The sequence below is a fragment of the Enterobacter cloacae genome (assembly GCF_013375935.1).
GTDB classification, from domain to species: Bacteria; Pseudomonadota; Gammaproteobacteria; order Enterobacterales; family Enterobacteriaceae; genus Enterobacter; species Enterobacter pasteurii.
Window position 1 is genome coordinate 2579492 of record NZ_CP056117.1, and the last position, 57671, is coordinate 2637162.

47 protein-coding genes and 1 tRNA gene (2 of these 48 running past the window's edge) are annotated in these 57671 nt (G+C 58.4%); 25 read left to right on the forward strand and 23 right to left on the reverse strand.

The features are described 5' to 3' along the window. The 5 genes in view from menD to menE are tightly spaced (each overlapping or abutting the next) and all read left to right on the forward strand, a layout consistent with a single transcriptional unit that may run on beyond the window. A protein-coding gene (gene menD / locus HWQ14_RS12180) for a 2-succinyl-5-enolpyruvyl-6-hydroxy-3-cyclohexene-1-carboxylic-acid synthase (protein WP_176609847.1) crosses the window boundary here: on the forward strand, nt 1-1074 show its 3' portion. Its footprint begins 597 nt before the window's first position; the window shows 1074 of its 1671 coding nt (coding positions 598-1671); its start codon lies beyond the left edge, outside the window; its stop codon occupies nt 1072-1074. After that, on the forward strand, nt 1071-1847 hold the full coding sequence (gene menH, locus HWQ14_RS12185) for a 2-succinyl-6-hydroxy-2,4-cyclohexadiene-1-carboxylate synthase (RefSeq protein WP_176609848.1): 777 nt from the start codon (nt 1071-1073) through the stop codon (nt 1845-1847). The genes menD and menH overlap by 4 nt, the downstream gene beginning before the upstream one ends. Then, nucleotides 1844-2701: a 1,4-dihydroxy-2-naphthoyl-CoA synthase gene (gene menB, locus HWQ14_RS12190; protein WP_176609849.1), complete on the forward strand. Its 858-nt coding sequence runs from the start codon at nt 1844-1846 to the stop codon at nt 2699-2701. Before menH ends, menB begins: the two co-directional genes overlap by 4 nt. Further along, nucleotides 2701-3666, forward strand: coding sequence for an o-succinylbenzoate synthase (gene menC / locus HWQ14_RS12195; protein WP_176609850.1), 966 nt, complete (start codon nt 2701-2703; stop codon nt 3664-3666). Before menB ends, menC begins: the two co-directional genes overlap by 1 nt. Continuing rightward, complete coding sequence (gene menE / locus HWQ14_RS12200) at nt 3663-5024, forward strand: o-succinylbenzoate--CoA ligase (protein ID WP_176609851.1); 1362 nt, start codon at nt 3663-3665, stop codon at nt 5022-5024. The genes menC and menE overlap by 4 nt, the downstream gene beginning before the upstream one ends. On the opposite strand, the gene HWQ14_RS12205 is transcribed toward menE, so the two are convergent. From HWQ14_RS12205 to HWQ14_RS12215, 3 genes are read right to left on the reverse strand one after another with little or no spacing between them, the layout of a single operon-like run. Beyond that, on the reverse strand, nt 5025-6539 hold the full coding sequence (locus HWQ14_RS12205) for a tripartite tricarboxylate transporter permease (protein WP_176609852.1): 1515 nt from the start codon (nt 6537-6539) through the stop codon (nt 5025-5027). It abuts the gene before it with no gap. Nucleotides 6540-6550: 11 nt separating this feature from the next. Then, nucleotides 6551-6982, reverse strand: coding sequence for a tripartite tricarboxylate transporter TctB family protein (locus HWQ14_RS12210; RefSeq protein ID WP_176609853.1), 432 nt, complete (start codon nt 6980-6982; stop codon nt 6551-6553). A gap of 11 nt (nt 6983-6993) precedes the next feature. Continuing rightward, nucleotides 6994-7974: a Bug family tripartite tricarboxylate transporter substrate binding protein gene (locus tag HWQ14_RS12215; protein ID WP_176609854.1), complete on the reverse strand. Its 981-nt coding sequence runs from the start codon at nt 7972-7974 to the stop codon at nt 6994-6996. Between the two features lie 152 nt (nt 7975-8126). Here HWQ14_RS12215 and tctD point away from each other — a divergent pair, with 152 nt between their 5' ends. From tctD to HWQ14_RS12235, 4 genes are all read left to right on the forward strand, one after another. Then, entirely contained in the window at nt 8127-8801 is a 675-nt protein-coding gene (tctD, locus tag HWQ14_RS12220; RefSeq protein WP_176609855.1) for a transcriptional regulator TctD, read from the forward strand. Continuing rightward, entirely contained in the window at nt 8788-10197 is a 1410-nt protein-coding gene (locus HWQ14_RS12225; protein WP_176609856.1) for a sensor histidine kinase, read from the forward strand. The genes tctD and HWQ14_RS12225 overlap by 14 nt, the downstream gene beginning before the upstream one ends. Nucleotides 10198-10326: 129 nt before the next feature. Continuing rightward, on the forward strand, nt 10327-10866 hold the full coding sequence (locus HWQ14_RS12230) for a YfaZ family outer membrane protein (protein WP_148419900.1): 540 nt from the start codon (nt 10327-10329) through the stop codon (nt 10864-10866). A gap of 94 nt (nt 10867-10960) precedes the next feature. Continuing rightward, the gene (locus HWQ14_RS12235; RefSeq protein WP_176609857.1) at nt 10961-12160 is read left to right on the forward strand and encodes a nicotinamide mononucleotide deamidase-related protein YfaY; all 1200 of its coding nucleotides are present in this window, start codon (nt 10961-10963) and stop codon (nt 12158-12160) included. Between the two features lie 31 nt (nt 12161-12191). On the opposite strand, the gene glpC is transcribed toward HWQ14_RS12235, so the two are convergent. Genes glpC through glpA form a run of 3 tightly spaced genes read right to left on the reverse strand, consistent with a single transcriptional unit; the run spans nt 12192 to nt 16214 of the window. Then, nucleotides 12192-13382, reverse strand: a complete 1191-nt coding sequence (gene glpC / locus HWQ14_RS12240) for an anaerobic glycerol-3-phosphate dehydrogenase subunit GlpC (RefSeq protein WP_176609858.1) — start codon at nt 13380-13382, stop codon at nt 12192-12194. Next, on the reverse strand, nt 13379-14596 hold the full coding sequence (gene glpB, locus HWQ14_RS12245) for a glycerol-3-phosphate dehydrogenase subunit GlpB (RefSeq protein ID WP_176609859.1): 1218 nt from the start codon (nt 14594-14596) through the stop codon (nt 13379-13381). Before glpB ends, glpC begins: the two co-directional genes overlap by 4 nt. Next, nucleotides 14586-16214: an anaerobic glycerol-3-phosphate dehydrogenase subunit A gene (gene glpA, locus HWQ14_RS12250; RefSeq protein WP_176609860.1), complete on the reverse strand. Its 1629-nt coding sequence runs from the start codon at nt 16212-16214 to the stop codon at nt 14586-14588. Before glpA ends, glpB begins: the two co-directional genes overlap by 11 nt. A gap of 250 nt (nt 16215-16464) precedes the next feature. Between glpA and glpT the strand changes: the two genes are divergently transcribed. Both glpT and glpQ read left to right on the forward strand, forming a co-directional pair. Further along, nucleotides 16465-17817, forward strand: coding sequence for a glycerol-3-phosphate transporter (gene glpT, locus HWQ14_RS12255; protein WP_176609861.1), 1353 nt, complete (start codon nt 16465-16467; stop codon nt 17815-17817). Between the two features lie 11 nt (nt 17818-17828). Beyond that, the gene (gene glpQ / locus HWQ14_RS12260) at nt 17829-18881 is read left to right on the forward strand and encodes a glycerophosphodiester phosphodiesterase (protein ID WP_176609862.1); all 1053 of its coding nucleotides are present in this window, start codon (nt 17829-17831) and stop codon (nt 18879-18881) included. A gap of 23 nt (nt 18882-18904) precedes the next feature. Here glpQ and yfaE read toward each other — a convergent pair whose 3' ends face one another. From yfaE to ubiG, 4 genes are all read right to left on the reverse strand, one after another. Next, the gene (gene yfaE, locus HWQ14_RS12265) at nt 18905-19159 is read right to left on the reverse strand and encodes a class I ribonucleotide reductase maintenance protein YfaE (RefSeq protein WP_010433414.1); all 255 of its coding nucleotides are present in this window, start codon (nt 19157-19159) and stop codon (nt 18905-18907) included. Beyond that, entirely contained in the window at nt 19159-20289 is a 1131-nt protein-coding gene (gene nrdB / locus HWQ14_RS12270) for a class Ia ribonucleoside-diphosphate reductase subunit beta (RefSeq protein ID WP_047346599.1), read from the reverse strand. Before nrdB ends, yfaE begins: the two co-directional genes overlap by 1 nt. Before the next feature lie 128 nt (nt 20290-20417). Further along, a complete protein-coding gene (gene nrdA / locus HWQ14_RS12275) occupies nt 20418-22703 on the reverse strand; it encodes a class 1a ribonucleoside-diphosphate reductase subunit alpha (RefSeq protein ID WP_176609863.1) in 2286 nt (761 codons plus the stop codon). 350 nt (nt 22704-23053) lie between these two features. Then, nucleotides 23054-23782, reverse strand: a complete 729-nt coding sequence (gene ubiG / locus HWQ14_RS12280) for a bifunctional 2-polyprenyl-6-hydroxyphenol methylase/3-demethylubiquinol 3-O-methyltransferase UbiG (RefSeq protein ID WP_148419892.1) — start codon at nt 23780-23782, stop codon at nt 23054-23056. A 146-nt stretch (nt 23783-23928) separates the two neighbouring features. On the opposite strand from ubiG, the gene gyrA reads away from it, so the two are divergent. Together gyrA and rcsC are read left to right on the forward strand one after the other, a co-directional pair. Next, a complete protein-coding gene (gyrA, locus tag HWQ14_RS12285) occupies nt 23929-26565 on the forward strand; it encodes a DNA topoisomerase (ATP-hydrolyzing) subunit A (protein ID WP_148419891.1) in 2637 nt (878 codons plus the stop codon). A 134-nt stretch (nt 26566-26699) separates the two neighbouring features. Beyond that, nucleotides 26700-29546 (forward strand): two-component system sensor histidine kinase RcsC, encoded by a 2847-nt coding sequence (gene rcsC / locus HWQ14_RS12290; RefSeq protein WP_176609864.1) that lies wholly within the window; start codon nt 26700-26702, stop codon nt 29544-29546. An 87-nt stretch (nt 29547-29633) separates the two neighbouring features. Here rcsC and rcsB read toward each other — a convergent pair whose 3' ends face one another. Then, a complete protein-coding gene (gene rcsB / locus HWQ14_RS12295) occupies nt 29634-30284 on the reverse strand; it encodes a response regulator transcription factor RcsB (protein ID WP_003859405.1) in 651 nt (216 codons plus the stop codon). A 16-nt stretch (nt 30285-30300) separates the two neighbouring features. Beyond that, the gene (rcsD, locus tag HWQ14_RS12300; RefSeq protein ID WP_176609865.1) at nt 30301-32973 is read right to left on the reverse strand and encodes a phosphotransferase RcsD; all 2673 of its coding nucleotides are present in this window, start codon (nt 32971-32973) and stop codon (nt 30301-30303) included. Between the two features lie 744 nt (nt 32974-33717). Between rcsD and HWQ14_RS12305 the strand changes: the two genes are divergently transcribed. From HWQ14_RS12305 to mgtE, 6 genes are all read left to right on the forward strand, one after another. After that, nucleotides 33718-34809 carry a porin OmpC gene (locus tag HWQ14_RS12305; protein WP_176609866.1) on the forward strand — a complete coding sequence of 364 codons (1092 nt, stop codon included), beginning with the start codon at nt 33718-33720 and terminating at the stop codon, nt 34807-34809. 113 nt (nt 34810-34922) lie between these two features. Next, nucleotides 34923-35978 carry an FAD:protein FMN transferase ApbE gene (gene apbE / locus HWQ14_RS12310; protein WP_148419887.1) on the forward strand — a complete coding sequence of 352 codons (1056 nt, stop codon included), beginning with the start codon at nt 34923-34925 and terminating at the stop codon, nt 35976-35978. A gap of 72 nt (nt 35979-36050) precedes the next feature. Beyond that, nucleotides 36051-37109, forward strand: coding sequence for a bifunctional DNA-binding transcriptional regulator/O6-methylguanine-DNA methyltransferase Ada (ada, locus tag HWQ14_RS12315; protein ID WP_176609867.1), 1059 nt, complete (start codon nt 36051-36053; stop codon nt 37107-37109). Then, on the forward strand, nt 37109-37759 hold the full coding sequence (alkB, locus tag HWQ14_RS12320) for a DNA oxidative demethylase AlkB (protein ID WP_176609868.1): 651 nt from the start codon (nt 37109-37111) through the stop codon (nt 37757-37759). Before ada ends, alkB begins: the two co-directional genes overlap by 1 nt. Before the next feature lie 76 nt (nt 37760-37835). Continuing rightward, the gene (locus tag HWQ14_RS12325) at nt 37836-39479 is read left to right on the forward strand and encodes a multidrug ABC transporter permease/ATP-binding protein (protein ID WP_176609869.1); all 1644 of its coding nucleotides are present in this window, start codon (nt 37836-37838) and stop codon (nt 39477-39479) included. 148 nt (nt 39480-39627) lie between these two features. Next, a complete protein-coding gene (gene mgtE / locus HWQ14_RS12330) occupies nt 39628-41064 on the forward strand; it encodes a magnesium transporter (protein ID WP_148419883.1) in 1437 nt (478 codons plus the stop codon). On the opposite strand, the gene HWQ14_RS12335 is transcribed toward mgtE, so the two are convergent. Next, nucleotides 41027-42322 (reverse strand): SulP family inorganic anion transporter, encoded by a 1296-nt coding sequence (locus tag HWQ14_RS12335; RefSeq protein WP_148419882.1) that lies wholly within the window; start codon nt 42320-42322, stop codon nt 41027-41029. The two genes, mgtE and HWQ14_RS12335, sit on opposite strands and share 38 nt — an antisense overlap. A 187-nt stretch (nt 42323-42509) precedes the next feature. Between HWQ14_RS12335 and mqo the strand changes: the two genes are divergently transcribed. Beyond that, nucleotides 42510-44159 (forward strand): malate dehydrogenase (quinone), encoded by a 1650-nt coding sequence (gene mqo / locus HWQ14_RS12340; protein ID WP_148420010.1) that lies wholly within the window; start codon nt 42510-42512, stop codon nt 44157-44159. Nucleotides 44160-44294: 135 nt separating this feature from the next. Here mqo and eco read toward each other — a convergent pair whose 3' ends face one another. Then, entirely contained in the window at nt 44295-44804 is a 510-nt protein-coding gene (gene eco / locus HWQ14_RS12345) for a serine protease inhibitor ecotin (protein WP_148419881.1), read from the reverse strand. Between the two features lie 205 nt (nt 44805-45009). On the opposite strand from eco, the gene HWQ14_RS12350 reads away from it, so the two are divergent. Continuing rightward, on the forward strand, nt 45010-45270 hold the full coding sequence (locus HWQ14_RS12350; protein ID WP_148419880.1) for a DUF2534 family protein: 261 nt from the start codon (nt 45010-45012) through the stop codon (nt 45268-45270). Between the two features lie 67 nt (nt 45271-45337). Here HWQ14_RS12350 and HWQ14_RS12355 read toward each other — a convergent pair. From HWQ14_RS12355 to HWQ14_RS12365, 3 genes are all read right to left on the reverse strand, one after another. Continuing rightward, nucleotides 45338-45414, reverse strand: a tRNA-Pro gene (locus HWQ14_RS12355). Nucleotides 45415-45487: 73 nt separating this feature from the next. Beyond that, nucleotides 45488-47248, reverse strand: coding sequence for an LPS biosynthesis-modulating metalloenzyme YejM (gene yejM / locus HWQ14_RS12360; RefSeq protein ID WP_176609870.1), 1761 nt, complete (start codon nt 47246-47248; stop codon nt 45488-45490). Between the two features lie 19 nt (nt 47249-47267). Beyond that, nucleotides 47268-47495, reverse strand: a complete 228-nt coding sequence (locus tag HWQ14_RS12365) for a YejL family protein (protein WP_001135586.1) — start codon at nt 47493-47495, stop codon at nt 47268-47270. A gap of 134 nt (nt 47496-47629) precedes the next feature. Between HWQ14_RS12365 and yejK the strand changes: the two genes are divergently transcribed. Next, a complete protein-coding gene (gene yejK, locus HWQ14_RS12370; protein WP_148419878.1) occupies nt 47630-48637 on the forward strand; it encodes a nucleoid-associated protein YejK in 1008 nt (335 codons plus the stop codon). Between the two features lie 51 nt (nt 48638-48688). Here the strand turns inward: yejK and rplY are convergent, their stop codons facing one another. Further along, entirely contained in the window at nt 48689-48973 is a 285-nt protein-coding gene (gene rplY / locus HWQ14_RS12375) for a 50S ribosomal protein L25 (protein ID WP_148419877.1), read from the reverse strand. A gap of 125 nt (nt 48974-49098) precedes the next feature. Continuing rightward, entirely contained in the window at nt 49099-50859 is a 1761-nt protein-coding gene (locus tag HWQ14_RS12380) for a DEAD/DEAH box helicase (RefSeq protein WP_148419876.1), read from the reverse strand. A 151-nt stretch (nt 50860-51010) separates the two neighbouring features. Between HWQ14_RS12380 and rsuA the strand changes: the two genes are divergently transcribed. From rsuA to HWQ14_RS12395, 3 genes are all read left to right on the forward strand, one after another. Continuing rightward, the gene (rsuA, locus tag HWQ14_RS12385; protein ID WP_176609871.1) at nt 51011-51718 is read left to right on the forward strand and encodes a 16S rRNA pseudouridine(516) synthase RsuA; all 708 of its coding nucleotides are present in this window, start codon (nt 51011-51013) and stop codon (nt 51716-51718) included. A 15-nt stretch (nt 51719-51733) separates the two neighbouring features. Then, on the forward strand, nt 51734-52933 hold the full coding sequence (locus tag HWQ14_RS12390; RefSeq protein ID WP_148419874.1) for a Bcr/CflA family multidrug efflux MFS transporter: 1200 nt from the start codon (nt 51734-51736) through the stop codon (nt 52931-52933). A gap of 276 nt (nt 52934-53209) precedes the next feature. Then, on the forward strand, nt 53210-53554 hold the full coding sequence (locus HWQ14_RS12395) for a YejG family protein (RefSeq protein ID WP_148419873.1): 345 nt from the start codon (nt 53210-53212) through the stop codon (nt 53552-53554). 3 nt (nt 53555-53557) lie between these two features. Here HWQ14_RS12395 and yejF read toward each other — a convergent pair whose 3' ends face one another. The 4 genes in view from yejF to HWQ14_RS12415 are tightly spaced (at most 9 nt apart) and all read right to left on the reverse strand, a layout consistent with a single transcriptional unit that may run on beyond the window. Then, complete coding sequence (yejF, locus tag HWQ14_RS12400) at nt 53558-55147, reverse strand: microcin C ABC transporter ATP-binding protein YejF (protein ID WP_176609872.1); 1590 nt, start codon at nt 55145-55147, stop codon at nt 53558-53560. Nucleotide 55148: 1 nt separating this feature from the next. Beyond that, the gene (locus HWQ14_RS12405; protein ID WP_148419871.1) at nt 55149-56174 is read right to left on the reverse strand and encodes an ABC transporter permease; all 1026 of its coding nucleotides are present in this window, start codon (nt 56172-56174) and stop codon (nt 55149-55151) included. Further along, nucleotides 56174-57268 (reverse strand): microcin C ABC transporter permease YejB, encoded by a 1095-nt coding sequence (locus HWQ14_RS12410; protein ID WP_148419870.1) that lies wholly within the window; start codon nt 57266-57268, stop codon nt 56174-56176. Before HWQ14_RS12410 ends, HWQ14_RS12405 begins: the two co-directional genes overlap by 1 nt. A gap of 9 nt (nt 57269-57277) precedes the next feature. Next, nucleotides 57278-57671 carry the 3' end of an extracellular solute-binding protein gene (locus HWQ14_RS12415; protein WP_176609873.1) on the reverse strand. The gene runs 1412 nt beyond the window's last position, so only the last 394 of its 1806 coding nucleotides appear in the window; its start codon lies off the right edge, out of view; it ends in the stop codon at nt 57278-57280.

The window sequence follows — 57671 nt, forward strand, 5'->3', positions numbered from 1 at the left end:
CTGCGCGAGCAAACGCATCTGGAAAGCGCAAAGCAGCGCGACTGGTTCTTCTGGCGTCAGAAGCGCGGCGTGGTGCTTGCCGGGCGGATGAGCGCGGCGGAAGGCAGGCTGGCGGCGGAGTGGGCCCAAACGCTTGGCTGGCCGCTGATAGGTGACGTGCTTTCCCAGACGGGTCAGCCGCTGCCGTGCGCCGATCTCTGGCTGGGGAACGCGAAAGCGGTCACCGAGCTGGCGCAGGCGCAGATTGTCGTCCAGCTGGGATCGAGCCTGACGGGTAAACGCCTGCTTCAGTGGCAGGCCACCTGTACGCCGGAAGAGTACTGGCTGGTGGATCCGCTCGAAGGGCGCCTCGATCCGGCGCACCACCGCGGCCGTCGCCTGGTGAGCGATATCGATACCTGGCTGGCGCTGCATCCGGCGGAAAAACGCAAGCCCTGGGCGGTAGCGATCCCCGAGCTGTCACGCCAGGCGTGGGAGATTACCAAAGCGCAGTGCGAAGCGTTCAGTGAAGCCGGGCTGGCGCACCGTATCCGGAAATATCTTCCCGAGCAGGGGCAGCTTTTTGTCGGTAACAGCCTCGTCGTGCGCCTGATTGACGCCCTCTCGAAGCTGCCCGCTGGTTACCCGGTGTACAGCAACCGGGGGGCGAGCGGCATTGACGGCCTGATCTCCACCTCGGCCGGCGTACAGCGCGCCAGCGCCAAATCCACGCTGGCAATTGTGGGGGACCTCTCCGCGCTCTACGATCTCAACGCGCTGGCGCTGCTGCGTCAGGCGTCGGCACCGTTTGTGCTGATTGTCGTTAACAATAACGGCGGCCAGATTTTCTCGCTGCTGCCGACCCCGCAGAGCGAACGCGAGCGCTTCTATCTGATGCCGCAGAACGTGCAGTTTGAACATGCCGCCGCCATGTTCAGCCTTAAATACCATCGCCCGGAAAGCTGGGACGATCTGGAAACGGCGCTGAGCACCGCCTGGCGACAGCCCGGCGCAACGCTGATTGAGCTGGTGGTCAACGATTCTGAAGGCGCGCAGAAGCTGCAAACTCTGCTGGCGCAGGTGAGCCACCTGTGATCCTCGCAGGCGTCACGCAGCCCGGAAAGCCAGGCTACCCCTGGCTGGTTTTCCTGCACGGTTTTTCCGGCGACCGCCGCGAGTGGCAGGCTGTTGGAGCGTCGCTGAAGGACTATCCCCGGCTCTACCTGGACCTGCCGGGACACGGTGAGTCAGCGGGCGTCGGCGTGACGGGGTTTGCCGGGATGAGCGCGCTGCTTACCCGCACCCTTATTAGTTACAACATACTGAAATACTGGCTGGTGGGGTACTCCCTCGGCGGCCGCATTGCGATGTTTCATGCCTGCCAGCGTCCTGCGGGCCTGAACGGGCTGATTGTGGAAGGCGGGCACCCGGGCCTGCTCCAGGCCGAGGCGCGCGAGGCGCGGCTTGTATCCGACCGCCGCTGGGCGTCACGTTTTCGCGGCGAGCCGCTGGAAAATGTCTTTGCCGACTGGTATCAGCAGCCCGTCTTTGCCTCCCTCACGCAGGCGCAGCGCCGCGCGCTTATCGCCCTGCGCAGCCGGAACAACGGCCTGAAGCTGGCAGAGATGCTGGAAGCCACCTCGCTTGCCGTTCAGCCTGACCTGCGTCCCGCGCTCAGCGCGCGTGATTTTCCTTTTTACTATCTCTATGGCGAACGTGATGAGAAGTTCAACGCCATCGCTGCTGAACTTAACGCCACGCGTCATGCTATCCCTCATGCCGGACACAACGCCCACCGGGAAAACCCGGATGCGGTTGCCGCGAGTCTGGCTCAGATACTGCGTTATCGAACAAAGGACACGCTATGATCTATCCTGATGAAAACATGCTTTACGCGCCGGTTGAATGGCAGGACTGCTCCGAAGGCTACACCGACATTCGTTACCACAAGTCCGCCGACGGCATTGCCAAAATCACCATTAACCGCCCTCAGGTGCGCAACGCGTTTCGTCCGCTGACCGTCAAAGAGATGATCCAGGCGCTGGCGGATGCCCGCTACGACGACAGCATCGGCGTCATCGTCCTGACCGGTGAAGGCGAAAAAGCCTTCTGCTCCGGCGGCGATCAAAAAGTGCGTGGCGACTACGGCGGATACCAGGACGATGCGGGTACGCACCACCTGAACGTGCTGGATTTCCAGCGCCAGATCCGCACCTGCCCGAAACCGGTGGTGGCAATGGTGGCAGGTTATTCCATCGGCGGCGGCCACGTGCTGCACATGATGTGCGACCTGACCATCGCGGCGGAAAACGCCATCTTCGGCCAGACCGGCCCGAAAGTGGGCTCCTTCGACGGCGGCTGGGGCGCATCCTACATGGCGCGCATCGTCGGCCAGAAAAAAGCCCGCGAGATCTGGTTCCTGTGCCGCCAGTACAACGCGCAGGAAGCGCTGGATATGGGGCTGGTCAACACCGTGGTGCCCGTTGCCGATCTTGAGAAAGAGACCGTGCGCTGGTGTCGCGAAATGCTGCAAAACAGCCCAATGGCGCTGCGCTGCCTGAAAGCCGCGCTCAACGCCGACTGTGACGGCCAGGCGGGCCTTCAGGAGCTGGCGGGCAACGCGACCATGCTGTTCTATATGACCGAAGAGGGTCAGGAAGGGCGCAACGCGTTCAACGAAAAACGCCAGCCAGACTTCAGCAAATACAAACGGAACCCGTAATGCGTCGCGCGCAGGTTTACCGCTGGCAGATACCGATGGACGCGGGCGTGGTGCTGCGTGAACGGCGGTTAAAAACCCGTGACGGCTTTTTCGTGCACCTTCGGGAGGGCGAGCGGGAAGGGTGGGGCGAGATAGCCCCGCTTCCGGGCTTTAGCCTGGAAACGCTGGACGAGGCGCAGGCCGCGCTGATGGCCTGGACGCACGACTGGCGCGAGGGAGACGATCCGGCGCTGCCGGACGTTCCTTCCGCCGCGTTCGGCATCAGCTGCGCGCTGGCAGAGCTGGACGGCAGTTTGCCGGAGGCGGCGAACTATCGCGCCGCCCCGCTCTGCACCGGCGATCCGGATGAACTCTTCGCGCTGCTCTCCGCGATGCCGGGCGAGAAGGTGGCGAAAATCAAGGTCGGCCTGTACGAAGCGGTGCGCGACGGGATGGTGGTCAACCTGCTGCTGGAAGCCATCCCCGACCTGCGCCTGCGCCTGGACGCCAACCGCGCCTGGACGCCGCTCAAGGCGCAGCAGTTCGCGAAATACGTTAACCCCGCGTACCGCAGCCGCATTGCGTTTCTCGAGGAGCCGTGCAAAACCCGCGACGATTCCCGCGCCTTTGCCAGGGAAACGGGCATTGCTATCGCCTGGGATGAAAGCCTGCGCGAAGCCGATTTTGCCTTCTTCGCCGAGCCCGGCGTCAGTGCCGTGGTCATCAAGCCGACGCTGACCGGCAGCCTTAATACGGTGCGCGAGCAGGTCGCGGCGGCCCATGCTTCGGGGCTGACGGCGGTAATCAGCTCGTCCATCGAGTCAAGCCTTGGGCTGACGCAGCTGGCGCGCGTTGCCGCCTGGCTAACGCCGCAGACCACTCCTGGCCTCGATACGCTGAACCTGATGCAGGCGCAGCTTATTCGCCGTTGGCCAGACAGCACCCTGCCGTGCCTCGACGCTGGGGCGCTGGAGCCGCTGCAATGACTTTTATCGACTGGCCGTGGCGGCACTGGCGCGCGCGGCATGCCGACAGGCCCGCGCTGCGCTTAGGCGATGTAACGCTCAGCTGGTCTCAGCTGTGCGAGCGTATCGACAGGCTGGCAGCCGGTTTTCAGTCTCAGGGGGTGAGGGACGGTGACGGCGTCATGCTGCTCGCCCACAACCATCCCCGGACCCTGCTGGCCTGGCTTGCGCTGCTGCAGTGCGGCGCACGCATTCTGCCGGTAAACCCTCAGCTTCCGCGTCCCCTGCTGAACGTGCTGCTGCCGCAGATGACGCTGCGCTTTGCGCTGGTGCTCAACGGTGAATATGACGGTCTGCCCGCGCTGGCGGTAAGAGAGGGAGAGGGGCAGGGCGGCGTGACGTGGCGGGCGGAACGTCTGGCCTCGATGACGCTCACCTCCGGCTCCACCGGCCTGCCGAAGGCGGCGGTGCACACCTGCGCTGCCCACCTTGCGAGCGCAAAAGGCGTGCTGTCGCTGATGCCTTACGGCGGTGACGACGACTGGCTGCTGTCCCTGCCGCTGTTTCACGTCTCCGGTCAGGGGATCTTGTGGCGCTGGCTGCAGGGCGGAGGCCGTATTACCGTGCGCGAAAAACAGCCGATGGAGCAGGCGCTACGGGGCTGCACCCACGCCTCGCTGGTGCCGACCCAGCTGTGGCGACTGCTCAATTCACACCATCCCGTCGCGCTGAAGGCCGTGCTGCTCGGCGGAGCGGAAATCCCCGTTGAGCTGACCGAACAGGCGCGCGAGAAGGGGATCCGCACCTTCTGCGGCTACGGCCTGACCGAGTTTGCTTCCACCGTCTGCGCCAAGGCGGCCGACGGCGAGCCCGACGTGGGCAGCGCGCTGCCGGGCAGGGAGGTTCAGGTGGTCAACGGTGAGGTCTGGATCCGGGCAGACAGCATGGCAACGGGCTACTGGCGAGACGGCGCGCTGCTGCCGCTGGTCAACGAGCAGGGCTGGTTTGCCACCCGCGATCGCGGCGAGTGGCGTAACGGCCGTCTGACCATTCTGGGCCGGATGGACAACCTATTCTTCAGCGGCGGAGAAGGGATCCAGCCGGAAGCGCTGGAGCGCGTCATCGTCACGCATCCGCAGGTGAGCCAGGCGTTTATCGTTCCGCTGGATGACGTTGAGTTCGGGCAGCGCCCGGTTGCGGTAGTGGAATGCGAGCCCGGCACGGATATCACGCTGTTACCGGAGTGGGTTAAGGGCAGGCTGGCGCGCTTTGAGCAGCCGGTGCACTGGCTGGCCCTGCCGCCGGAGCTAAAAAATGGCGGGATAAAGATCTCCCGCCAGGCGTTAAAGCAGTGGGTCAATGCCCTGTTGAGGGGATAATCAGCCGATATCCGGCTGCGGTTTGTGGTGGCGTCGGCGCATCCAGCGCAGCACCGGCGGCACGACAATAACCATGATCGCCATCCCCAGCAGGATCTTCGTCACGCTGCTTTCCCACAGAATCGCCATGTTGCCGTTGCTGATGGAGAGGGCGCGGCGCAGGTTCTGCTCCAGCATTTCACCCAGCACGAACCCTAAAATCAGCGGCGACATCGGGAAGTGCATCTTGCGTAAGATGTACCCCAGCACCCCGAGCAGCACCATTAACACCAGGTCGAAGGTGGTACTGTGCACCGCGTATACCCCAACCGCAGAAACGGCGGCGATAGCCGGGACCAGGAACCACAGGGGAATGGTCAGCATTCGGGTAAACAGGCCGATCAGCGGGATGTTCATCACCAGCAGCATCACGTTGGCGATCAGCAGCGCCGCAATCAAGCCCCAGACGATATCGGGCTGCTCGGTAAACATCGCCGGACCGGGAGTGATGTTATAGAGCGTCAGCGCGCCCATCATCACCGCCGTGGTGCCGGAGCCCGGCACGCCGAGCGTCAGCATCGGGATAAACGAGCCGCAGGCCGAGGCGTTATTGGCCGCCTCTGGCGCCGCCACGCCGCGTATATCGCCTTTGCCGAAGCTGTCGCCGTTACCGCTCAGCTTCTTCTCCGTCATGTAGGTAATGGCGCTGGCGATGGTTGCCCCCGCGCCGGGCAGAATGCCGACGAAGAAACCGATTACCGACGAACGCAGGGTGGCACCCACGCACTGCGCCCCCTCTTTGGCGTTAAAGAGCATACGGCCGGTTTTACGCACCAGCGTCTGCCCGCTGCTGGTATGTTCCAGCATCAGCAAGATTTCCGATACGGAGAACAGGCCAATCACGACGACGATAAACTGCACGCCGTCGGACAGGTGAACGCTGTCGAAGGTAAAGCGATAAACCCCGGTGTTGGCATCCACGCCGACGGTGGCTAACCCTAAGCCAATCAGCGCGGATAAAAACGACTTCAGCGGGTTCTGCGCCATCATGCTGCCGAGGCAGGCGATGGCGAACACCATCAGGGCAAAATATTCGGCCGGACCAAAGGCCAGCGACCACTGGGCCAGCGCCGGGGCGAACAGGATGATGCCGCCAATGGCGATCAGGGAGCCACAGAACGAGCTGACGGCGGAAATCGAGAGCGCCACGCCGCCGCGCCCCTGCTGCGCCATCGGATAACCATCCAGCGCGGTCATAATGGCGGCGGCATCGCCGGGCACGTTAAGCAGTATCGACGAAATCCGCCCGCCGTATTCACAGCCGATATATACCGTCGCCAGCAGGATCAGCGCCGATTCGGCGGGCAGATGCAGGGCAAAGGCCAGCGGCAATAAAATCGCCACGCCGTTGATGGGGCCAAGGCCGGGCAGCAGGCCGACAATGGTCCCGACGAAACAGCCGATCAGGGCAATCACCAGGTTTTCCGGGGTCATCGCTACCGCGAACCCCTGAGAGAGATAGATCCAGGTATCCATAGCGTGCTCCGTTAGTTAAACCATGCGCCGAGGGGCAGCGTCACGTCTAGCAGGCGGTCGAAGGCGTACCAGAGTAAAATGCCCAGCACGACCCCGGAGATCCCCGCCGCGGGCAGCGAGGCGTTAAACAGCAGGCCAATCACCATCGTCAGCAGGGCGGTGGCAATCGGGAAGCCGAGCCACTCAAAGCCCCACGCGTACATCAGCAGCACAATCACCATCACCAGCAGACGCTGCAGCGTGCGGCGCGGCGGCCACTCCACGGTATCCGGGTGGCGCAGCAGCAGGGCTACCGAGCAGAGCAGCATCAGGCCGACAATGCCCACAGGGAAGGGGCGTGGCCCCACGGGTTCATAGCTGTATTCGCTGTGGATCTGCCAGGCGACGAACATCCCGCCAACGCAGAGCAACAGCCAGATCCCGGCAAAAATGCGATCGCTCATAGCGCCTCCGGTTATTTCGCCAGGCCAAAGGCTTTCGCCTGCTCGCGGTAATCATTCACCTGTTTTTTCACGTAGTCGTCCAGCTGCTTGCCGTTCAGGTTGAACTCAAACAGCCCGCGCAGATCGCGCTGCTTTTTGAACGACTCGGTTTGCTGGAGTTTTGCGAAGGTATCCACCCACCACTGGTACTCGGCGTCGGTCACCTTTGGCCCGACGAAGAAGCCGCGAATGATCGGCCAGACCAGGTCATAACCCTGCTCTTTGGCGGTTGGGACGTCTGCCAGCTGGCCCGGCAGGCGGTTTTCCGAGAACACCGCCAGCACGCGAATTTTATCCCCGCTCAGGTACGGCACCATTTCGCTGAGATCGCCAGAAACGGCCTGCACGTGGTTGCCCATCAGCGCCGTGACCGGCTCACCGCCGCCCTCAAAGGCCACGTAGCGCATCTTGTGCGGATCCACTTTTGCCTGCTGCGCCAGCAGAGCGGCTTTCATCCAGTCCTGGCTGCCGATAGACGCGCCCGCGCCAATCACCACGCTGTTCGGATCTTTTTCCATGGCGGTCAGCAGATCTTTCAGGGATTTCCACGGGGAGTCGGCGCGAACGGCAATCATGCCGTAATCGGTGCCCACGGTGGCGAGCCAGCGCACGTCGTCCACGTCATAACGGCCAAATTTGCCCTGCGACAGGTTCAGCAGCGAGCCGCCGGAGAAGGCCACCACGGTACCCGCTTCGGCAGGGCGCTGCGCGACAATGGCGTTGTAGGCTACCGCGCCCACGCCGCCGGGCATGTAGGTAACGCGCATCGGTTTTTCGATGGCCTTCGTCTCCAGCAGGCTGACCTGAATCAGCTTGCAGGTCAGGTCGAAACCGCCGCCGGGCTTGGCCGGAGCTATGCATTCGGTGCGGGACGGGGCATCCTGCGCCTGGACGACAGAGGCACTCAACACCAAAACGCTTGCAGCAAGAGCAGAAAGTAATTGTTTTTTCATCGTTTATCCTCACGCCGGAGAACCGGGAGTACGGGTACGGGTGTCTTTTTTCTGATTATGTGAACCACCTTGTAGCGGTTCCGTTGCGCGATTGTTAAAACAATAACCTTTCATTTCCCTTTCACTGCGACACCAACTTTACAGGATGTGATATGCGTCTCTTACTGGCGGAAGATAATCGTGAGCTGGCTCACTGGCTGGAGAAAGCGCTGGTACAGAACGGTTTTGCCGTGGACTGCGTCAACGACGGGCGCGCGGCCGATCACCTTTTGCAGGGGGAAAACTATGCCGTCGCGATCCTGGATATCGGCATGCCCGGCTTCGACGGGCTGGAGGTGGTGCACCGCCTGAGAAAGCGCGGGCAGACGCTTCCCGTGCTGTTTCTTACCGCCCGCAGCAACGTGGCGGACAGGGTGAAAGGCCTGAATGCCGGGGCTGACGACTACCTGCCAAAGCCGTTCGAGCTGGAGGAGCTTGATGCCCGCCTGCGCGCGCTGCTGCGCCGCAGTGAAGGGCGAACCCAGGAGCGTCAGCGCCTGGGGGAGCTGGAATACGATGACGACGGCTTTTTTCTTCTGCGCGATGAGCCCCTCTCGCTCACGCCCCGCGAGCTTTCGTTACTGAAGGTGCTGATGCACCGCCGCACCCGCCCCGTATCCCGACAGCAGCTTTTCGACCAGGTGTTTAGCCTGAACGACGACGTCAGCCCCGAGAGCATCGATCTCTATATTCACCGCCTGCGTAAGAAGCTGGCCGGAAGCGGGGTGCGGATCACCACGCTTCGGGGTCTGGGCTACGTGCTGGAGTGCGGCGATGAGGTGGGTTAAGCCGCAGTCGCTTTACCAGCAACTTCTGCTCTTTCTGGGTTTGCCGCTGCTGCTGTTATGGGGGCTGTCGGCCTTCAACAGCTACGTCAGCGCGCTTCAGGCGGCGACGCAGGCCTATGACCGCACGCTGCTATCCTCGGCGCGTACGGTGTCTGAACGGCTGGAGGTGCACAACGGCAAGCTGCTGGTCAACGTTCCCTGGGTGGTGCTCGACAGCTTTGAGCTGAACATGAACGATCGCCTCTACTACAAGGTGGTTGACCCGGACGGTCGGACGATCTCCGGCTATGACGATCTGCCGAACATGCCTCCCTCCACGTCGCGCACCACGCACTATCCCGCGCTGGCCTGGTTCTATCATACCGAGTATCGCGGTCAGGCGATCCGCGTGGCGAAGCTGCTCCAGCCGGTTAACGAAGACAGCGTGTCCGGAATGGCGGAGATCTACGTTGCCGAAACCCTGCAGTCGCGGCGCTATCTGGCCACCCAGCTTCTCTTTTCATCCTTAGTCTCGCAGGGGCTGCTGGTGCTGCTGACGCTGGTCCTAACCGCCTGGCTGCTGCGCCGCGTGCTGCGCCCGATGCGCCAGCTCTCCTCGCTGATGGTGCGCCGTGAGCCCGGGCTGCTGGCCCCGCTGCCGGAGCTGCTGCCCTGGTCGGAAACGCGGCTGCTGATCGTGGCGTTTAACCGCTATATCGACCGTCTGCGGGGCGTGCTGTCGCGGCAGGAGCGCTTCAGCGCCGATGCCTCCCACCAGCTCAAAACCCCGCTGGCGGTGCTCAAAACTCAGGTTTCGGTTGCCCTGACGCGAAACGATCCGGCCCTGTGGCAGGAGAGCTTGCGGGCGATGAACGTCACGCTGGACAACACCATCGTGCTGACCGAGCGGCTGCTGCAGCTTTCGGCGGTGAAGCGAAAGGAGCAGGGTGAGCGGCAGTTTGGCCCCGTCGATCTGGTGCAGGTGGTGCAAAACTGCTGCTTTTCCCGGCTGGCGCAGGCGCGCAGCAAGGGTATCGATCTCGGGTATGACGGCGTTCAGCAGCCGGTAATGATTGAAGGGGACGACGTGCTGCTGGGCGAGCTGTGCGCGAACCTTCTGGAGAACGCCATCAAATACACCCCGGAGCAGGGCATAGTCACGGTGTTTCTGCGCATCGATAACGACGCCGTTGAGCTCCGCGTGGAGGACAGCGGGCCGGGAATTGCTGAAGATCAGATCGCCCAGGCCATGCTGCCGTTTCATCGACTGGATAACGTGGGGGACGCCGCCGGGTCCGGGATTGGGCTGGCGCTGGCCGGGGACATTGCCCGCCTGCACCGCAGCCATCTTCAGCTCTCGGCCAGTGAACAGCTGGGCGGCCTGAGCGTGAAAATGCGCTTTTTATTGATGACGTAAATGCCGATATTTTCATATCGTTACAAACTAATCGTTCGATGTATGCGGAGTCCATTGATCCCACGGATAGTCAGGTTAAAATCTCGCGGTTTTGGGACATCTGTGAATAAATTGTGCGGGATCACGACAATGAAAAAAGTGGCATTAATGGGCTTAGGCCTGATGGTTGTATCGGCTGCGGCCAACGCTATCTCCTTCAACGGCTCGGCGGGCGAGGACTATACCCACCTGGGCTTTGGTCTTGGCACGGATAGCGCAGGCCTGGCGATGACCGGCGGCTGGACGCATAACGACGACGATGGCGACGCGGCGAGCCTGGGCCTCGGCTTTAACGTTCCGCTTGGTCCATTCCTGGCGACCGTCGGCGGTAAAGGGATCTACACCAACCCGAACGACGGTGACGAAGGCTACGCGGCGGCAGTAGGCGGCGGGCTGCAGTGGAAGATTGGCGACAGCTTTGGCCTGTTCGGCGAGTACTACTACTCCCCGGACTCCCTCTCCAGCGGTATCGAGAGCTACCAGGAAGCCAACGCCGGCGCGCGCTGGACCATCATGCGTCCAATTACCATCGAAGCAGGCTACCGCTATCTGAACCTGGCCGGTAAAGACGGCAACCGCGACAACGCGCTGGCCGACGGCCCGTACGTAGGCGTTAGCGCAGGCTTCTAACCCCTTCGGCGCGGCGTTCCGTCGCGCCAGTTTCTCTCTTCCCCCGCTCTTCGATTGCGCTATAGTGTTTTGACCATTGAAATGGGAGAACACAATGATAAACGTGGAAATGTTATCCACTGGCGACGAAGTGCTGCATGGGCAAATCATTGATACCAATGCCGCCTGGCTCGCCGATCTCTTCTTTGAGCAAGGATTACCGTTAACGCGCCGCAACACGGTGGGCGACAGTCTTGAGTCACTGGTCAACGTTTTGCGCGAGCGCAGCGAGCAGTGCGACGTGCTGATTGTGAACGGCGGGCTGGGTCCCACCAGCGACGATCTTAGCGCGCTGGCCGCCGCCACGGCCAAAGGCGAAGGGCTGGTGCTGCACGAGGCGTGGCTGGCGCAGATGGAGCGCTTTTTCTCCGATCGTGGCCGCGTAATGGCTCCCAGCAACCGCAAACAGGCTGAAATTCCCGCCAGTGCGGAACTGATTGATAACCCGGTCGGCACCGCCTGCGGGTTTGCCGTTCAGCTTAACCGCTGCCTGATGTTCTTCACCCCCGGCGTGCCGTCGGAATTTAAGGTGATGGTCGAGCAGCAGATCCTGCCGCGCCTGCGCGCGCGCTTCACCCTGCCTGAACCGCCGCTGTGCCTGCGCCTGACCACGTTTGGCCGCTCGGAGAGCGATCTGGCCCAGAGCCTCGACGGCCTGAAGCTGCCGCCCGGCGTGTCGATGGGCTATCGCTCCTCCATGCCGATTATCGAACTCAAGCTGACCGGGCCGGCGACGGAAAAAGCCGCCATGCTGGCGCTGTGGCCTGAGGTGCAGCGCGTTGCCGGGGAAAGCCTGATCTTCGAAGGCACGGAAGGGCTGCCGGCGCAGATTGCACGGCATTTGCAGTCTCGCCAGCTGAGCGTGACGCTAAGCGAGCAGTTTACCGGTGGGCTTCTGGCGCTTCAGCTTACCCGCGCGGGTGCGCCGCTGCTGGCCAGCGAAGTGGTGCCGTTCCAGCAGGAGACGCTGGCGCAGACGGCACGCTGGGCGTCCGAGCGCAGGGTGAAGCATTTTGCGGGGCTGGCGCTGTTCGTCGGCGGGCTGGATGACGAATACCTCAACCTTGCCCTGGCGACGCCGGAAGGCACGCACGCCCTGCGCGTGAAGATGAGCATTACCCGCCATAGCCTGGCCGTGCGCCAGGAGGTATGCGCGATGATGGCGCTGAACATGCTGCGCCGCTGGCTGAACGGGAAAGAGGTCGCCAGCGAGCACGGCTGGATCAACGTGGTGGAAACGCTGTTCGTCGAGTAAGCGGTCGCCGGGGCGGTGGCCCCGGCAACGGTTACGCCAGCGCTTTTGCCAGCAGGCTAATGGGATGTTCACAGCGCTTGCTGGTGGACATCTCAATCTGCCATTTACAGGTTTCGCAGTCGGTCACCACGATATCCGCACCGCTCTCTTCAATCTGGCGGAACAGCGGAGCCCCAATCGCCTGTGACGTCTGGTAATTTTCCCGCTTAAAGCCGTAGGTGCCTGCGATGCCGCAGCAGCGGGAATCCAGCACCGTCAGATCCAGCCCCGGGATCAGCCGCAGCAGCTCCAGCGTATAGATTGACCAGCCCATCTTCTCCATATGACACGGGGTGTGATACACCACCTTCAGCGGCAGGTTGCCCAGCGGCAGCGTCTGCCCGCCGTCCAGCCTGCGCCAGAGAAAGCGGGTCGCCAGCTCAATGTGCTCGCGCAGGCAGCTGTTATCCACGTCCAGCAGGTGAGGATATTCATCGCGCAGCGTGAAGGTGCAGGTTGACGACGTCGCCAGCACCGGGATCCCTTTGTCGACGATCGCCTCGCGCAAAGCGGTGACGTTGCTTTTCGCCTGCTTGCGCGCTTTGTCGGTAAAACCGTTGGCAATCAGCGGAACGCCGCAGCACTTCTCCTTGCTCAGCAGCTGTACGCCTGTTCCCATGGCGTTCAGCACCTTCAGCAGGTCTTTTCCCAGCTGCGGATGGTTGTAGTTCACGTAGCAGCCGTGGAAGAAGGCGACCTGGTCGGCAAAATGCGCCTGATCTGCCGCCACGGATTTATACCAGCGGCGGAAGGTGCCGTGAGCGTATTTCGGCAGGCTACGGTGATGGTCGATTTTAAGCGTTGCGTCCAGCAGCCTGCGCACCGGTTTTAGCGCGGTGGCGGCATTGACCACCGGCGCGAAAGGCGTGGAGACGCTGCCCATCAGGTCGGTGTGGCTCAGTATCGCGTCGCGCAGCGTCGGCTTTTGCGTGCTGTAGCGCGCCCGGGCGCGCTGGATGATGTCGCCAATCTTCACGTCCGACGGGCAGGCAACTTCGCAGCGTTTGCAGTTGATGCAGTATTTCAGCGCCTCGTCGTACAGCGCCCCGTCCTTCAGGCGCAGACGTTCTCCGTCGGGGCCGGCCTGTTTCGGGCCGGGATAGCGCGGATCCACGCCGCTCACCGGGCAAACCGTGGTGCAGACCGTGCATTTGATACAGCTTTCAAAACGGGTGTCGTTCATCGTGCAGCCTCCCTGCGCTGGATAATCTGCTCCGCAACGTGCAGCGCGGTAACCGCGCAAACGCCGCCGCCGCAGCCCTGCGCCACGGGATCGTATCCGCCCAGAACCGAGCCGATGGCGTAAAGATTTTCAACCGGTTTCCCGTGCAGCTGCGGACGCAGCCGGTCGTCGACGATGACGCCGAACTGCTGCCATGGCTGCGGGGCGAAGAAATCGCTCTGATACCAGTCCGCGCGGGAGCCGCTTTGCCGGACGTCCAGCCCGAGGATCGCCTCACGCACGCCATCCCGGCTGCTCAGCAGACCGTTGCTGAAAAAGCTGCCGCTGGCCAGCACCGTATAGCGCGCGCGAAGAGGGATATCGTCGTGGTTGCGGGTCCAGACTTCACCTGCCGCGCCCCCGTTCAGGGTGATTTTCTTCACCTCGTCGCCCGCCATCCACACGCCGCCCTGCGCGACAAACTGGCGCTGCAGCTGGGTATGCAGACGAATGCCGGGCACGGAAGGGGGAAGCGTCGGCAGTAAACCGAGCGTGCAGGGCAGGCGCTCCGAGAGCCAGCGCCAGAGCCGGTTGTCGCTTAAGCCAAAACAGGCGGGCATAAACAGGGCGTCGCAGCTCTCGCCGAGCGGCCGAAGCGCCTCGTACAGGCGCGGCCAGTAACGTTCATTATCCAGCAGGCGGGCGATATTCACCGCGCGAAACTCGCTGGGGTTCTCGCGCAGCACGTCGAGTTCGGGAAGGTCAATCTCTGCCGTCTCCACCTGCACCCCCTGCTGCTTAAGGGACGCGGCGGCCAGGTGCGGCTGGAAATCGAGGAAACCGCCGATCCCAACCACCAGCACGCGTGCCGCCGTGATGGGGGCGACGGGCACCTCTTCCGGACTAAGCCAGGCGGCGCGCAGGGTGCCGAGCGGCGTTACGCGCAGATGATTTTGTTCTGCGTCACCCTGCATGCGGGCGCCGCAGGTGGACAGCAGATGTTCTGCTTCACAGGCAAAGCGGGCCATATTCTCTGCGCCCGTCAGGCGGTAGGGGTGCTCGGGCGGCAGATCCGCAAGCGTCAGCGCGCCCAGTAAATCCAGCGAGCCGGAGGAGAAGTGCAGGGCGCTTTGTCCACGGGTCACGATGGCGCAGCGCAGACCCTGCTGCGTCAGCTTAATGCCGCAGAGCAGGCCCGCCAGCCCGCCGCCGACAATCACGGTATCAAATTTCATGATTTGGCTCCTTCTCCAGGCCGCAAAGCCCCTGATAGACCCAGCGGGTAAACTCGCTTTCGCGCAGGGCATCGCCCCAGGCGACGGGCTGAATGCCTTTCCAGCGCTCGTTTAAAAAATCGCTCAGCTGGGCGAGCGACTGGGTAGAGGTGGTCGCGTGAAAACGTTGCAGTAACCCGGCTGCGCGGCAGGCGCAGAGCTCCCCCTGGCAGGTGCCCATCCCCACGCGCGTGCGGCGGCGTAAGTCGAGCAGGTTGTTCACCGTCAGGTTTTCCACCGCATACTGCACCTCGCCTGCGGTTACGGCTTCGCATTCGCACACCAGGCTGCGGCTCAGCCGTCCTTCACCGAGCCAGGCCGGGGTGCGGTCGCCGTGGCGGTAAATCGCCGAACCGCGAAGCGGCGCGGGAAGGGAAATGATGCTGTGCAGCGTTTTTTCTGTCGACTGCTGCGAGCCAGGCAGGGCCCGTTCTGCCGTGACGCACGGCGCGCTGTTCCCGAGCTTGCGGCAGACCGCGTCGGTGGCCCACTGCGCCATCAGGCGGTAGGTCATCAGCTTACCGCCGGTGATGGTGATAAACCCGTCCATGCCGTCGCGCTCGGCGTGATCGAGCAGCACGATGCCGCGGCTGACGTTGCGCCCGCTCGGGTCGTTATCGCTGGCAACCAGCGGGCGCACCCCGGCATAGGCGCGCAGGATGCGGGTCTGCGCCATCGCCGGGGCCAGCTTTTCCCCTTCGCGCAGCAGAATGTCCACCTCTTCAGCAGTGACGCGGTTAACGTCAATGTCGCTGTAGTCGACGTGCGTAGACGTCGTGCCGATGAGCGAAATGGTGTCGCCGGGCACCAGGATGTCGGCGTCGGACGGTTTGCGGCAGCGGTTGATCACATGGTTATTGATGCGGTGATCGAGGATCAGCAGCGAACCCTTTGCCGGGAACATGCGGATGGCTAAATCGGCATATTCTGCGATGCGCTGGCCCCAGATCCCCGCCGCGTTCACCACCACGGCGGCATACAGCTCGCTGTGTTCGTTGTACTGCGTATCCCAAACGCGCACCCCGCGCACGGTATTGCCTTCACGAATAAGCCCGGTGACGCTATGCCCGGTCAGGATACGTGCGCCGTGCTCGCGCGCGTCCAGCATATTCGCGGCGGTCAGGCGGAAGGGGTCAACGGTGCCGTCAGGCACTTTTACCGCGCCGAGTAAGGCCGGGTTGACCGACGGTTCAAGACGGCGCGCCAGCGCAGGATCGATTGCCTCCGCGCGGATGCCTGCCGCCGTGCAGGCGGTAATAAAGGTGTGCTGAAAGGCGAGGTCATCTTCGGGAAGGGTGATAAAGAGCCCGTCGGTGGGCTCAACGCAGTGGCGGGCGATGCGCCTGAGGATCTGGTTCTCCGCGATGCATTCGCGCGCGGATTCCGCATCGGTAACCGCGTAGCGCGCGCCGCTGTGCAGCAGGCCGTGGTTTCGCCCGGTCGCGCCGGTGGCGATATCGTGGCGTTCCAGAAGCGTGACGCTCAGCCCCCGCAGGGCGCAGTCGCGTGCGATGCCGGCACCCGTCGCGCCACCGCCAATGATAATCACATCGCTGTAGCGTGGATCGTGAATTGTCATTGCCTTTCCTCTATGTTCGTTTTTTAGCATTTAGCCACAGTGATAGTGTGGTTTGTTTGATTTCGAACATAAACGCGCGAAATTCGAAAGTGAAACGTGATTTCATGCGCTTTTTTGCGCATTCTGTCATATTTCTGTAACAATCTGTGCGTTGATTCACAGTAACAATCACCGTGATTTCTTAACATCGCCGCCTCTGTAGCCGGGCGCGTTATGTCCGGTCATTTTTTGAAAGGCCACGGAGGCTGTTATGCTCAGTATCTTTAAACCTGCGCCACATCGGGCGCGACTGCCAGAGGCAGAGATAGACCCTCTCTACCGCCGTCTGCGTTGGCAAATCTTCATGGGGATTTTCTTTGGCTATGCGGCGTACTACCTGGTACGTAAAAACTTCGCGCTCGCCATGCCGTACCTGGTGGAGCAGGGCTTCTCGCGCGGCGATCTGGGTTTCGCGCTGTCGGGGATCTCTATCGCCTACGGTTTTTCGAAATTTATTATGGGGTCCGTGTCGGATCGCTCGAATCCGCGTGTGTTCCTGCCCGCCGGCCTGATCCTGGCGGCAGCGGTGATGCTGTTTATGGGCTTTGTGCCGTGGGCGACGTCCAGCATTGCCGTCATGTTCGTGCTGCTGTTCCTCTGCGGCTGGTTCCAGGGGATGGGGTGGCCACCGTGCGGACGCACCATGGTGCACTGGTGGTCGCAGAAGGAGCGCGGCGGCATTGTATCGGTCTGGAACTGCGCGCATAACGTCGGGGGAGGGCTTCCGCCGCTGCTGTTCCTGCTGGGGATGGCCTGGTTCAACGACTGGCACGCCGCGCTTTATATGCCAGCCTTTGGGGCAATCCTGGTCGCGCTTATCGCCTTTGCGCTGATGCGCGATACGCCGCAGTCCTGCGGCCTGCCGCCGATTGAAGAGTACAAAAACGACTATCCGGATGATTACAGCGAGAAGCACGAAGAAGAGCTGACGGCAAAGCAGATCTTCATGAAGTACGTGCTGCCCAACAGGCTGCTGTGGTACATCGCGGTGGCGAACGTCTTTGTTTACCTGCTGCGTTACGGCATTCTCGACTGGTCGCCAACCTACCTGAAAGAGGTGAAGCACTTCGCGCTGGATAAATCGTCCTGGGCCTACTTCCTGTATGAATATGCGGGGATCCCGGGGACGCTGATTTGCGGCTGGATGTCGGACAAGGTGTTTAAAGGCAACCGCGGCGCAACGGGCGTGTTCTTTATGACCCTGGTGACCATCGCGACGGTCGTTTACTGGCTCAACCCGCCGGGCAACCCAGGCGTGGACATGGCCTGCATGATCGTCATCGGCTTCCTGATTTACGGCCCGGTAATGCTGATTGGCCTGCACGCGCTGGAGCTGGCGCCGAAGAAGGCGGCAGGAACGGCGGCAGGCTTTACCGGCCTGTTTGGCTACCTGGGCGGTTCCGTGGCGGCAAGTGCTATCGTCGGCTATACCGTTGACTTCTTCGGCTGGGACGGTGGCTTTATGGTGATGATTGGCGGCAGCGTGCTGGCGGTTCTGCTGCTCATCATTGTGATGATTGGTGAAAAACGTCACCACGCCGAAGTGCAGGCGCGTCGTCAATAAGGAGCATGGGCATGAAATTATCTTACTTAACAACCGGCCTGCTGCTGGCCGGTTTAATGACCGGCTCCGCGCTGGCGACGGATAAAATCGTCATCGCCCACCGCGGCGCCAGCGGCTATCTGCCGGAGCATACGCTGCCGGCGAAAGCGATGGCCTATGCGCAGGGCGCGGATTATCTGGAGCAGGATCTTGTCATGACCAAAGACGACCAGCTGGTCGTCCTGCATGACCACTATCTCGACCGCGTTACGGACGTGGCGGAACGCTTCCCGGACCGCGCCCGCAAAGACGGCCGCTATTACGCCATCGACTTCACGCTGGCGGAGATCCGCTCGCTGAAGTTTACCGAAGGCTTCGAGATTGAGAACGGTAAGAAGGTGCAGGTCTATCCGGGACGCTTCCCGATGGGCAAGTCCGACTTCCGTATTCATACCTTCCAGGAAGAGATTGAGTTTGTTCAGGGGCTGAACCACTCAACCGGGAAAAATATCGGCATCTACCCGGAAATCAAGGCGCCGTGGTTCCACCATCAGGAAGGGAAGGACATTGCCGCGAAAACGCTGGAGGTGCTGAAGCAGTACGGCTACAACAGCAAGCAGGACAAAGTCTATCTCCAGTGTTTTGACGCCGCTGAGCTGAAGCGCATTAAAACCGAGCTGGAGCCGAAGATGGGGATGAACCTCAATCTGGTACAGCTGATTGCTTACACCGACTGGAACGAAACCCAGGAGAAGCAGCCGGACGGGAAGTGGGTGAACTACAGCTACGACTGGATGTTTAAGCCGGGCGCGATGAAGCAGATTGCGCAGTACGCCGACGGTATCGGGCCGGATTACCACATGCTGGTGGCGGAAGGCTCAACGCCGGGCCACGTGAAGCTCACGGCGATGGTGAAGGAGGCGCATGCCAGCAAGATGCAGGTGCATCCGTATACGGTGCGTGCCGACCAGCTGCCGCCGTATGCCACGGACGTGAATCAGCTTTATGAGATATTGTACAACCAGGCAGGCGTGGACGGACTGTTTACGGATTTCCCGGATAAAGCGGTGGAGTTCTTAAAATAGAAAAAGGGCCGCAAGGCCCTTTTTTACATCTCGATCTCAATATCGCCTTTCGCGCGGCAGCAGCAGGGCAAAATTTCCCCTTCACTGATAAAGGCCAGCGGTTCGGTCAGCCAGTCTACCTGACCGGCGACCAGTCGGCAGCGGCAGGAGCCGCAGTAGCCTTCGCGACACTGGTACTCTACCTCCACCTGATGCGCTTCAAGCGCCACCAGCAGAGAAGGGTGCTCTTCCTGGCACAGCACTTCTGTACCCGAAAGGCTCAGCGTTACGCGCGTCATCAGAGCTGGAAGTCGCTCAGATCGTCGGTGTTGACTTCAGAGTCAATCTGACCGACCAGATAGGAGCTCACCTCGACTTCCTGCGGCGCCACCTGCACGTTATCGGACACCAGCCAGGTGTTGATCCACGGAATCGGGTTAGAGCGCGTCTGGAACGGCAGGTCGAGACCAACGGCCTGCATGCGGATGTTGGTGATGTACTCAACGTACTGGCACAGGATGTCTTTATTCAGGCCGATCATGGAGCCGTCGCGGAACAGGTAGTCTGCCCACTCTTTCTCCTGCTGCGCGGCCAGGACGAACAGGTCGTAGCACTCCTGCTTGCACTCTTCAGCAATTTCCGCCATCTCCGGGTCGTCCGTACCGCTGCGCAGCAGGTTCAGCATATGCTGGGTGCCGGTCAGGTGCAGGGCTTCGTCACGGGCGATCAGGCGAATGATTTTGGCGTTGCCTTCCATCAGCTTGCGCTCGGCAAAGGCGAAGGAGCAGGCGAAGCTCACGTAGAAGCGAATTGCTTCCAGCGCGTTGACGCTCATCAGGCACAGGTACAGCTGCTTTTTCAGCGCGCGCAGGTTCACGGTGACGGTTTTACCGTTCACGTTGTGCGTCCCTTCGCCCAGCAGGTGCCAGTAGCTGGTCATCTCAATCAGCTCGTCGTAGTAGTGCGAAATGCCTTCCGCACGTTTCTGGATCTGCTCGTTGGTAACGATATCGTCAAACACCACCGCCGGATCGTTAACGATGTTGCGGATGATGTGGGTGTAAGAGCGGGAGTGGATCGTCTCGGAGAACGCCCAGGTTTCAACCCAGGTTTCCAGCTCAGGAATGGAGATCAGCGGCAGCAGCGCCACGTTCGGGCTACGGCCCTGAATGGAGTCCAGCAGCGTCTGGTACTTCAGGTTGCTGAGGAAGATGTGCTTTTCGTGATCCGGCAGCGCCTGGAAATCGATACGATCGCGGGAAACGTCAACTTCTTCCGGACGCCAGAAGAAGGAGAGTTGCTTTTCAATCAGCTTTTCGAAGATGTCATATTTTTGCTGATCGTAGCGTGCCACGTTGACCGGCTGGCCGAAGAACATCGGCTCTTTGAGCTGGTCGTTTTTCGTCTGTGAAAAGGTGGTATATGCCATTGCGGTGAGTCCTGTGGTGTTATTTCCCCCTCACCCTAACCCTCTCCCCTGAGGGGAGAGGGAAACGTTCGGAGCAATTTTTTCACCCTCGCCCCTGTGGGGAGAGGGCCGGGGTGAGGGGCGTATTATTAGATCTTACATGCGCCGCTTTCGCAGCCATCGTCCTGAATTGACGGCACCAGGTCGTCCTGAGCGTCTTCCGCACCGTCACGGGTGTTGTGATAGTACAGGGTTTTCACGCCAAACTTATAGGCGGTGAGCAGGTCTTTCAGCAGCTGCTGCATCGGAACCTTGCCGGACGGGAAGCGCGTCGGGTCATAGTTGGTATTGGCAGAGATCGACTGGTCGATGAACTTCTGCATGATACCTACCAGCTGCAGGTAGCCGTCGTTGTTTGGCATTTCCCACAGCAGCTCGTAGTTGTTCCCCAGCGTTTCGTAATCCGGCACAACCTGACGCAGCACGCCGTCTTTGGAGGCTTTGATGCTGACGTGGCCGCGCGGCGGCTCAATCCCGTTGGTGGCGTTAGAGATCTGCGAGGAGGTCTCGGACGGCATCAGGGCAGAGAGCGTGGAGTTACGCAGGCCGTGAGTCTTGATGGACTCGCGCAGGCCTTCCCAGTCGAGATGCAGCGGCTCGCTGACGATCGCATCCAGGTCTTTTTTGTAGGTGTCGATCGGCAGAATGCCTTTCGCATAGGTGGTTTCGTTGAACCACGGGCACGCGCCTTGCTCTTTCGCCAGCTCGTTGGAGGCTTTCATCAGGTAATACTGAATCGCTTCGAACGTCTGGTGGGTCAGGTTGTTGGCGCTGCCGTCGGAGTAACGCTTGCCGTTTTTCGCCAGCCAGTAGGCGAAGTTAATCACGCCAATACCCAGGGTACGACGGCCCATTGCGCCGCGTTTTGCCGCCGGGATTGGGTAATCCTGGTAGTCCAGCAGGGCGTCGAGGGCACGAACCGCCAGCACGGCCAGCTCTTCCAGCTCGTTCAGGCTCTTAATCGCACCCAGGTTGAACGCAGAGAGCGTACACAGCGCGATTTCGCCGTTTTCGTCGTTCACGTCTTCCAGCGGTTTGGTCGGCAGGGCGATCTCAAGGCACAGGTTAGACTGGCGCACTGGCGCCACGACCGGGTCGAACGGGCTGTGGGTGTTGCAGTGGTCAACGTTCTGGATGTAGATACGGCCGGTAGAGGCACGTTCCTGCATCATCAGGGAGAACAGGTCTACCGCCTTGACGCGCTGCTTGCGGATGCTGTCGTCTTTTTCGTATTTGGTGTACAGACGCTCGAACTCGTCCTGATCGGCGAAGAACGCGTCGTACAGGCCCGGGACGTCAGACGGGCTGAACAGGGTGATGTCCTCGCCTTTCAGCAGGCGGGTGTACATCAGCTTGTTGATCTGTACGCCGTAGTCCATGTGGCGCACGCGGTTGCCTTCCACGCCGCGGTTGTTTTTCAGAACCAGCAGGCTTTCCACTTCCAGGTGCCACATCGGGTAGAACAGGGTTGCTGCACCGCCGCGCACGCCGCCCTGAGAGCAGGATTTCACTGCGGTCTGGAAGTGCTTGTAGAACGGGATACAGCCGGTGTGGAACGCTTCACCGCCGCGAATCGGGCTGCCCAGCGCGCGGATACGACCGGCGTTGATGCCGATACCGGCGCGCTGGGAAACGTATTTCACAATGGCGCTGGAGGTGGCGTTAATGGAATCCAGGCTGTCACCGCACTCGATCAGCACGCAGGAGCTGAACTGACGGGTAGGGGTACGCACGCCAGACATGATTGGCGTTGGCAGCGAGATCTTAAACGTCGACACCGCATCGTAGAAACGCTTCACGTAGTCCAGACGGGTTTCGCGTGGATAATTAGAGAACAGGCAGGCGGCCACCAGAATATAGAGGAACTGGGCGCTCTCGTAGATTTCGCCCGTCACACGGTTCTGAACCAGGTATTTACCTTCGAGCTGCTTCACCGCCGCGTAGGAGAAGTTCATGTCGCGCCAGTGATCGATAAACCCGTTCATCTGCTCGAACTCTTCTTCCGTATAGTCTTCCAGCAGATGCGTATCGTATTTGCCCAGCTCAACCATTTTTACCACGTGGTCGTAAAGCTTCGGCGGCTCGAACTGGCCGTAGGCTTTTTTACGCAGGTGGAAGATGGCCAGACGTGCAGCGAGGTACTGATAATCCGGCGCGTCGCGGGAGATCAGATCTGCCGCCGCCTTGATGATGGTTTCGTGGATATCAGACGTTTTGATGCCGTCGTAGAACTGAATATGAGAACGCAGTTCAACCTGGGAGATAGATACGTTGTTCAGTCCTTCTGCTGCCCAGTCGAGAACTCGATGGATTTTGTCCAGATTGATGCGCTCGGTAGTACCGTCGCGCTTTGTCACCAGCAGACTCTGATTCATGTGGGTTTTTACCTGTCCGTGAAATAAAAAAAATATCCCCCGCTTATCCACAGATCCGTCTTGTGACTAACTCTGTGGATAAATACTACATATAGGGGTTTTGCGATAAGAAGAACGCTATATGGTGAGTATTCTAGTATCGAATCTTTTCAGCACAAGGGTTGATTTTGAGGTTAAATTGAGGTTGTGAAAGGGTAAAAAAGCCTAAGTCCTCGTACCGTAAGGCCTGGAAGAGATGTCAATATTCCAGAAAAAAAATTCAAAATTTGATCGAGTGCTGATTTCTTCAACGGGAGGTCAGAATTGCGCAACATGAAGTCGCGCAATCTTTATAAGAATAACGAATGACGTTAGGCGTTTTTGGCGGTTGTGTGCAACATATAGTTAACATCAACGCCCGGCGCGAGCTTGAATTTATCCGTCAGCGGATTGTAGTGCAGGCCCGTCATGTGCTGCTCCTTGAGCCACGTCTGGTCAACCCAGCTCAGCAGCTCGGCAGGCTTAATGAATTTCTTCACGTCGTGCGTTCCTTTCGGCACCATGCGCAGGACATACTCTGCACCAACCACGGCCATCAGCCAGGCTTTGCCGTTACGGTTGATGGTGGAGAAGAAGACCTGACCGCCCGGCTTGACCAGTTTCGCACAGGCGCTGACCACCGACTGCGGATCGGGAACGTGCTCCAGCATCTCCATGCAGGTCACGACATCATACTGGTGCGCGTGTTTTGCCGCATGTTCTTCTACGGTCTCCTGTACGTACTCCACCTGCACGCCGGACTCCAGGGCATGAAGACGAGCCACCTGCAGAGGTTCGAAGCCCATGTCCAGACCGGTAACGGTGGCGCCTTCGCGGGCCATGCTTTCCGCCAGGATGCCGCCGCCGCAGCCCACGTCGAGCACTTTCTTACCGAACAGACCGCCGGAACGCTCCGCGATATAGCCCAGACGCAGCGGGTTAATACGATGCAGAGGTTTGAACTCACCTTCGAGATCCCACCAGCGGGACGCCACCGCTTCAAATTTGGCAATCTCTTCGTGGTCAACGTTGTGAGCCACCGGGGATTTTTCGGCATTCATGGGCGCTTTTACTCCTTATTTAGCAAGACAAATGAGTATATCAGGCAATCCCCGTGAATAAAGCGTATAGGTTTACCTGTATCACCGCGGCTGTGTTATAATTTGCGACCTTTGAATCCGGGATACAGTAGAGGGATAGCGGTTAGATGAGCGACCTTGCGAGAGAAATTACACCGGTTAACATCGAGGAAGAGCTGAAAAGCTCCTATCTGGACTATGCGATGTCGGTCATTGTTGGCCGTGCGCTGCCGGACGTCCGCGATGGCCTGAAGCCGGTACACCGTCGCGTACTATACGCCATGAACGTATTGGGCAATGACTGGAATAAAGCCTACAAAAAATCTGCCCGTGTCGTTGGTGACGTAATCGGTAAGTACCATCCCCATGGTGATTCCGCGGTGTACGACACCATTGTCCGTATGGCGCAGCCGTTCTCGCTGCGTTACATGCTGGTAGATGGTCAGGGTAACTTTGGTTCTATCGACGGCGACTCCGCCGCGGCAATGCGTTATACGGAAATCCGTCTGGCGAAGATTGCCCATGAGCTGATGGCCGACCTGGAAAAAGAGACGGTTGATTTCGTTGATAACTACGACGGCACGGAAAAAATTCCTGACGTTATGCCAACGAAGATCCCTAACCTGCTGGTGAACGGTTCGTCCGGTATCGCCGTCGGTATGGCAACCAACATTCCGCCGCACAACATCACGGAAGTGATCAACGGCTGCCTGGCCTATATCGACGATGAAGACATCAGCATTGAAGGGCTGATGGAACACATCCCGGGCCCGGACTTCCCGACGGCGGCAATCATCAACGGTCGTCGTGGTATTGAAGAAGCGTACCGCACCGGTCGCGGCAAGATTTACATCCGTGCCCGCGCCGAAGTGGAAGCGGACGCCAAAACCGGCCGTGAAACCATCATTGTTCACGAGATCCCGTATCAGGTGAACAAAGCGCGTCTGATTGAAAAAATCGCCGAGCTGGTTAAAGAAAAACGTGTTGAAGGTATCAGCGCGCTGCGCGACGAGTCTGATAAAGACGGTATGCGCATCGTGATTGAAATCAAGCGCGACGCGGTGGGTGAAGTTGTGCTGAACAACCTTTACTCCCAGACTCAGCTTCAGGTCTCCTTCGGTATCAACATGGTTGCGCTGCACCATGGTCAGCCGAAAATCATGAACCTGAAAGAGATCCTGAGCGCGTTCGTGCGCCACCGCCGTGAAGTGGTGACGCGCCGTACCATCTTCGAACTGCGCAAAGCGCGTGACCGTGCGCATATCCTTGAAGCACTGGCCGTTGCGCTGGCGAACATCGACCCAATCATCGAGCTGATCCGCCGTGCGCCAACGCCGGCAGAAGCGAAAGCGTCGCTGGTTGCGCGTCCATGGGACCTGGGTAACGTGGCGGCAATGCTGGAACGTGCGGGTGATGACGCCGCGCGTCCCGAGTGGCTGGAACCGGAATTTGGCGTGCGTGACGGGCAGTACTACCTGACCGAGCAGCAGGCCCAGGCGATTCTGGATCTGCGTTTGCAGAAGCTGACCGGCCTTGAGCATGAAAAACTGCTCGACGAGTACAAAGAGCTGCTGGAGCAAATCGCCGAGCTGCTGCATATCCTGGGTAGCGCAGAGCGCCTGATGGAAGTGATCCGCGAAGAGCTGGAGCTGGTGCGCGATCAGTTCGGCGACGAGCGCCGTACCGAAATCACGGCCAACAGCTCTGATATCAACATTGAAGATCTGATTAACCGCGAAGACGTGGTGGTTACCCTGTCTCACCAGGGCTATGTGAAGTATCAGCCGTTGACCGACTACGAAGCACAGCGTCGTGGCGGTAAAGGCAAATCAGCGGCGCGTATTAAAGAAGAAGACTTCATTGACCGTCTGCTGGTGGCGAACACCCACGACACGATCCTCTGCTTCTCAAGCCGTGGTCGTCTGTACTGGATGAAAGTCTATCAGCTGCCGGAAGCGAGCCGTGGCGCGCGTGGTCGTCCAATCGTTAACCTGCTGCCGCTGGAAGCGAACGAACGTATCACCGCCATCCTGCCGGTACGCGAGTACGAAGAGGGCGTGAACGTCTTTATGGCGACCGCCAGCGGTACCGTGAAGAAAACCGCGCTCACCGAGTTCAGCCGTCCGCGCTCTGCCGGTATTATTGCGGTGAACCTGAACGAAGGCGACGAGCTGATCGGTGTCGATCTGACTTCCGGTTCCGATGAAGTGATGCTGTTCTCTGCGGCCGGTAAAGTGGTGCGCTTCAAGGAGAACGCCGTGCGCGCAATGGGTCGTACCGCGACCGGCGTGCGTGGTATCAAGCTGGCGGGTGAAGATGCCGTTGTGTCCCTGATCGTTCCACGTGGCGAAGGCGCAATCCTCACCGTCACCCAGAACGGCTACGGTAAACGCACGGCGGAAAGCGAATATCCGACCAAATCACGCGGCACGCAGGGCGTTATCTCCATCAAAGTGACCGAGCGCAACGGTTCCGTTGTGGGCGCGGTGCAGGTGGACGACGCGGACCAGATCATGATGATCACCGATGCCGGTACGCTGGTGCGTACCCGCGTCTCCGAGATCAGCGTGGTGGGTCGTAATACCCAGGGCGTGATCCTCATCCGTACTGCGGAAGATGAAAACGTTGTGGGTCTGCAACGCGTTGCCGAGCCGGTGGATGACGAAGAGCTCGACTCAATCGACGGAAGCGTCGCGGAAGGTGATGATGAAATCGCACCGGAAGCGGACACCGATGATGAACCAGCAGATGATGCTGACGAGTAACGTCTCCTGACGCGTAAAGGGCCGGTTTCCGGCCCTTTTGTTTTGCGCAAGCAGACAAGTGAACGTTGCGACAAGCCGCGTTTACCGCTACCTTAACCACATTCTTTTTTCCCCGATGGCGGAGCCTCGCCCCTTTGAAATACCTCGTCTCCTTTCGTACCACGCTTAAAGTCTCTCGCTATCTGTTTCGGGCGCTTGCGCTGCTGCTATGGTTGCTGGTGGCGCTGCTCTCGGTGTTCTACATCGTCAACGCGTTAAACCAGAAAGAAGCGGAGATCCGCCAGGAGTTTAACTTAAGTTCAGATCAGGCCCAGCGCTATATCCAGCGCACGTCTGACGTGATGAAAGAGCTTAAGTATATTGCTGAGAATCGGCTGACGGCGGAGAACGGCATCCTGGCCATCCGTGGTCGGGATGAAAAAACGGAAGTCCCTGATTTCGAACCGCTCTTCCCGGACTCCGATTGCTCAGCCATGGGCAAAGCCTGGCGCGGATCGCTGGAATCGCTGTCGTGGTTCATGCGCTACTGGCGCGACAACTTTTCAGCCGCCTATGATCTGAACCGCGTCTACCTGATTGGTAACGAAAACCTGTGCATGGCGGATTTCGGCCTGCGGGATATGCCGATGGAGCGGGAAGACGCGCTGAAAAGCCTGCATGAACGCATTGTGAAATACCGCAACGCACCGCAGGAAGAGCGCGGGAACAACATCTTCTGGATAAGCCAGGGCCCGCGCATGGGCGTCGGCTATTTCTACGCCCTGACCCCGGTTTACCTCGGGAACCGCCTGCAGGCGCTGCTGGGCATTGAGCAAACCATCCGCATGGAAAACTTCTTCACGCCGGGCAGCCTGCCGATGGGCGTGACCATTCTGGATGAAAACGGCCACCCGCTTATCTCGCTTGCCGGGCCTGAAAACCGTCTGAAAGTTGAACCCGGCTGGATGCAGGAGCGCTCATGGTTTGGCTATACCTCCGGTTTCCGCGAGCTGGTGCTGAAGAAAAGCCTGCCGCCATCGTCGCTGAGCATTGTTTACTCGCTGCCTGTCGACAAGGTGCTGGAGCGCATTCGTATCCTGATCCTCAACGCCATCTTGCTGAACATCGCGGTAGGCGTGGCGCTGTTTATGCTGGCGCGCATGTACGAGCGGCGGATTTTCATTCCGGCGGAAGCGGACGCCCAGCGTCTGGAGGAGCACGAGCAGTTTAACCGTAAAATTGTCGCCTCGGCGCCGGTAGGGATCTGTATCCTGCGCACCCAGGACGGCACGAATATCCTCAGTAACGAGCTTGCCCATAACTACCTGAACATGCTGACGCATGAAGACCGACGGCGGTTAACGCAGATCATCTGCGGGCAGCAGGTCAACTTTGTGGATGTCCTGACCAGCACCCACACCAACCTGCAAATCAGCTTCGTCCATTCGCGTTACCGCAATGAAAACGTAGCGATCTGCGTGCTGGTGGACGTCTCCGCGCGCGTGAAGATGGAAGAGTCACTGCAGGACATGGCGCAGGCGGCGGAGCAGGCGAGCCAGTCGAAATCCATGTTCCTTGCCACCGTCAGCCACGAGCTTCGCACGCCGCTGTACGGCATCATCGGTAACCTCGATCTGCTCCAGACCAAAGAGCTGCCGAAAGGGGTCGACAGGCTGGTTACGGCGATGAATAACTCATCCAGCCTGCTGCTGAAAATCATCAGCGACATTCTCGACTTCTCAAAAATTGAATCCGAGCAGCTGAAGATTGAACCGCGCGAGTTCTCCCCGCGCGAGGTGATGAACCATATCAGCGCCAACTATCTGCCGCTGGTCGTGCGTAAACAGCTGGGGCTGTACTGCTTTATCGAGCCGGATGTGCCCCTGACGCTGCACGGCGACCCGATGCGTCTGCAGCAGGTCATCTCTAACCTGCTGAGCAACGCCATCAAGTTCACCGATATCGGCTGTATTGTGCTGCACGTCAGTCGGGCAGGGGATTACCTGACCATACGCGTGCGCGACACGGGCGTCGGCATTCCGGCGAAAGAGGTTGTGCGCCTGTTCGATCCGTTCTTCCAGGTAGGAACGGGCGTCCAGCGTAACTTCCAGGGGACCGGGCTGGGTCTGGCGATATGCGAGAAGCTTATCAGCATGATGGATGGGGACATCTCCGTTGATACCGAGCCAGGCATGGGCAGCCAGTTCACCATCCGTATTCCGCTCTATTCCGCGCACTATCCGGCAAAAACCACGGTCGACGGGCTGAGCGATAAGCGTTGCTGGCTGGTGGTGCACAACGCCTCCTTACAGGATTTCCTGACCTCGATGCTGACCAGCAGCGGCGTGCGGGTATCGCGCTACGAAGGCCAGACGCCGGATGCGGACGACATGCTGATCACCGACGGCGAGCCGGAGCAGGCGTGGGCGGGGCGCGGCGTGGTAACGTTCTGCCGTCGGCATATCGGTATCCCGGTTGAGCGATCACCTGGAGTATGGGTGCACAGCGTGGCGACGCCGCACGAGCTGCTGGGCCTGCTGGCGCGCATTTACAGCGTACAGCTTGAGGACAGCGACGGCGCCACCGCCCTGGCTTCCCCGGATGAACTGGCGTCGGTGAACGACGACATGATGATTCTGGTCGTCGACGATCACCCGATAAACCGTCGTCTGCTCGCCGACCAGCTGGGCTCCCTGGGCTATCAGTGTAAAACGGCCAACGACGGGGTGGACGCCCTGAATGTCCTGAGTAAGAACCATATTGATATCGTGCTCAGCGATGTGAACATGCCAAACATGGACGGCTATCGCCTGACGCAGCGTATCCGCCAGCTGGGCCTGACGTTGCCGGTGGTTGGGGTTACGGCCAACGCGCTGGCGGAAGAGAAGCAGCGCTGTCTGGAGTCGGGAATGGACAGCTGTCTGTCGAAGCCGGTCACGCTGGACGTGCTCAAACAAACGCTGTCTGTCTATGCGGAGCGCGTGAGGAAAACGCGGACGTAAAAAAAGGCCCGCAAGGGCCTTTTTTACTGGTGCTCTCTGCCGGGGAAGAGGGCAGGGTGCGGGCAACAGGCCGCACAACCGTTGGGATCAATCCTTGTCCGTCGCGCTCAGCGTCACGGAGGAGAGGTAGTTCAGCAGGGCGATATCGTTATCCACACCCAGCTTCATCATCGCTGATTTCTTCTGGCTGCTGATGGTTTTGATGCTGCGGTTCAGCTTCTTGGCAATTTCCGTTACCAGGAAACCTTCAGCGAACAGGCGCAGAACTTCACTCTCTTTTGGTGAGAGACGCTTGTCGCCATAGCCGCCCGCGCTGATTTTTTCGAGCAGACGTGAGACGCTCTCAGGCGTGAATTTCTTTCCTTTCTGCAGCGCCGCAAGGGCTTTTGGCAGATCGGTAGGCGCGCCTTGCTTCAGCACAATCCCTTCGATATCGAGATCAAGAACGGCGCTCAGGATCGCCGGGTTATTGTTCATGGTCAGAACAATGATCGAAATGTCCGGGAAGTGACGTTTAATGTATTTGATAAGCGTGATCCCATCACCGTACTTATCTCCCGGCATAGAGAGATCGGTAATGAGCACGTGCGCATCAAGTTTAGGCAGGTTGTTGATGAGAGCTGTGGAGTCTTCAAATTCACCGACTACATTCACCCACTCGATCTGTTCAAGTGATTTGCGAATACCGAACAGTACAATCGGATGGTCATCGGCAATAATTACGTTCATATTGTTCATGTATAAGGCTACCTTGCTACAGCAAGCTCTTGACGTAAGCGTCAATGTCGCTGATGTATTTTTCAATGCCAGAGGCATCTTTCTCACGAATTAGATGTTCCAGCGTTTCACATAACTGCTTGCCGGGAACCAGATTTAGCATGGCAAACACCCCTTTAAGCCGGTGTGCTGTCTGTGCCAGCGCTGCAAAATCCTGCGCAGCGGACTCAGTATACAACCGCTTAACATCATCTGGTACTGTATCAACGAAGAGCGAATAATATCCGCTGGCATGGAGTTCGGCATTTTCATCGCCGCCTAACGGTGACTCCAGGATCTCTTCCTGCGCCAGATGCTCTTCAATCAGTTGTAATACAGCTTCCTGCATCGCATTGCTCATATTAAAGTTGACGCGCAGCTGGCCAGGGCCGATTTTTCGCACGCCTGGCTCATCATCGCTTAAAAGCAAGCCGGAGGCAGTAAGATTAGACGGATTATCAGTTAAAAATAGATCAAATTCTTGACTCGCGAGCCTTTCGTCCGGGGTGATGCAGGACGCGCCCCAGTTTTCCAGCTGACGAACCACGATATTACGGATCTCATTAGAGGTCACATCTACCATGACCACCACGTCATCCAGCAGACGCTCTTCATCTTCTTCCTGCGGATTTGCCGCCATTTTAACGTGTAAAGAGTAGCGGGTGCCGAGGGATTCGCGCGCCTTAATATTCAGGTGGCCGCCTAGCTTGCGCGCCAGCTGATCGCAGAGCCAGAAGGTGAGGGTGTTAGCCTTACCATAGTGGTCGCGCTGGGTATCGTTCAGGAACGGGAAGTGCAGATTATCAATTTCACTTACGGTCACGCCTTCGCCCGTATCCAGAATACGGAAGGTCAGACGATCGTCGCTGGATTCATCGGTGCTGACTTCAAGCGTGATCTTGCCGATCTGCGTGGTGGTTACGGCATACTGGATCAGCATCACCAGGATCCGGCGCAGGGCATCGCGATCGCCGTGACGCTCGTCGTTCGCCGGTAAACGGTTGTTGATCAACAGCTGGAGACCTTTGCGCTTAATGACCGGCAGCACTTCAGGAACGACTTCATCAATCAGATCCTGGATAGAGAAGAGCGTCGGGGTGCCTTTCCAGATGTCATTCTCCAGCATATTTGCAAGCTGGATCTCATCTACCAGACGGACCAGCGAGTCGGCCTGGTTGCTGAGCTGGCGGCTCTCCGGCGTGCTTAGCTCGGCGATCTGCGTGGCGAGCGACTTCAGCGGCTGCTTAAAGGCATCGCCAATATTTTGCATAAACGCGGCGCGGCCGTGCTGGTTTTTCTCGTACAGCCTTTGTGCCTGCTTGAGTTTTTTATTCACCAGCACTTCACGGTCCTGGTCGCGGATAATGAAGATTTGCGTGCGTGAAGCGACCTGGCTGCGGAACTGACGGATTTCATACAGCTCGTTATTAATGGTGGCCTGAATAACGCCCTGATGCTGGTCCGCCATCGCGGTAATGTTTTGCAGATTAAGATGCGGCAGAAGGTGATCGGCAATTTTATTGCTCATCACCGTGCGGTTCGCCTCCTGATCGTGCACTAACACCCCGAGCGGCAGCACGGAAATAATCTCTTCGTTAAGGGCACGCAGCACGCGCAGCTCGTTGCTGGTTCCGGCTGACACCGAGGTGGAGTCGCTCTGGCGCCCTGACTGGAAGCGGAAGGTGCTGTAGCCAAACAGCGCCAGCGCCAGCAGACCGATATTCAGCAGCAGCGGCAGCAGGATATTTTGCAGGGTATCCAGCATCAGGGTGCCAAAAGGCACCTGCCAGACAAGACGCATACCGGTTGAGTTCAGCGAGGACGCAATCTCAATCTTTGAGCCATTAAAGGAGATGGCCACGCTGTCCGCGCCTTCTTTGTCCGACGGTGTACGCATGTTCTGGGAGCTGTTGTCAGGCTCCAGGCGGAAGCTGTCCAGCGGCATATCCGGCGGGATCAGGTCATTTATAGGCAGGTCGAAAGCAACCACGGTCGCCAGATGGCCCGGCTGGTTAAAGGTGGTGCGCAGCGTAAAGTAATGCCCATTCTGCCAGGCAAGGCGGCGCAGCGAGGAGAAACTTTCGCGCTCGTCCAGCGCGTTGGCCTGCTGCAACATTTCTGCCCGACGGGAATCCACAATGCTGCCGACGGTCGTCTCTTTAAAGCCTGACGAGAGATCCTTAAGCGGCAGGGTCGAGATCAGGATCATGCTGTTGTCCTGACCGTTCAGGTAATACATAGACCACGGCACCGTTTCGGCACCCCACAGGGTGTCGAGATAGGACGAGATGCGCTGCGTCATTTCAAGCGTTGCGCTGTCGTGCGAGCCGAAAATCAGGGCTTCGGTCTTGCGCTGCGGTTTTTCCAGATAATAGACATCCTGCTTCAGGCGCGTTTCCTGTAACCCTTCTCCTGACGAGGTGGCCGGAGCCGCAGCGATATTGTCGTAGATTTGCCAGGTCGCATAGCGCCACGTATCAATGCGCTTATGCACCGCGTGGGTGATATCGACGATCTGATAGCTCTTATCTTTGAGCCAGGTGTTAACGGCGCTCTGAACCATAACCCCCATTGTGACTAACAGCACAACGATCAGCAGAAGAAAGAAACGGGTGATGCTGCCCGGTAGAAGGGAAAATTTGCTCGGGGCGGTAGTTTCAGTCTGACTCATCGATGTGTTTAACCCGTAATGGCCGCGCGGTAATGGGATAGGGCAGTATAAAGGGTAATAACCGAATTTCCAGCGTCGTTATCGCTGTAACCTTGACTTTTTATCCGCTGAACCTCGCTACAGCGAGCCGGCTTAAAGGTGTACAAACCACGGCGAAATGTACAAATGCGCGGCAACAGTCGCAGAAAAATAGCACGAATTAACAAGAAATTAATCTTTAAGGTAAAAAATCAATCAGGAAAAGGGAGAGAACAGCATTTAGTTAATAGTCGTTATCATAACGTGCGGGTAGCACATAAAATGCCTGGAGACGTAAAGAAAGGTAAAAAAAAACCGAATGCGAAGCATCCGGTTCAATTAGGGATAAACAGACATTCAGAACTGAATGACGGTAATAAATAAAGTTAATGATGATAGCGAGAGTTATTTTAGAGATGTTGAGCGAATTTTTTTTGTCATTCAGTGCTGTGTGTGCTTTGTATTTAACTGATTGAATTTAATAAGATATATTTCAATCTTGATTATAAGTGCTATATTTTTAAACTCTTCATGCTATTCAAAAAGTTCCTTCATATTTACAAATTGAAACATCTTGCAGGTAAAATGAAACATCTTCAAAGTTTTCGTATCATATTCCTGTTGGATTATTCTGTTTTTTTGAGGAGAATGAACTTGCCGACTGGTTAAGAGGGTTGACCAGTATGCAGTGGCAAATAATAAGGCATATAACAGAGGGTTAATAAAATGAAAGTTAAAGTACTGTCCCTCCTGGTACCAGCACTGCTGGTGGCAGGCGCAGCAAATGCGGCTGAAATTTATAACAAAGACGGCAACAAATTAGATCTGTACGGTAAAGTGGACGGCCTGCACTATTTCTCTGATGACGACGGTGCAGACGGCGACCAGACCTACATGCGTCTGGGCTTCAAAGGCGAAACTCAGGTTAACGACCAGCTGACCGGTTACGGCCAGTGGGAATACCAGATTCAGGGCAACTCTGGTGAGAACGAAAATAACTCATGGACGCGTGTGGCGTTTGCGGGTCTGAAATTTGGCGATGCGGGTTCATTCGACTATGGTCGTAACTACGGCGTTGCTTATGATGTTACCTCCTGGACTGACGTTCTGCCAGAATTCGGCGGTGACACCTACGGTTCTGACAACTTCATGCAGCAGCGTGGTAACGGCTTCGCGACCTACCGTAACCAGGACTTCTTCGGTCTGGTTGATGGTCTGAACTTCGCGTTGCAGTATCAGGGTAAAAACGGCAGCGTAAGCGGTGAAGACCAGACTAACAACGGTCGTGACGCACTTCGTCAGAACGGTGACGGCTTCGGTGGCTCTATCACTTACGATCTGGGCGAAGGCTTCGGTCTCGGTACTGCCATCACCAGCTCTAAGCGCACTAACTCTCAGAATGACTACGGCTTCGGTACCGGCGATCGTGCTGATACCTACACCGGTGGTCTGAAGTATGACGCAAACAACATCTACCTGGCCGCACAGTACACCCAGACTTATAACGCGACCCGCGCTGGCGATCTGGGCTGGGCTAACAAAGCACAGAACTTCGAAGTGGTTGCTCAGTACCAGTTCGACTTTGGTCTGCGTCCGTCCGTGGCTTACCTGCAGTCAAAAGGTAAGGATCTGGACAATGGTTACGGCGACCAGGATATCCTGAAATATGTTGACGTTGGTGCGACTTACTACTTCAACAAAAATATGTCTACCTACGTTGATTATAAAATCAACCTGCTCGATGAGAACGACTTCACTCGTTCAGCAGGTATCGGTACTGACGATATCGTAGCGCTGGGTCTGGTTTACCAGTTCTAATTGCTTATAACGCGACAAAGGGGCCATCAGGCCCCTTTTTTCATGCTTTTTAGGGTCTTACAAATACGCTGTTTTAGTGTACTCTTGCCGCCCTGGCATGAGGATAATAACGAATGGAAATGACTTTTTTACGCGCCAGCTTTCTGGCTACTGTTTTACTCCTGACCGCGTGTGACTCTTCTACGCAGCCCGCAAAAATCGAGGCGCCAGCCGCGACGGTGCTGGAAGGGAAAACCATGGGAACCTTCTGGCGCGTCAGCGTAATGGATATCGATAAATCCCGCGCTGAAGAGCTGCGCGGTAAAATTCAGGCGCAGCTGGATGCCGACGATCAGCTGCTCTCAACGTATAAAAACGACTCGGCGCTTATGCGCTTCAATCGCTCCAGCAGCACCTCGCTCTGGCCAGTGAGCGAAGCAATGGCCGATATCGTGACGGAATCCATGCGCGTGGGCCACAAAACCAACGGCGCAATGGATGTGACCGTGGGGCCGCTGGTAAACCTCTGGGGATTTGGCCCCGACAGGCAGCCGGTCGCTACGCCCGATCGGGCCGCCATCGATGATGCCCGCGCGCGTACAGGGCTACAGCACCTGGCGGTGATTACGCAGTACGGTCAGCAATACCTGCAAAAAGACATTCCCGACCTTTTTGTGGATCTCTCCACGGTGGGCGAGGGCTATGCGGCGGATCACCTTGCGGCCCTGATGGCGCAGGAAGGCATTCCCCGTTATCTGGTGTCCGTCGGCGGCGCGCTTGTCAGCCGGGGCATGAACGCCAGCGGCAAACCGTGGCGAGTGGCTATTCAGAAGCCAACCGACCAGCAAAACGCGGTCCAGGCGATTGTGGACATCAACGGACACGGCATCAGCACTTCCGGAAGCTACCGCAACTATTACGAACTGGACGGTAAACGTATTTCGCACGTTATCGATCCGCAAACCGGAAGCCCGATTACCCATAATCTGGTGTCCGTCACGGTGATAGCGCCAACGGCGCTGGAAGCGGACGCCTGGGATACCGGACTGATGGTGCTCGGAACGGAGAAAGCCAAAGAGGTGGTGCGTCAGGAAGGGCTTGCCGTCTACATGATCACCAAAGAGGCGGACGGGTTTAAAACCTGGAGTTCACCCCAGTTCAAAAGCTTCCTGGTGAGCGAAAAAAATTAAAAAGCAAGGTTGCGGGTTTTTGTTCGGTGGCGTTCAGGCAGGCTGAGCGTATGCTTGTAAGAGGAGCCGAACATGAAAAACACAGCCTATCTCACCGATGAGGATCGCTGGCAGGCCGTTCTGGCCCGCGATCCACAGGCGGATAATCAGTTTGTCTTTGCCGTGCAGACGACCGGCATTTTTTGTCGTCCGTCCTGCCGCGCCCGCCATGCCCTGCGTAAAAACGTCAGCTTCTATCCTGACGCTCACCGCGCCGGGCAGGCGGGTTTCCGTCCCTGTAAGCGCTGTATGCCGGATAAAGACGACCCTCAGGCGCAGAAAAAAGCAAAAATTGCGCTGGCGTGTCGTCTGCTGGAGCAGGACGCCGGGCTGAACCTTGAGGCGCTGGCCCGGCAGGTTGCCATGAGCCCGTTCCATTTCCATCGTCTGTTTAAATCCGTCACCGGCATGACGCCGAAAGCCTGGCAGCAGGCCGCCCGTGAACAGCGCCTGCGCAGCGCGCTGGCGCAGGGCGATAAAATCACCGACGCCGTTCTGGCCGCAGGGTTTCCGGACAGCAGCAGCTACTATCGCAAGGCCGACGGTGCGCTGGGGATGACGGCGAAGCAGTACCGCAAGGGTGATGCCGCGGTGCGCTATGCCCTCAGCGACTGTTCGCTTGGCCGCTGTCTGGTGGGGGAAAGCGAGCGCGGGATCTGTGCGATACTGCTGGGGGACGACGATGCCGCGCTGACCGCAGAGCTGCGGTCGCTGTTCCCGCTTGCCGAACGGGAACCGATGGAGGGCGCGTTTGCCGATCGGGTTCGTCAGGTGATTGCCGCTGTCGACAGCCGCGAGGCGCCGCTGGCGCTGCCGCTGGATATCCGCGGAACCGCTTTCCAGCAGCAGGTCTGGCAGGCGCTGCGGGCTATCCCCTGCGGTGAAACGGCGAGCTACCAGCAGGTGGCGAAGGCCATCGGTAAACCCAACGCCGTGCGCGCCGTGGCGGGCGCCTGCGCCGCCAATAAACTGGCGATTATCATTCCCTGCCACCGCGTGGTGCGTAACGACGGTGCGCTTTCGGGTTATCGCTGGGGCGCTGGCCGTAAGGTGCTATTGTTGAAACGTGAGGCGAATAATCCGGAGGGATAATGCTCGATCTTTTTGCTGATGCTGAACCCTGGCAGGAGCCGCTCGCGCCGGGGGCGACGATCCTGAGACGCTTTGCGCTCTCCCGCGCGGCGGCGCTGTTCGACGGTATTGATGCCGTCACCGCCCGTTCCCCGTTTCGCCATATGGTCACGCCCGGCGGGTATACCATGTCCGTGGCGATGACCAACTGCGGCGAGCTGGGATGGGCGACGAATGAACGGGGCTATTTATATGCCCCGAACGATCCGCTGTCCGGTCAGCCGTGGCCGCCGGTGCCGGAGGCGTTTCAGGCGCTATGTGATGATGCCGCCGTGGCGGCCGGCTACCCCGATTTTCAGCCCGACGCCTGTCTTATCAACCGCTATGCCGTCGGGGCAAAGCTCTCGCTGCACCAGGATAAGGACGAGCCGGATCTGCGCGCGCCTATCGTCTCGGTTTCCCTTGGGCTGCCCGCCGTGTTTCAGTTTGGCGGACTGCGGCGCAACGATCCGCTAAAACGGCTGCTGCTTGAGCACGGTGATGTGGTGGTCTGGGGCGGCGAATCGCGGCTGTTTTACCACGGTATTCAGCCGCTGAAGCCCGGCGTTCACCCGATGGCAGGGGCGTTTCGCTACAACCTGACGTTTCGGCAGGCAGCCAGCAGAGAATAAAAATAAGAATTATTCTTGATGTGTGCGAAAGGCAGTTTACACTGCTGGCTGATTTTTCTTGTCCGGATTGCTCTGCATGCAACTACTTCTTCTTGTCTGGCGGCAGTATCGCTGGCCTTTTATTGCGGTAATGGCGTTAAGCCTTGCCAGCGCGGCGCTGGGGATTGGCCTGATTGCCTTCATTAACGTGCGTTTGATCGAAATGGTCGATACGTCGCTCTCCGTCCTGCCGGAATTTCTGGGATTACTGCTGCTGCTAATGGCGGTTACGCTCGGCTCACAGCTGGCGCTGACCGCGCTTGGCCACCATTTCGTGTTTCGCCTGCGCAGCGAGTTCATCAAACGTATCCTCGACACCCAGGTTGAACGTATCGAGCAGCTGGGAAGCGCCTCCCTGCTGGCGGGGCTGACCAGCGACGTGCGCGCCATTACCATCGCGTTTGTACGCCTGCCGGAGCTGGTGCAGGGGATCATCCTGACCTTTGGCTCGGCGGCGTACCTCGCCTGGCTCTCCAGCAAAATGCTGGCGGTAACGGCGCTGTGGATCGTTATCACCATCTGGGGCGGATTCCTGCTGGTATCCCGCGTCTATAAGCACATGGCGGTGCTGCGCGAAACGGAAGATAAGCTTTATCACGACTACCAGACGGTGCTGGAAGGGCGCAAGGAGCTGACGCTGAACCGTGAGCGCGCCGAGCATATCTTCAACAACCTTTATATCCCCGACGCGCACGAATATCGCCATCATATTATTCGCGCCGATACCTTCCACCTGAGCGCCGTGAACTGGTCCAACATTATGATGCTGGGCGCCATTGGCCTGGTGTTCTGGATGGCGAACAGCCTGGGTTGGGCGGACACCAACGTGGCGGCAACCTACTCGTTAACGCTGCTGTTTTTGCGCACGCCGCTGCTGTCGGCCGTCGGCGCGCTGCCGACGCTGCTGAGCGCCCAGGTGGCCTTCAACAAGCTGAAGAAATTCGACCTTGCGCCGTTTAAGGCGGAGTTCCCGCGCCCGCAGGCGTTTCCGGACTGGAAAACGCTTGAGCTGCGTAACGTTACCTTCCGCTATCAGGACAACGCCTTCTCCGTGGGGCCGATTAACCTGACGATCCATCGCGGCGAACTGCTGTTCCTGATCGGCGGCAACGGCAGCGGAAAATCCACCCTCGCGATGCTGCTGACGGGGCTATACCAGCCGCTGTCGGGCGACATTCTGCTGGACGGGAAGGCCCTGAGCGCGGAGAAACCGGAAGATTACCGCAAGCTCTTCTCGGCGGTATTTACCGATGTCTGGCTGTTCGACCGGCTGCTTGGCCCGGAAGGGCAGCAGGCGGATCCGGCGCTGGTGGATAAATGGCTTGCGCACCTTCAGATGTCGCACAAGCTGGAGCTACAGGATGGCAAGATCCTGAACCTCAAGCTGTCGAAAGGGCAGAAGAAACGCGTGGCGCTGCTGCTGGCGCTGGCTGAAGAGCGCGATATCATCCTGCTGGACGAGTGGGCAGCGGACCAGGACCCGCACTTCCGCCGCGAGTTCTATCAGGTACTGCTGCCGCTGATGCAGGCGATGGGCAAAACCATTTTTGCCATCAGCCATGACGACCACTACTTCATTCACGCCGACCGTCTGCTGGAGATGCGCGACGGCAAGCTGAGTGAACTGACCGGCGATGAGCGCGATGCTGCATCGCGGGATGCGGTGGCGCGTACAGCGTAATACCATCACCCGGCCCCTCTCTCACAGGGAGAGGGGTTAAATCGCGGCCGTTATGCCGCTTTTTTCTCCATCCCGCCCCGTTGTTTATTCTTATTTACATATCTCCGCGCTATGCTTAAAGCCAACTTATTTCATGGATTTATGATTAATGTCGTTATTAAAGAAAAACAGCGCAAGGCAGCGTGACCAGGAGCGTGCGCGCCTCATCTGGCTCCTGACGACCGATAAAGCGGTAACGTCAACGCTATTGGGTAAGCTGACCCTGGCTGAGCAATATGATGTCGGCACGCTGGCCGACGATATTGCTGAGGTAGGTGCGCTGGTTGCACATTTACCCCCTCCGGATCTGGCGGATACCCTGGAGGCGCTGCCCTCCGAGGAGCGCCACGCCCTGTGGCGGCTGGTGCAGGATCACGAGCGCGGTCAGGTGCTGCTGGAGGCCTCGGAAAACGTCTGGGATGACCTTATCGATGAGATGAGCGACCGGGACATTCTCGACGCCCTGCAAACGCTGGATATCGATGAGCAGATTTACCTCGTCCAGCATCTTCCGCGCAACCTGACCGGTCGCCTGCTGGCTTCCCTGCCCGCCGAGGAGCGGGCGCGCGTGCGTCAGGTGATGCACTACGAGAAAAACAGCGTCGGCGCCATCATGGAGTTTGGCGTCATCACGGTGCGTCCGGACGTTACCCTTGGTACGGTGCAGCGCTATCTTCGTCGCCTGGGCAGTATGCCGGACAACACCGACAAACTGTTCGTCACCTCCCGGGATAAAACCCTGCTCGGAGAGCTGGAGCTTAAAACGATCCTGCTGAACAGCACCCAGCGGCGGGTCAGCGAGGTCATGGAAACCGAGCCGATGGTGTTCTCGCCGGAGGACGATGCCGAAAAAGCGGCGCGTACCTTCGAACGTGATGACCTGGTGAGTGCGGCGGTGGTGGATTCCGTGGGCAAGCTGATGGGGCGTCTGACCATCGATGAGATCGTTGACGTGGTCTATGAAGAGACCGATAACGACCTGCGCGCCCTTGGCGGGATCAGCGCCGAAGATGACGTTCACGCCTCCGTTGGTAAGGCCGTTAAAACGCGCTGGGCGTGGCTCGCCATCAACTTATGCACCGCCTTCGTGGCTTCCCGCGTCATCGATGGTTTCGAACATACCATTTCCCAGCTGGTGGCCCTGGCCTCGCTGATGCCGATTGTGGCGGGGATCGGCGGAAACACCGGTAACCAGACCATCACCATGATCGTTCGCGCCCTGGCGCTGGAAAACATTCAGCCGGGGAACTTCTCGTGGCTGATTTTCAGGGAGATGGGCGTCGCGCTGATAAACGGCCTGGTCTGGGGCGGCATCATGGGCGGCGTCACCTGGTGGCTGTACGACGATATGGCGCTGGGCGGGGTCATGATGCTGGCAATGGTGCTGAACCTGCTGGTGGCGGCGATAATGGGGGTGATTATCCCGCTGACGATGACCCGGCTGGGGCGCGACCCCGCGGTGGGGTCGAGCGTTATGATTACCGCGATTACCGATACCGGCGGTTTCTTTATTTTTCTTGGGCTGGCGACGATTTTTCTTCTGTAGCCAGCGCTTTTTGCTTAAGACGGGCGGGAAGGATGAACATCATTACGATGCCGCCCAGCACGCCAATCGCCAGGTTACCGGTTGATACCGTTGCCGCAACCGTCACCAGCATAACGACGGTTTCCGCAACGGGCGCCTTTTTCAGGGTTCCGGGCTGAACGCTGTGCCAGCTAAAGGTCTTGATGGCCACAATCGCCATAATACCCGCCAGGACCGCCATCGGGATCCTGGCCATCACGTCGCTGAGCGCCGTGACCAGCACCAGCAGCACAATGCCCGCCGCGAGCGTGGAAATGCGGCTTCTTCCTTTACCCATCTCCACGTTAACGATGGTCTGCCCAATCATCGCACAGCCCGCAATGCCGCCGTAGAAGCCGGCCATGATATTTCCCACGCCCAGCCCGATGCTTTCGCGACGCTTGCTGGATGGCGTTACGGTCAGTTCGTCCACCAGCTTCGCCGTCAGCAATGATTCCAGCAGGCCTACGAAAGCAATACTGAGCGCGCACGGCCAGATGATGCTCAGCGTTTCCAGGTTGAGCGGCACCAGCAACTGCGTAAATCCAGGCAAACCGCCGCTCATTGAGCCTTCATCTCCCACCGTGGGCAAGATTTGCCCGCTGGTGACGGTGAACAGCGTCAGCACCACAATGGCAATCAGCGGGGAGGGCACGCTTTTGATATAGCGCGGCACCCACAGCACAATCAGCAGCGTCAGCACGAACAGGCCCACAATCAGCGGGCTTCGGCTCCAGAAGTGGGGAACCTGGGCAAAGAAAATCAAAATGCCGAGGGCATTAACAAAACCCGTCATCACCGACTGCGGGATAAAGCGCATCAGCCGCGCCATGCCCAGCGCGCCGAACAGGATCTGAATCACGCCCGCCATCACCACCGCCGGCAGAATGTACTGCACGCCGTGCTGATGGACCATCGGGCCAATTACCAGCGCGACGGAACCTGCCGCCGCCGTCACCATGGCCGGACGTCCGCCGAGCAGGGAAAGGGCGAAGCAGAGCACCACGGAGGCGATAAGACTGACTTTCGGATCCACGCCTGCGACCACGGAAAAAGAAATCACTTCCGGGATCAGCGCCAGCGCGGTAATCACGCCGGCCAGGGTTTCACGCATCAGAAGCTTAGGCGAACGTAAAACGGTGGCGACATGGCCTTCATGGGGTACGGACGAGTGGGGTAATGACATAACAATTCGCAAGTAGGGGCAGGCTTCCGTGCGCGCGATCACAAAGTGCAGCATAGTAGCCAGGTTAAACGCCTTTTGCCAGCCTGCTCCCTAAATCCACACAAACAAACGATCATTAAATTTCACAATTACAATAATTTCTTAACCTTTAAACAATATTTAAAAGTTGCTACCGTGCCACCGCAGCGTGTTTCACCTGTAATTTCTACGCATCACGCACTATTTAACTAAGGCATAAATGATGAAAAAAATGACTGCCGTGCTCTTTTCCCTGGCCGTGGGGCTGAACGCCGTCTCGCTGGCGGCGAAAGCAGACGCACCAAAAGAGCAGGAAACGGATGTCCTTTTAATTGGTGGCGGCATCATGAGCGCCACGCTGGGAACGTATCTTCAGGAATTAGAGCCGAACTGGTCAATGACCATGGTCGAACGCCTCGATGGCGTGGCGCAGGAAAGCTCTAACGGCTGGAATAACGCCGGGACGGGGCACTCGGCACTCATGGAACTGAACTATACGCCGCAGAAAAAGGACGGTTCCATTAGTATCGAGAAAGCGGTTGAGATCAACGAAGCGTTCCAGATCTCACGCCAGTTCTGGTCTCATCAGGTTAACAGCGGCGTGTTGAACAACCCGCACTCCTTTATCAACACCGTGCCGCACATGAGCTTTGTGTGGGGCGAGCAGAACGTCAATTTCCTGCGCGCGCGCTACGCTGCGCTGCAGCAGAGCACGCTGTTCCGCGGAATGAAATACTCTGAAGATCACGCTCAGATCAAAGAGTGGGCACCGCTGGTAATGGAAGGCCGCGATCCGAATCAGAAAGTGGCGGCGACCCGCACTGAAATTGGTACCGACGTTAACTACGGTGAAATCACCCGTCAGCTGGTTGGCTCTCTGAAGAAAAAAGAGAACTTCAATCTGCAGCTCGGCACCGAAGTGCGTGGCTTTAAGCGCAACGCGGACAACAGCTGGAGCGTGACCGTTGCCGATCTGAAAAACAACGAAGCCGAGCATGTGATCAAGGCGAAGTTCGTGTTTATCGGTGCGGGCGGTGCGGCGCTGAAGCTGTTGCAGGAGTCCGGCATTCCGGAAGCGGATGACTACGCGGGCTTCCCGGTCGGCGGCCAGTTCCTCGTGTCGGAAAACCCGGAAGTGGTTAACCGCCATCTGGCAAAAGTGTACGGTCAGGCCTCCGTCGGTGCACCACCGATGTCCGTTCCGCATATTGATACCCGCATGCTTGACGGGAAGCGCGTAGTGCTGTTCGGGCCGTTCGCCACATTCTCCACCAAGTTCCTGAAAAACGGTTCCCTGTGGGATCTGCTGAGCGCGACCACCACCTCGAACGTCAAGCCAATGATGGACGTGGGGCTGGATAACTTCGATCTGGTGAAATACCTGATAAGCCAGGTGATGCTCTCTGATGAAGAACGCTTCGAAGCGCTGAAAGAGTACTATCCGCAGGCCAAGAAAGAAGACTGGCGTCTGTGGCAGGCGGGCCAGCGCGTGCAGATTATCAAACGCGATCCGAAAGAGGGCGGCGTGCTGCGCCTGGGTACCGAAGTGGTGAGCGATAAGGATGGCACCATTGCCGCGCTGCTGGGCGCGTCACCGGGCGCGTCTACCGCTGCGCCAATCATGCTGCACCTGATGGAAAAAGTGTTTAAGGATAAAGTCTCCAGCCCGGAATGGCAGGCGAAGCTGAAAACCATTATTCCGTCCTACGGTACTAAGCTGAACGGTAACGTTCAGGCCACGGAACAAGAGCTGGAGTACACCAGCCGCGTTCTGCAGCTGCAGTATGTCAAACCGCAGGCTGCGGATGCTGCACCAAAGGCAGAGCTGAAGCCTCAGGCGGAAAGCAAGCCGGTTGCGGATATCGCGCTGTAAGGTGAACGCAAAACGGTAACATCCGTTACCGTTTTTCGCGTTTTCTCCCTCTCCCGGTGGGAGAGGGGTGGGGTGAGGGCAGAAGAACGCACCCTCTACAGGTCGGGTAAGGCGAAGCCGTCACCCGGCCTGATTTTAACGTACTACCGCTTGCCCGACCGTCTCGTCCGCCTTCCATACGCGATATTTCACATCCACGTTTTCCGGCGTATACACGACGATTGGCAGCTTGCTGTTATAGCGCAGCAGACTGTTGTCACCCAGATACGCGGTGATAAATTTCTTCTCTTTTTTGCCGTCCGGACACGCCATCATGGTGGAGACCGGCGACGTGACTTTGTCGAAGACATAGTAGTCATAGCCCCAGCCTTCCAGGGTTTTGCTTTCCAGCTGGCCGCCGAGACGATGGTGGTTGCAGTCCACTTCCAGCGTCTGGCCGATTAACAGCTCCACTTTGAAATTTGCTTCATCCTGCTGCGCCGGCAGCTGAATAACCTGGCGCTTCATCCCTTTCTCCGCCTGCGGGTAAGGCGCGACTTTTTCCAGAGGCTGGGCTTCAGGCGCATCGCTGGCAAAAGCGCTGGCGCTCACGCAGGCTGCGGCGATAAGGGCAAGGGCAAATTTAGGTGCGTTTTTCACTGTCATTCCTTTTTTGTCAAAACGATCGTGACCAGACTAGCATAACTCGCATGAATGGTTGGCGTAATTTACTCATATTTTCATTTTGCCTGGCGTAATAAACTGGTTTTCTGGCGTTTTTGTGGTGTTTGATGCTGTGGTGGAGTCGGTGGGAAGATCGTGTTATTTTACGCGTTAGATATTGTTATTCATCTGTAAAGGGAAGAGAGAGATGGTACGCGCAAAACTGAAGACACCTGAAGGCCGCAAGTTCCTGCTGGCGTTGCTGGTGGTATTTATGATTGCTGCCGCATGCGTAGGGCGGGCAACCATTGTCGGCGTGATCGAGCAGTACAACATTCCGCTCTCCGCCTGGACAACCAGCATGTTTGTCCTGCAGTCGGCGATGATCTTTGTATACAGCCTGGTGTTTACCGTCCTGCTTGCCATCCCGCTGGGGATTTTCTTCCTGGGCGGACGCGAGAAGCACTAACCATTCCGCATGTGGGTACAGGCATAAAAAAACCAGCCATTAAAGGCTGGTTTTTTTTATGTATTGTTGGTCGGCACGAGAGGATTTGAACCTCCGACCCCCGACACCCCATGACGGTGCGCTACCAGGCTGCGCTACGTGCCGACGCATTAAAGGAATAGTACTCGATTCCTTTTTGATTGCAAGGGGGAAGCCGCGCTAACTGATTCATAAATAATCAGTTAGCGATGAAGCGCTTCTCGTCCGTCAGCACCTGCAGCAGCAGGCTGAGCTGCGGCTTCTGGTCTTTCAGCTTCTCACCTTCGGGACTGTACGTCTGGTAATTTCCGTTACTGTTCAGCACCAGGGACAACGATGGAGTTGTCACTACCAGCGTGTTTCCACCCGCAGCCGTGACCCAGTTATGGCGCCGCGTGGCGCTAAAGAGATCCTGCCCCTGCGAGTATTCATTTGCCGGTGTGCTGACGTGCAGAAGACGCTGCATTAACGTCGTCATAACGTCTTTATGGTCGGTCAGCATGGTAATGCGCTGCGCAGGCGTTCCCGGCCAGTGGATCACCAGCGGCACGTGCAGGTTCGGACGCGACCATTCCATGCTCTTCGCCTCATCACCCAGCGGCACGCCGTGACCCGCCGTGATAATGACCACCGTATTGTCCAGTTTGCCCGCATCGCGCAGGGCGGTCAGCACGCGGCTAATCTGCGCATCGACGTCACCCGCGGCACGGCTATAGCGGCGCGCGAAGCCTTTCTGATTGCTGTCATCAAGCGTTGTGCCGTTAAACGCAACCCAGGAGAACCAGCGGTTATCTTCCTGCGCATAGCGCTTGAGCCAGTTAATCCACTGATCGGCGGTCTGAGTGTCAGACTGGCTCTGCGCGGCTGGCAGGGAGAAGTCAGACAGCAGCGCCTGGCGGTAGAGCGAGCTGTTGAACCCATCGGAGGCAAACAGCCCCAGCTGGTAGCCCTGCTGGTTAAGGCCGGTGATCAGCGCCGCCGGAATACGGGCCGACAGCACGCCGTCCATGTAGCTCGGTGAGATGCCATAGAACAGGCCGAAAATACCCGCGTCGGTCGAGTTACCGGAACTCATGTGCTGAGTGAACGTGATGTTGTTCCCGGCAAACTCCGCCAGCGCGGGCATCTGCTTCTCATAGCGGGAATAGTTCAGGCCATCGACGGTAATCAGCAGCACGTTCTGACCACGGCCCATGTCGCGGTATCTCAGATCGCTCAGGGGATACTGCACGCTGACCGCTTCCGGATTACCCTGTTCGACCAGACGACGCTGATACTCCTGCGCATCCAGCAGGCCGTGTTTTTCAAGAAAACGACGCGCCGTCATCGGATAGGAGAGCGGCAGGTTAGCGCGCTGCATGGTAATCGGGCGGTAGAAGTTCGCATCTGCCCAGATATACATCAGGTGCGAACCGATAAAAGAGGCGAAAAAGAGCGCCGCGACGGGCTTCGCGTAATGGCGGCGCCGGGTCAGACTGCGAAGCTTTTGCCAGCTCCACGTGGCGAACAACATCTCGATCAGCAGGATAATGGGCACGCTGATAAACATCAGCTGCCAGTCGCGCGCGGTTTCGTTCTGGTCCGGGTTAATCACCAGTTCCCAGACGATCGGGTTCAGGTGCAGGTGGAACCGGGTGAAGACTTCACTGTCGATAAGCAACAGCGTCATGCCCGCCGTCGCAAGAATAGCGGACAGGAAGCGCATCAGCCGCTGCGACATGACGATAAACGTCAGCGGAAACAGGATCAGCAGATAGGTGGCGAAAACCAGGAAGCTAAAGTGTCCAACCAGGCTCATCCAGGAGTAGATACGCCCGGTTAACGTGGTTGGCCAGTCTGCCACAAACAGATAACGGCAGCCGAGCACCATCGCCAACAAAATGTTGAACAGGGCAAACCAGTGCCCCCAGCTGACCATCTGGGAGACTTTTTCACGGTAGCGCTGACGATTCGTCACCATAAACTGTTGTTCGTTTCCCTTAGTGTGCCTGGTCGTCGCTAACGGAGGACTGCAAGGCCTGGGCGAAAGATTTGGCGATCGCCTGACGCTGAGCCGGAGCAACGCTGGTATTGATAAGGTTGGTAACCATATTTCCCAAAACCATCAGGGAGAGATCGGTTGGCGTTTTATGTTTTTCCAGTACGTTGACCAGCTCACTGAGCAGTTGTTCAACGTGTTCGTCACTGTAGCGGGAATGTTGTGGCATAAATCAAAATCAGTTTGTTGAGAGAAGGGCGACATATTACCGTAGCAACAGCTTTTTTTCCCCTTTTTTATCTTCTGTTGCACACATGCGTTGGTGGTGGTTGAATACCGCCCGGTCTAAAAGGAGAGTTTATCATGAGTCTGGAAATCAACCAGATTGCCCTGCACCAGCTTATCAAGCGTGATGAGCAAACCCTTGAAGTGGTGCTACGCGATTCGTTACTGGAACCAACGCCTACCGTTGTCGAGATGATGGCGGAGTTGCATCGCGTCTACAGCGCGAAAAATAAAGCCTATGGCTTGTTCAGCGAGGAGAGCGAACTGGCGGATAGCCTGCGCCTGCAGCGTCAGGGTGAAGAGGATTTCCTGGCATTCAGCCGCGCTGCGACTGGCCGTCTGCGTGACGAACTGGCGAAATATCCGTTCGCCGATGGCGGTATCGTCCTGTTCTGCCACTATCGCTATCTGGCGGTAGAGTATCTGCTGGTTAGCGTGCTGAATAATCTGAGCAGCATGCGCGTGAACGAGCAGCTGGACATCAGCTCAACGCACTATCTGGACATCAACCATGCGGATATCGTGGCGCGTATCGATTTGACCGAATGGGAAACCAACCCGGAGTCAACCCGCTATCTGACCTTCCTGAAGGGCCGCGTAGGGCGCAAAGTGGCGGATTTCTTCATGGACTTCCTCGGCGCCAGCGAAGGCCTGAACGCTAAAGTGCAGAACAAAGGTCTGCTACAGGCGGTGGATGACTTTACGGCCGAGGCGCAGCTGGATAAAGCCGAGCGGCAGAACGTGCGCCAGCAGGTTTACAGCTACTGCAACGAGCAGCTGCAGGCGGGTGAAGAGATTGAGCTGGAGTCGCTGTCCAAAGAGCTGGCGGGCGTTAGCGAGGTCAGCTTCCAGGAGTTCACCGCGGAAAAAGGCTACGAGCTGGAGGAGAGCTTCCCGGCGGATCGCAGCACGCTGCGTCAGCTGACCAAATTTGCCGGCAGCGGCGGGGGGTTAACTATCAACTTTGATGCGATGCTTCTCGGGGAACGTATCTTCTGGGATCCGGCTACCGACACGCTGACCATTAAAGGCACGCCGCCGAACCTGCGCGATCAGCTTCAGCGTCGAACCTCTGGCGGTAAGTAACAGCCATAAAAAAACCCCGCAGAAGCGGGGTTTTTCTCGACAGGTTTGCGATTACGCGCGAACGAAGTCGATGTGAGTCAGTTTTGGCTTGAACGCGTGACGCTGAACAGCCTGAACCTTCACTTTTTCTTCTTTACCGCCAACAACGATGGTCAGAACTTCGCTGTAGAATTCAGCTTTGTTCTGCATGTTCCATACTTTGTCGTGATCCAGTTCGATAGCAACTGGAGCAGCTTCGCCACCGTAAACGATAGCCGGGAACTTGTTAGCGTTACGCAGGCGGCGGCTCGCACCCTTACCCTGCACGTTACGTACTTCTGCTTCGATAGTGAACATTGATTTCTCTCTGTATTTAAAACCCTACTACAGGCGACCCAGCAGCAGGTGAGTGTTCTGCCTCACGGATGTGAAGCGGGCGGCATTTTATACTCAAATGGCGCGCGCATCAACGAAAAGTCCCGTTAACCGCGCAATTCATTTGCCCGGCGGAACCGTCCTTCATAGTCAAAGACCTTCTCACGTACCTGCCAGAACTGGCCTTTTTTGCGGGCGACAACAAAATCAGGATGGCGCAGCAGCGCCTGCTGATGCACGATGTCGGCAACGGTTATCCAGCGCAGCGGCACGCCGGGCGTGCGGGTATGGGGGCGGATAAAGAGCTGCTCGAAAGCGGTCCGCTGGGCGGGCGTCTGAACCCTGAAGCGCTCGCTCACGTCCGCCCCGTCCTCGTCGTAATAGGTAATCTTTAGCCACTCGCCTTTTTCATCCGCGCCGGGCTGCAGCGCCATGCCGGAACAGCGCAGCACCAGCGCATCTTTCAGCTTCAGCGCCGCTTTCAGCATGTCGTCCGGGTCTACCAGAACCGTGTCGCACTCGCGGCAGCGGCGGGCGGCGATATCGTTCTCGGCGTTGCACTGCGGACAGTTTTTAAAGCGAAAGCGGAAGTCACACTGTTCGCGATGGCCCTCATCGTCTTCAAACCAGCCCTGGCAGCGGCGGCCAAAGTGTTCAATCAGCGTACCGTCGGCGGTGGTTTTCCCCCAGAAGGTGTTGGCAAACCCGCAGGCCGGACAAAATACCTGTACCGGCACGTTGTCGCTTTTTCCTTTTGGCGTGCCCACTTCAGGGGAGTAAAGATCGTGCGGATTACCGGCGTAATCGAGGATCAGACAGTCGGTTTTGCCCGGGGCCAGGCGCAGCCCGCGCCCGACAATCTGCTGATACAGGCTGACGGATTCGGTCGGGCGCAGAATCGCAATCAGGTCGACGTGCGGGGCGTCAAACCCGGTGGTTAATACGGAGACATTCACCAGATAGCGGAACCGCTGGGCTTTGAAGGCCTCAATCAGGCTGTCGCGTTCCGGGCCGGGAGTTTCACCGGTAATCAACGCCGCGTCGCTTACGGGCAGCAGCCCCGTGATTTCGCGCGCGTGTTCGACGGTGGCAGCAAAAATCATCACCCCTTTTCGCGTTTGGGCGAACTCTTCAATCTGGCTGACGATATGCGGCGTGATCCGCTTCTGCTTTTTCAGTTCGTGATTAAGGTCCGCTTCGCTGAACAGCCCGTTACTCTGCGCCTGCAGGCGGCTGAAGTCGTACTGCACCACCGGCATATCCAGACGCTCCGGCGGCGTCAGGTAGCCGTGCTTGATCATGTAGCGCAGCGGAAGCTCATAGATGCAGTCGCGGAACAGGGCCTTCTCATCCCCGCGAACCATGCCGTGATAATGAAACTGATAAATCCAGCCCTTGCCCAGCCGAAACGGCGTGGCGGTCAGGCCAAGCAGACGTAAGTGAGGATTCACCTCTTTCAGGTGCGTGAGGATTTGCTGATACTGGCTGTCGTCGTCATCGCTGATGCGGTGACACTCGTCGACAATCAGCAGGGAAAACTCGCTGCGGAACAGATCCAGGTTGCGGGCCACCGACTGCACGCTGCCAAACACCACCTTGCCGTGGCTCTCCTTGCGCTTCAGCCCGGCGGCAAAGATATCGGCCTCCAGGCCGAGCGCGCAATATTTGGCGTGATTCTGCGCCACCAGCTCTTTGACGTGCGCCAGCACCAGCACGCGCCCGCGCGCCAGACGCGCCAGTTCGGCGATGACCAGGCTTTTCCCGGCTCCGGTCGGGAGCACGATGGCGGCAGGTTCCCGGTGCCTGCGAAACCAGGCGAGGGTGGCGTCAACGGCTTCCTGCTGATAGGGGCGTAGTGTAAAAGTCATGACATCTCTATTCAGTTAACTCGCATATAGTATGCCACGAAACTTTTTCCCTTGAGTGGCGCAACCAGACCATTATACTGAACCGTTTCTGACTGCTTCTTTTTCGGACGCGTAGTCCGACTTCCAGCACCATTAAGGCTAAAAAGATTTCATGCGACTTGATAAGTTTATCGCTCAGCAACTCGGCGTAAGCCGCGCTATTGCCGGGCGTGAAATTCGCGCCAGCCGCGTAACCGTGGACGGCGACATTGTGAGAGACAGCGCTTTTAAACTCCAGCCTGACCACCAGGTGGAGTATGACGGCAACCCGCTGACCCAGCAGAACGGCCCGCGCTATTTTATGCTCAACAAACCGGAAGGTTACGTGTGCTCAACGGACGATCCGGATCACCCGACGGTGCTCTACTTCCTTGATGAACCTGTGGCGCACAAGCTGCATGCGGCAGGGCGACTGGATATTGATACCACCGGCCTGGTGCTGATGACCGATGACGGTCAGTGGTCGCACCGTATTACCTCCCCGCGCCATCACTGTGAAAAAACGTATCGGGTGACGCTTGAGTCGCCGGTCTCGGACGACACGGCAGAGCAATTCGCGAAAGGCGTTCAGCTGCATAATGAAAAAGATCTGACCAGGCCGGCGGTGCTTGAAATCATCACCCCAACCGACGTGCGCCTGACCATCAGTGAAGGCCGCTATCACCAGGTGAAGCGTATGTTTGCCGCCGTGGGCAACCACGTTGTGGGTCTGCACCGTGAACGTATCGGCGCGATTGAACTCGATCCGGAACTGGCGCCAGGTGAATATCGCCCGCTGACGGAAGAAGAGATCGCCAGCGTCGGGCTGCCATCACGCTAAATTCAGGAGAACCCTGTGACCACCAGGCCACACTCGTCGTTTAAAATCGTGTTTATCCTTGGCCTGCTGGCCATGCTGATGCCGCTGTCTATTGATATGTACCTGCCCGCGCTGCCGGTGATTTCCGCGCAGTTTGGCGTTCCGGCAGGCAGCGCGCAGATGACGCTCAGCACCTACATTCTCGGTTTCGCGCTCGGTCAGCTTTTTTATGGCCCCATGGCAGATAGCCTGGGGCGTAAACCCGTTATCCTCGGCGGGACGCTGATCTTTGCCGCGGCGGCGGTGGCCTGCGCGCTGGCGCAGAGTATCGATCAGCTGATCGTGATGCGTTTCTTCCATGGCCTGGCGGCGGCTGCGGCAAGCGTGGTGATAAACGCGCTGATGCGCGACGTCTATCCGAAGGAAGAGTTCTCGCGCATGATGTCGTTCGTCATGCTGGTCACGACAGTTGCGCCGCTGGTTGCCCCCATGGTGGGCGGGGCGGTGCTGGTGTGGTTTAGCTGGCATGCGATTTTCTGGATCCTGGCGATTGCCGCGCTGCTGGCATCGGTGATGATCTTCGTCTTTATTGATGAAACGCTGCCCGTCGAGCGCCGTCAGAAGTTCCACGTCCGTACCACGCTTGGAAACTTTGCCTCGCTGTTTCGCCATAAGCGCGTCCTGAGCTACATGCTGGCCAGCGGCTTCAGCTTTGCCGGGATGTTCTCGTTCCTGAGCGCGGGGCCGTTTGTCTATATTGAACTCAACCACGTTTCACCCCAGCACTTTGGCTACTACTTCGCGCTGAATATCGTCTTCCTGTTTGTGATGACCATCATCAACAGCCGCTTTGTCCGGCGGGTAGGGGCGCTGAATATGTTCCGCGCCGGGCTGTGGATCCAGTTCGTGATGGCCATCTGGCTGGTGGTGAGCGCACTGCTGGGCGTTGGCTTCTGGGCGCTGGTAGTGGGCGTGGCGGCGTTTGTGGGATGCGTGTCGATGGTCTCTTCTAACGCGATGGCGGTGATCCTCGACGAATTTCCCCATATGGCGGGCACCGCTTCGTCGCTGGCGGGGACATTCCGCTTCGGTATCGGCGCGATTGTCGGCGCGCTGCTTTCAATGGCGACCTTTAATACCGCCTGGCCGATGCTGTGGGCGATAGCGTTCTGCGCCACCAGCTCCATTCTCTTCTATCTTTATGCCAGCCGGCCGCGTAAGACGGCGCATAAATAAACAGTTAAGGCCCGGTACGGGCCTTTTTGTTGACCCATATCAACCAACCCTTCGTTCGTTTACCCTGTGTTTGTTTCTTTTATGTAAAATCTATTTATGTAAAAAGTCACACCATTGTATTTAAAAAGGTTGAGTTAGATCGCAGAAACGGGTACATATAGCGCCGACGTGAGCCTGTAACGCTTATAAAATCTGCTAAATAGTGCAGGCTGGCGATGATGTGTTACTATAAATGTAAATAAATTGTGAAGTAAATTTGCTTCCGGGGAAATGAACGTGAATACATTACAACTCTCCATTGTCCATCGCTTGCCCCAGAGCTATCGCTGGTCAGCGGGTTTTGCAGGTTCGAAAGTTGAACCGATTCCGCAAAGCGTTGCAGGGGGAGATAATTGCCTGGTGGCGCTCAAGCTGCTCAGCCCGAGCGATGAAAACGCGTGGCCGGTAATGGAGCGTCTCAGCCAGGCGCTGACGGACATCGAAGTGGACAGCTCCGTGCTGGAATGCGAAGGGGAGCCGTGCCTGTTCGTCAACAGCCAGGACGAATTTGCCGCGACCTGTCGCCTGAAAAACTTCGGCGTAGCGATCGCCGAGCCGTTCTCCGGCCACTATCCCTTCTGAGTGCTAGTCAGCGGACAATAGCTGGCGCGTGTAATCCTGCGTCGGCGCAGTGAATACGCGCTGGCACTCACCCTGCTCAACGACCTCTCCCTGTCGTAACACAATCACCTGATGGCAAAGCGCGCGCACCACCTGTAAATCGTGGCTGATAAAGATATAGGCCAGCCGATGTTTTTCCTGTAACCCTTTTAACAGGTTCAGGATCTGTGCCTGCACGGTGCGGTCCAGCGACGACGTGGGTTCGTCCAGCACGATCAGCGCCGGTTTCAGAATCAGCGCGCGGGCAATCGCAATGCGCTGGCGCTGCCCGCCGGAAAACTCGGCCGGGTAGCGGTGCCGGGTTTCGGGATCTAAACCCACTTCCGCCATCACCCGTTTCACCTCGTTTTCACGCTGCCGCGCCGTCAGCGCAGGCTGGTGAACGCGCAGGCCCTCTTCAACAATCTGCAATACGCTGAGCCGTGGGTTAAGCGACGAGTTGGGATCCTGAAATACGACCTGCATCCGCGGGCGGACGGGCAGCAGCGCGCGGCGATTCAGGTTTTGCAGCGGCACGCCGTCAAAAACAATGCTGCCCCGGGAAGCGATTAAGCGCAGCAGCGCCAGGCCGGTGGTGCTTTTTCCGGAGCCGGATTCCCCCACCAGACCCAGCGACTCGCCCGGACGCAGCGAGAAGCTCATGTTTTTCACCACGGGGTTGCAGGCGACCACGCGGCGGAAAATGCCTTTGCGGATCGGGAACGACACCGCCAGATCCTCAACCTTCAGCAACGGCGCGCTGCCGGCGTCCAGAGGAACCGGGTCGCCGGAGGGTTCGCTATCCAGTAGGCGCTGCGTATACGGGTGCTGAGGCGCGCTCAGCAGGGCAGATGCCGTATTCTGCTCCACGCAGCGACCGTTTTGCATTACGGCTACCGCGTCAGCGAGCTTTCTCACGATGCTCAGGTTGTGCGTGATAAACAGCAGGCTCATGTTCAGCTCGTCGCGCAATTCGCGCAGCAGCTGGAGAATTTGCGCCTGCACCGTGACGTCCAGCGCGGTGGTCGGTTCATCGGCAATCAGCAACTCGGGACGCGTCAGCAGGGCCATTGCAATCATCACGCGCTGGCGCTCGCCGCCGGAAAGCTGGTGCGGGAAATCGTTCAGCCGTTTCGCCGCATTGCGAATGCCGGTACGTTCAAGGCAGTCGAGGATCTCGCCCCGGGCCGCTTCTTTGCGCATTCCCCGGTGGAGCGACAGCACTTCCCAGAGCTGTTTTTCCAGCGTATGCAGCGGGTTGAGCGACACCATCGGCTCCTGGAAAATCATGGCTATCCTGTTGCCACGGATGCCGCGCAGGGTGCGCTCGTCGGCCTTCAGCAGCGATTGTCCATGGAACAGGATATCCCCCTGCGGGTAGCTTACCGGCGGGGAAGGCAGCAGGCGCAGCACCGACAGCGCCGAGACGCTCTTACCGGAGCCGGATTCCCCCACCAGCGCCAGCGTCTCGCCGCGCTGGATCTGTAGCGATAAATCCGTCACCACGGTGCGCGACTCGCCCTGTTTTGAAAACGCAATCGACAGATTTTCAATACTCAGAAGGGGCCGGGTCATGTCATACCGCCTTGTTGGGGTCGAAGGCATCGCGGACGGCTTCGCCAATAAAAATCAGCAGGGAAAGCAGCACCGCCACGGAAAGAAAGGCGGTGATGCCCAGCCAGGGAGCCTGGAGGTTGTTTTTGCCCTGCAGCAGCAGCTCGCCAAGGGATGGCGACCCCAGGGGTAAACCGAATCCGAGGAAATCAAGCGACGTCAGGGTGGTGATGGAGCTGCACAGTATAAACGGCAGGAAGGTGAGGGTCGCCACCACCGCATTGGGGAGCATATGGCGGAAGATGATTGCGCGGTCGCTCACGCCTAACGCCTGCGCGGCGCGGATATAGTCGTAGTTGCGCGTGCGCAGAAACTCCGCGCGCACGACGCCGACCAGCGCCATCCAGCCAAACAATACGGTGATCCCGAGCAGCCACCAGAAGCCAGGCTGCACCACGCTCGACAGCAGGATAATCAGAAACAGCGTCGGCATGCCGGACCAGACCTCAATCACGCGCTGCCCCCACAAATCGATTTTCCCGCCGTAATAGCCCTGTACGGCGCCCGCTACGACGCCCATCACGCTTGAAAAGAGCGTCAGCATCAGCCCAAACAGAAGCGAGATGCGGGTTCCGTAGAGAATGCGCGCCAGCACATCGCCGCCGTTCGCGTCCGTTCCCAGCCAGTTTTGCAATGACGGCGGAGAAGGGAAGGGGGTGGACGTGGCAAAGTTAATGCTGTTCGCGCCAAACCGAATGGGAGCCCAGAGCGCCCAGCCGTGCTGCGCTATCTGCTCGCGCAGCCACGGATCCTGATACTCGGCCGGCGTCGCAAACGGGCCGCCAAAATCGCTTTCGGTGTAGCTGGCAAGCACCGGCACGTACCAGCGGTCTTTGAAATGCACCAGCAGGGGCTTATCGTTGGCAATCAGCTCCGAACACATACTTAAAACGAACAGTACGGCGAAGATCCACAGCGACCAGTAGCCGCGACGGTTGTGGCGAAAGCGGGCCCAGCGGGCCTGGTTGACGGGGCTTAAACGCGACATCAGCGGCCCTCAAAGTCGATACGGGGATCGACCAGCGTATAGCTGATATCGCTGATGATATTCAGCAGCAGGCCGATCAGGGTGAAAATGTAGAGCGTGCCGAACATGACCGGATAATCACGGGAGACGGTGGCCTCATAGCCCAGCAGCCCTAATCCGTTCAGGGAGAACATAACCTCTATCAGCAGCGAGCCGGTAAAAAACATGCTGATGAACGTGGCGGGAAAACCGGCAATGACCAGCAGCATGGCGTTACGAAAAACGTGCTTCCACATGATCTGCTTTTCGCCAACGCCCTTGGCGCGCGCGGTGACGACGTACTGTTTGCGGATCTCATCGAGAAAGGCGTTTTTAGTCAGCATCGTAAGCGCCGCAAAGCCGCCGATCACCGTCGCAAGCACCGGCAGCGTGATGTGCCAGAAGTAATCGGTGATTTTTTGATACCACGGCAGGGTGTCGAAATCAGCTGACACCAGCCCGCGCAGCGGGAAGAGGTCGAAGTAGCTGCCGCCGGCGAAAAAGACAATCAGCAGCACGGCGAACAGAAACGCCGGGATGGCGTAGCCGATGATGATGAACGTGCTGCTCCAGATATCAAAACGGCTGCCGTTGTGGACCGCTTTACGGATCCCGAGCGGAATGGAGACCAGGTAAATAATCAGCGTTCCCCACAGCCCGAGCGTGATGGAAACCGGCAGGCTTTGCTTGATCAGGGTTAACACCGAGGCGCTGCGAAACAGGCTGTCGCCGAAATCAAAGCGAACGTAATCCCAGAGCATGCTGAAATAACGCTCGTGAAGCGGCTTGTCGAAACCATAACGATGGGTGATCTCGGCGATCACCTCCGGATCCAGCCCCCGGCCGCCCCGGTAGTGGCTTTCACTGATATTCCCCACGCCGGTGCGGGCATGGCTGGCGCCCATCCCTTCACCGCCGCCGCCCGGCATGCCGCCGGCGTGGCCAAATTCTATTGCCGCAATCGCCTGGTCGACCGGGCCGCCCGGAGCAATCTGGACGATGAAAAAGTTAATGGTGATGATGGCCCACAGCGTCGGGATAACCAGCAGCAGACGGCGGATAAGATAAGCGCCCATCGTAATTCCTTAACGCCGCTCTGCGGGCAGTTTTGCGGCTTTATTCACGTCATACCACCAGGTGTCAAAGCCCAGGGTGTAAACGGGACGCACGGCAGGCAGGGAGAATTTGTCCCAGCGCGCCACGCGATCTTCACCCATATACCACATTGGCAGCATGTAATAGTTCCAGGTTAACACCCTGTCGAGCGCGCGCCCGAGCGGCAGCAGTTTTTCTTTGTCGCCCTGGGCGGCCACGATTTTCGCAATCAGGGCATCGACCACCGGGCTTTTGACGCCCGGGGCGTTATAGGAGGAGTCGATATAGCCTGATGCCCAGGAGATTTGCAGATCTGAGCTCGGCCACGGCTGCGCGGCCCACAGGCTTTGCATCATGTCGTAATCGCGGCTGCGCTTGCGGTTG

Bases quoted from the DNA above. Each gene is read 5' to 3' on its own strand.
- tctD (WP_176609855.1), top strand. From the start codon at position 8,127: ATGCGTCTCTTACTGGCGGAAGATAATCGTGAGCTGGCTCACTGGCTG.
- rplY (WP_148419877.1), bottom strand. From the start codon at position 48,973: ATGTTCACTATCGAAGCAGAAGTACGTAACGTGCAGGGTAAGGGTGCG.
- HWQ14_RS12350 (WP_148419880.1), top strand. From the start codon at position 45,010: ATGGTACGCGCAAAACTGAAGACACCTGAAGGCCGCAAGTTCCTGCTG.
- HWQ14_RS12230 (WP_148419900.1), top strand. From the start codon at position 10,327: ATGAAAAAAGTGGCATTAATGGGCTTAGGCCTGATGGTTGTATCGGCT.
- HWQ14_RS12215 (WP_176609854.1), bottom strand. From the start codon at position 7,974: ATGAAAAAACAATTACTTTCTGCTCTTGCTGCAAGCGTTTTGGTGTTG.
- HWQ14_RS12325 (WP_176609869.1), top strand. From the start codon at position 37,836: ATGCAACTACTTCTTCTTGTCTGGCGGCAGTATCGCTGGCCTTTTATT.
- ada (WP_176609867.1), top strand. From the start codon at position 36,051: ATGAAAAACACAGCCTATCTCACCGATGAGGATCGCTGGCAGGCCGTT.
- HWQ14_RS12305 (WP_176609866.1), top strand. From the start codon at position 33,718: ATGAAAGTTAAAGTACTGTCCCTCCTGGTACCAGCACTGCTGGTGGCA.
- mgtE (WP_148419883.1), top strand. From the start codon at position 39,628: ATGTCGTTATTAAAGAAAAACAGCGCAAGGCAGCGTGACCAGGAGCGT.
- HWQ14_RS12225 (WP_176609856.1), top strand. From the start codon at position 8,788: ATGAGGTGGGTTAAGCCGCAGTCGCTTTACCAGCAACTTCTGCTCTTT.
- HWQ14_RS12365 (WP_001135586.1), bottom strand. From the start codon at position 47,495: ATGCCACAACATTCCCGCTACAGTGACGAACACGTTGAACAACTGCTC.
- HWQ14_RS12235 (WP_176609857.1), top strand. From the start codon at position 10,961: ATGATAAACGTGGAAATGTTATCCACTGGCGACGAAGTGCTGCATGGG.
- yejF (WP_176609872.1), bottom strand. From the start codon at position 55,147: ATGACCCGGCCCCTTCTGAGTATTGAAAATCTGTCGATTGCGTTTTCA.
- menB (WP_176609849.1), top strand. From the start codon at position 1,844: ATGATCTATCCTGATGAAAACATGCTTTACGCGCCGGTTGAATGGCAG.
- nrdB (WP_047346599.1), bottom strand. From the start codon at position 20,289: ATGGCATATACCACCTTTTCACAGACGAAAAACGACCAGCTCAAAGAG.
- yfaE (WP_010433414.1), bottom strand. From the start codon at position 19,159: ATGACGCGCGTAACGCTGAGCCTTTCGGGTACAGAAGTGCTGTGCCAG.
- apbE (WP_148419887.1), top strand. From the start codon at position 34,923: ATGGAAATGACTTTTTTACGCGCCAGCTTTCTGGCTACTGTTTTACTC.
- HWQ14_RS12335 (WP_148419882.1), bottom strand. From the start codon at position 42,322: ATGCTGCACTTTGTGATCGCGCGCACGGAAGCCTGCCCCTACTTGCGA.
- mqo (WP_148420010.1), top strand. From the start codon at position 42,510: ATGAAAAAAATGACTGCCGTGCTCTTTTCCCTGGCCGTGGGGCTGAAC.
- HWQ14_RS12410 (WP_148419870.1), bottom strand. From the start codon at position 57,268: ATGGGCGCTTATCTTATCCGCCGTCTGCTGCTGGTTATCCCGACGCTG.
- glpC (WP_176609858.1), bottom strand. From the start codon at position 13,382: ATGAACGACACCCGTTTTGAAAGCTGTATCAAATGCACGGTCTGCACC.
- HWQ14_RS12210 (WP_176609853.1), bottom strand. From the start codon at position 6,982: ATGAGCGATCGCATTTTTGCCGGGATCTGGCTGTTGCTCTGCGTTGGC.
- rsuA (WP_176609871.1), top strand. From the start codon at position 51,011: ATGCGACTTGATAAGTTTATCGCTCAGCAACTCGGCGTAAGCCGCGCT.
- glpQ (WP_176609862.1), top strand. From the start codon at position 17,829: ATGAAATTATCTTACTTAACAACCGGCCTGCTGCTGGCCGGTTTAATG.
- eco (WP_148419881.1), bottom strand. From the start codon at position 44,804: ATGACAGTGAAAAACGCACCTAAATTTGCCCTTGCCCTTATCGCCGCA.
- HWQ14_RS12205 (WP_176609852.1), bottom strand. From the start codon at position 6,539: ATGGATACCTGGATCTATCTCTCTCAGGGGTTCGCGGTAGCGATGACC.
- yejK (WP_148419878.1), top strand. From the start codon at position 47,630: ATGAGTCTGGAAATCAACCAGATTGCCCTGCACCAGCTTATCAAGCGT.
- yejM (WP_176609870.1), bottom strand. From the start codon at position 47,248: ATGGTGACGAATCGTCAGCGCTACCGTGAAAAAGTCTCCCAGATGGTC.
- HWQ14_RS12380 (WP_148419876.1), bottom strand. From the start codon at position 50,859: ATGACTTTTACACTACGCCCCTATCAGCAGGAAGCCGTTGACGCCACC.
- rcsD (WP_176609865.1), bottom strand. From the start codon at position 32,973: ATGAGTCAGACTGAAACTACCGCCCCGAGCAAATTTTCCCTTCTACCG.
- alkB (WP_176609868.1), top strand. From the start codon at position 37,109: ATGCTCGATCTTTTTGCTGATGCTGAACCCTGGCAGGAGCCGCTCGCG.
- nrdA (WP_176609863.1), bottom strand. From the start codon at position 22,703: ATGAATCAGAGTCTGCTGGTGACAAAGCGCGACGGTACTACCGAGCGC.
- rcsB (WP_003859405.1), bottom strand. From the start codon at position 30,284: ATGAACAATATGAACGTAATTATTGCCGATGACCATCCGATTGTACTG.
- ubiG (WP_148419892.1), bottom strand. From the start codon at position 23,782: ATGAATGCCGAAAAATCCCCGGTGGCTCACAACGTTGACCACGAAGAG.
- glpA (WP_176609860.1), bottom strand. From the start codon at position 16,214: ATGACAATTCACGATCCACGCTACAGCGATGTGATTATCATTGGCGGT.
- HWQ14_RS12405 (WP_148419871.1), bottom strand. From the start codon at position 56,174: ATGTCGCGTTTAAGCCCCGTCAACCAGGCCCGCTGGGCCCGCTTTCGC.
- glpB (WP_176609859.1), bottom strand. From the start codon at position 14,596: ATGAAATTTGATACCGTGATTGTCGGCGGCGGGCTGGCGGGCCTGCTC.
- menE (WP_176609851.1), top strand. From the start codon at position 3,663: ATGACTTTTATCGACTGGCCGTGGCGGCACTGGCGCGCGCGGCATGCC.
- menC (WP_176609850.1), top strand. From the start codon at position 2,701: ATGCGTCGCGCGCAGGTTTACCGCTGGCAGATACCGATGGACGCGGGC.
- gyrA (WP_148419891.1), top strand. From the start codon at position 23,929: ATGAGCGACCTTGCGAGAGAAATTACACCGGTTAACATCGAGGAAGAG.
- glpT (WP_176609861.1), top strand. From the start codon at position 16,465: ATGCTCAGTATCTTTAAACCTGCGCCACATCGGGCGCGACTGCCAGAG.